Here is a 56,926-nt window from a genome sequence, read left to right as displayed (position 1 = left end):
ACGACACCTTCGGCGTGCCCACCGTGACCGATATCATCGCCGAGCTGGACAAACCCGGCCGCGACCCACGCCCCGAGTTCAAGACCGCCACATTCAAAGAGGGTGTGAACAAGGTCTCCGACTTGACTCCGGGCATGATTCTGGAGGGCACCGTCACCAATGTTGCCGCGTTCGGCGCTTTCGTGGATGTCGGCGTGCACCAAGACGGCCTCGTGCATGTCTCCGCGATGAGCCACCAGTTCGTCAAGGATCCCCACGAAGTTGTGCGCTCCGGCCAGGTAGTCAAAGTCAAGGTCATGGAGGTTGACACCGAGCGCCAGCGCATCGGGCTGAGCCTTCGCCTTGACGACGAGCCCGGCGCCACCAACAAACCGCAACGCGGTGGCAGTGCGCCTAAGAAGCAGGCTGGCAAGAAGAAGCAGGGGAATCGTCGCCAAGCAGAAAGCGGCTCGATGGCGGACGCGCTGCGCAAAGCAGGTTTCGGGCAATAGGTGCAGAAGGTGCCCCGCGACACCTTTTGCAAACCCGTCTGGTTTTCCAGACGCTTTTGCAGAAGGCGCATCCGAACACCTATCGATTTGGGAAAACGCCACCTGATGTGGCACACTGCGTTAGTTGCGTGTTGCCTAAAGTGACGCGCGCATGAACTTGTAGCTGACACGAACCGGTCGAGCGCCCCAGAAGGGGAGAAGCCGCCAGGGTCCTCTGTCCAGAATTGAAAAGGATTGCTTACATGAGCAACGGCATCATCGATAAGATCGACGCGGCGCAGCTGCGCGACGACGTCCCAGATTTCCGCCCAGGCGATACCCTCGACGTTCACGTTAAGGTTATCGAGGGTTCCACCACCCGTACCCAGCTGTTCAAGGGTGTTGTCCTGCGTCGTCAGGGCGCTGGCATCCGCGAGACCTTCACCGTTCGTAAGATCTCCTTCGGCATCGGCGTGGAGCGTACCTTCCCGGTTCACTCTCCAAACATCGAGAAGATCGAGGTTGCACGTCGCGGCCGCGTCCGCCGTGCGAAGCTCTACTACATGCGCGACCTGCGCGGTAAGGCTGCACGTATTAAGGAACGCCGCTAATCCAGCGCTCCTTTCACCCCCGTCCCGATTTGGGTACGGGGGTGTTTGCTTTTCGACGATTCCCAGGCGCCACCCAGCCACGCCGTGCTAGGGGCACGCGTCAACCCTGCTAAACTCGCTCTTCGTGACGAATTCAACTGATTCAGCGGACACCTCTGGCCAGGACCTTGATCTCGATCAGGATCTGGACCAAAACTCCGACGAGGGTGACGAGGAAGGCCGTACCACCCCGTGGTACATCGAAATCCCCGTTGTCATCTTGATGACGTTGGGTTTGATTTTCCTCATGCAAACCTTCATCGGCCGCGTGTACCTGATTCCCTCCGCATCGATGGAACCTACGCTGCACGGCTGCGAGGGCTGCACCGGCGATCGCATCTTCGTTGAAAAGATCTCCTACGGGCTCGGCGAGCCCAAGGCTGGCGATGTCGTCGTTTTCGAAGGCACCGACTCGTGGAACCAGGGCTTTGTCTCCCAGCGCTCCCAGAACACGTTCGTGCGCGGCGTCCAAGAACTCGGCTCCTACGTGGGCCTTGTCGCCCCAGATGAGAACAACCTGGTCAAGCGCATCGTCGCTACCGGTGGACAGACCGTGTCGTGCCAGGAAGGCGACCCCGCCATCATGGTCGACGACAAGCCTATCGATCAGTCCTATATTTTGAATCCACCGACGTACCCGGTGAATTCGGCAACCGGCTCCGACGCATGCGGCGGCGAGTTTTTCGGTCCAATCACCGTCCCGGAAAACCACTACTTCATGATGGGCGACAACCGCACGAACTCGCTCGACTCTCGCTACCACCTTGGCGACCCACACCAGGGCACCATCCCCGAGGAGAACCTGCGCGGCAAAGTCCAGGCAGTCATTTTGCCTGTCAGCCGCATCGGCGGCGTGGACGACCCAGCCATCCAGGAGTAGCGTGCGCCGGCTCAAACAGCTGCGCACCTACGAGGTTGCATTGTCTCGCGCCGGACTTGGCCCCGTCGCAGGCATAGACGAGGCTGGCCGCGGTGCCTGTTTCGGCCCCGTGACCGTCGCCGCGTGCATCCTCCCAGATCGCCCCATCCCCGAGCTTAAGGGCCTGACTGATTCGAAGAAGCTCACCGCGCGTCGTCGTGAAGCCCTCTTCGACGTGGTGCTGGAAAAAGCAGTCAGCTTCAGCGTCGTGCATATCTCAGCCAAGCTTATCGACGCCCGCGGCATCCACACCGCCAACCTCGACGGGGCCCGCAAAGCCATCGCGGCCCTCGACGTACGCCCAGGCTATGTCCTCGTCGACGCGTTTAAAGTCCCCGGCCTTCCCGCTCCCCAGTTGCCGATTATCGGTGGGGACTACACCGCCCGCTGCATCGCCGCGGCCAGCATTGTGGCCAAAGTAAGCCGCGACCGCCTGATCACCGAATTGGCCCGGGACTACCCGCAGTACGAACTCGAACGACACAAGGGCTACGGCACGAAGGCGCACATGGATGCGGTGCGCCGCCACGGTGCAAGCCAGTTGCATCGCTACACTTATGCCAACGTGGCTGCTGCCGACGCTGAATTTCGAAGGAGTACCAACCAACCATGAGTGCCGAAGAGCTGGACAACTATGAAGCTGAAGTTGAACTATCGCTGTACCGGGAATACCGCGATGTGGTCAGCCAGTTCTCCTACGTGGTTGAGACGGATCGCCGCTTCTACCTAGCCAACGCCGTCGAGCTGATCCCGCACACCGAAGGCAAGGACGTCTACTACGAAGTCCGAATGTCCGATGCTTGGGTGTGGGATATGTACCGTGCTGTCCGGTTCGTGCGCTACGTCCGCGTGATCACCTACAAAGACGTCAACATCGAAGAGCTGGACAAACCGGAGATGATCATCCCCGAATAGCTTTACCAAGCAAGTACCTGTGGATAGAAATGTTGTTTTCCACAGGTTTTGTTGCTTTTCGACGACCTCCCGCGCGAAACCTCTCATTCCCGGTCATCCTGGGAAGTGGACCAACACTTTGTCTACTTCCGGGGGGAATGATTACCTGTGTCCACATCGACTGACCACCTTTCTCTGGCGCGTCGCGGTGAGAATGCCGCCGCCGACTTTTATCTCGCCCGCGGTGCCGAAGTGCTCGCGCGCAACGTGTACTACCCGGTGGGGGAACTTGACCTCATCGTCCGCGAACCCGACGGCACCATCGTCTTTGTTGAGGTCAAGACCCGCTCGGGCCTAGGCTTTGGCAACGCGGAGTCTGTCACTTACTCCAAACTTCAACGCATGCGCCGTGCAGCCGCACGCTGGCTTCTTGACCACCCCTATTCGCCCGTCCGCTTCGATGTCTTGGCACTCAACGTGGTCGGCAGAGGGTTTTCCGTCGAGGCATTCCAGGGGGTTGACCATGGCGCTTGCTAGCACTTTCACCGCAACCGTTGAGGGCGTAAGCGCGCACCTTGTCACGGTGGAATCCAACGTGGGACCTGGTCTGCCAGGAATCTTCGTCGTCGGGCTTGGCGACGCCACCGTGCGCGAATCCCGCGATCGCATCCGCACCGCCACCACGAACACCGGCCTACCGTGGCCTCGAACCAAGATCATGGTGTCGCTCTCGCCAGCTGATGTCCCGAAGACCGGCTCGCACTTCGACCTTCCCATCGCTCTCGCAGTCCTAAGCTGTACCCATCCTGCTGTGGCGCACCGGATGCGCACAACGCTGGTAGCCGGCGAACTTGGCCTCGACGGTCAGCTTCGCGCCGTCGGAGGGGTGCTCCCCATGCTGATCGCGGCCCGGCACGAGGGAATTCGACACGTGGTGATCCCACGCGCCAATGCCGCAGAAGCCGCCTTGCTCGGCGAGCGCAATATCCTCGTCGCCGACACCTTGGCCCAGGTGTGGGAATGGGCACAAGATATGCGCGAGCTTGATCGCGCAGTGGACGTCGGGAAGTCTGATTCCGCGCCGCGTGAAGACCTCGACTTTGCCGATATCGCAGGCCAGGATGACACCAAACGCATCGTCGAAATCGCAGCTGCAGGTGCCCACCACTTGTTCATGGTCGGCCCGCCTGGCTCGGGCAAGTCCATGTTGGCGCAGCGCATCCCGAGTATCCTTCCTCCTTTGTCATCAGAACAAATGGTGGAAGCCACGGCGGTACATTCGGTGGTCAGCAACTCCGCCACCAAGGTGATCACACACGCACCGTTGATTTCTCCGCATCCAGGTGTCACACGCGCAGCGCTAATCGGCGGTGGCCCGGGGTCCGCCCGCCCCGGCGCGATCAGCATGGCACACCACGGTGTGCTTTTCCTTGATGAAGTCTCTGAAGTCTCCGCCAGCGTCATCGACAGCCTGCGAATTCCCTTAGAGGAAGGACAGGTGCGATTGGCCAGGCCTCGTCGTGAAGTGGTTTTTCCCGCGCAATTCCAATTGGTCATGGCAGCCAACCCCTGTCGCTGTGGCACCGACGACCCTCTGGCGTGTACCTGTTCTTCGCGGCAGCGCGCCACGTATTTGAACAACATTTCGGGCCCACTGCGTGATCGCATCGATATCTCCGTGGAAGTGACCAACGCCAACGCGGTGTTGTCTACCGCGCACTCGGAACCGTCCTCCGTCATCGCAGCACGGGTCGCCGCCGCCCGCGATCGCGCCGAGCATCGCTGGTCGCGCGCCGGGGTGCAAGCCACCACCAACGCCGCCATTTCCCCGTCGGTGTTGCGTCGCGACTATCCCGCGGACGAGGCAGGCATGGCGTTGCTCGGCGCATACCTGGCCTGCGGGGACATCTCCCAGCGTGGTGTCGATCGCGCCATCAAACTCGCCTGGACCCTGTGCGATCTCGCAGGAGCGACGCAACCCACCTTGGATCACGTAGCTCAGGCGATTGATCTGCGCGACACCACCGGAGTGAGGAGCGCAGCATGAGCACCTTCGATTCGTGGGCGTATCTGCGCACCGTTATCGACGGCCCATCGCCTCACCTCCAAGCGTTGTTCCGCGCGGGACGCGACGCAGACGAGATCGCACGCGGACTGCGCACCCGTGCCAGCTGGCTCGGGGGATTGTTAGGCGATACCGAACACACCCGGAATCTCAACCCGCACGAGATGCTGGACAAGGCTTCGCTTGCAGGCTTTGCCCTGATTCACCCCGATAGCCCGGAGTGGCCGGCCGAGGAGATCGACGGGTCCTTTGACTTCCTCTCGGTGTCAGACAGTGTGTCGTCGGCAAGCACAAAAGAACTGACTAAGCCACATGGCCTGTGGGTGAGTGGTAATCAGGATCTGAGGACCCTTGTGGCACAGTCCGTCGGGATCGTCGGGACGCGCAACGCAACCGATTATGGACGCAAAGCCACCGCCACACTCTGTGCGGAACTTGCCCGTCACAATTACACGGTGGTTTCCGGTGGTGCGCTGGGTATTGACACTGTGGCGCACCGAGCGGCGTTGGAGCATCAGCTTCCCACCGTTGCGATCATGGCCGGTGGGCCCGGGTGGATTTATCCTTTGCGAAACAAAGAGCTCTTTTCGACGATCACCCAACGCGGTGGCGCGCTCGTGTCTGAGTACAGCCCGGGCAGCCAGTCTTATCGGTGGCGGTTTTTAGAGCGCAACCGGCTCATCGCAGCGCTTACGCCTGGCACCGTGGTCGTGGAGGCACCGTATCGCTCGGGCGCGTTAAACACAATGACCCGAGTGAATGATTTTGGACGATTGCCCATGGCGATGCCGGGCCCGATCCAGGGGCTTGGTCAGTCGGATGGGTGCAACCAGCTGATTAAGAGGAATGAAGCAATGCCGGTCACCGATGTGCGAGACGTGCATCAGTACCTCTGCAGTATCGGCACAGTGGACGTGGAGAATCAGCTCGAACTGGAATACGCGCCGAGCCAGGTTCAGGCTCTCTCGCGCAATGAGCTACGCGTGTACGACGCGCTCAATCCCCTCGGAGACAAGGGCATCACCTGCACCGAGGTCGCAGAGAAGGCGGGACTGACCACGGCGCTTACCGTGCACCTGTTGGTGGATCTGGTCAAGCGCAACGTGGTCACTCGCGACGGCGAACATTGGGCGCGCATGATCTAGCAGAGGCAGGAGTATACTCATGTGGCATGAGTGATAAAAGGGGAGAGGCCACCCAAGTCGGCGAAGCAATTGCAGACTTCGCCGACTACCTCCGCCTGGTTAAAGGTCGATCCGACGCCACCGTGCGCGGCTACCAATCCGACCTGGCAACCCTAGAGGAATTCGCTCCCACGTTTCGCTCCTTCAGCATTGTGACCCTGCGCTCCTGGCTTGCCGACGCAGTACAGCAAGGCCTCGCCCGCACCACCATCGCACGCCGCACCGCCTCCGCGCGCGCCTTTTCCACCTGGGCCTACAACCACGGCTACCTTGAATCAGACGTGGCCGCCCGCCTAGTCACCCCCAAGATCACCCGGCCCCTGCCGCACGTGCTCAACCCGGACAAAGCCGCCGACCTCGTCTCCGCAGGCGGCAACCAGGCAGGCACCCCGCAAGACGGCACGACCCCGGAAGAGGCGGAGCTCTCCACCGCCGAATCCCAGCGTGACCTCGCCATGCTTGAGCTGCTCTATGCCACAGGCATCCGCGTCGCCGAACTGACTGGACTAAACCTCTCGGACCTCGACCTCAAACGCATGCAAGCCCGCGTCACAGGAAAGGGAAACAAGCAACGCATCGTTCCCTTCGGCAAGAAAGCGGCCGATGCGCTTACCCGGTGGATCGACCAAGGGCGCGCAGAACTCGCCACCGACACCGCTGCGCTTTTCGTCGGTGTACGCGGTGCGCGCATCGATCAGCGCCAAGTCCGCCGCGTTGTGGAGCGCGCCGGGAAAACCACAGGTGCTACCGACCTCACCCCGCACGGCCTGCGCCACACCGCCGCCACCCACATGCTCGAAGGTGGTGCTGACCTTCGCGTGGTACAAGAACTCCTGGGCCACTCATCGCTTCAGACCACCCAGATCTACACCCACGTCTCCGCGCAGCGCCTCAAAGCCGTGTATCAGCAGGCCCATCCAAGGGCTTGAGCCGAATTACCGGCCGATCCAGCAACGTCAGCGGATTGAGATACTCATCCGGCCCCGTCCGCGCACCCCAGTGCAAACCCGGATGACCATCGACAGGATGAGCAAGCTTGCCGACGACCTGACCTACCGCAACCTCATCACCCTGCGCAACCACGGCGTGCACGGGCTGGTAGGTCGTGCGAATCCCATCTGCGTGATCGATCGACACCACAGGCGTGCCAGCGACCCGGCCTGCAAAGGCGACGATCCCGTCGTCGCTAGCTACAACCTCCGCACCCACCTCGAGCGCTAAGTCCACGCCCCGATGCCCGGGCAGCCATTTCTTCTCAGGGATGTCCGCGCCGCGCAGCACCTGTGTGGCGTGTGGCAGACCGGTGGACGGATCGACATAACCCACCAGGAGGGGAGGGCACAATAAACACAGCAGAACCACGAGCCTTTTCATACTCACATCGTCACGCGTTTCCCGGTGGTGTGCTGCGACGACGACACATTCCTGTGGAGAAACTCCTCCCTGTGGATAACGCTCGCGTTTCGTTTGGCCGAAAAGCCCCCAAGGGTCTATGATTCTTGCTAGCAGTGTGTCTGTTTCCGGATTGCTTCGGATCTAACGCGCTGACTACGCGCGGCGAATCACCAGGCAACTGCCTGGCTGCCAGCATAAACAACGGTCCCTCAAGCTGTGACTTTACAGCGTGCGGGTGTTTGTGTGGCTCGTCGCTAGGGCTCGGGATAAAAACCCGTGCAATTGATCAAGTAACCGAACTAACTTTACTCCGAAGGAGAGTTTCCCATGGCAGTTGTAACCATGCGCGAACTCCTCGACGCTGGTGTCCACTTTGGTCACCAGACTCGTCGCTGGAACCCGAAGATGCGTCGCTTCATCTTCACCGACCGCAACGGCATCTACATCATCGACCTGCAGCAGACGCTGACCTACATTGACGAGGCTTACGAGTTCGTCAAGGAGACCGTCGCTCACGGTGGCACCATCTTGTTCGTCGGCACTAAGAAGCAGGCACAGGAAGCTGTTCAGGAAGAAGCTGAGCGCGTTGGAATGCCTTACGTCAACCACCGTTGGCTCGGCGGCATGCTCACCAACTTCACCACCGTGTCCAAGCGTCTCCACCGCATGAAGGAACTTCAGGCAATGGACGCAGCCGAAGACGGCTACGCAGGTCGCGGCAAGAAGGAAATCCTCATGCTGAACCGCGAGCGCACCAAGCTCGAGCGCGTTCTTGGCGGCATCGCTGACATGACCAAGATTCCTTCCGCTCTGTGGATCATCGATACCAACAAGGAACACATCGCTGTTTCCGAGGCTCACAAGCTGCGCATCCCAGTTGTTGCTGTCCTGGACACCAACTGTGACCCAGACGTTGTTGACTTCCCAATCCCTGGTAACGACGACGCGATCCGCTCCACCAAGCTGCTCTCCAAGGTCATTGGCGAGGCAGTCATTGCTGGTAAGCAGGCTCGCGAAGAGCGTCAGCTTGCAGCAGCTCGTGAAGCAGCAGGCGACACCGAGGAAAAGGCAGCTCAAGACGCTGAGGCAGCAGAGGCAGCAGCTTCTGAGGCACCGGCAGCAGATGCTCCTGCAGAGGCAGCAGCTGAAGCTACCCCAGCTACCCCAGCTACCCCAGCTACCGAGGCACCTGAGACCGAAGAGTCCAAGGACGCTTAAGCTCTACGCACATAGCGCGTAATTGCGACGGTTTCCACCCCCAGCGTCCCTCGGGCGCCCACAATTTCACGATTGGGCGCTTCCGGGAAGCGCCGGGGGTGTCGTCGTTTCGACATGCCTGAGCTAGGGATGTCGACTAGTCTTTTTACAGATCACCTAAACGATTTTCGTTCTACAACGAGGAGGATCGCCCTGATGGCGAACTACACCGCTGCTGATGTTAAGAAGCTCCGCGAGATGACCGGCTCCGGCATGATGGATTGCAAGAAGGCACTGGAAGAAACCGGTGGCGACTTCGAGAAGGCCGTTGAGGTCCTTCGCGTCCAGGGTGCTAAGGACGTGGGCAAGCGCGCAGAGCGTAACGCTCTCGAGGGCCTTGTTGCTGTTTCCGGCAACACCATGATCGAGGTTAACTCCGAGACTGACTTCGTGGCTAAGAACCAGGAGTTCAAGGACATCGCAGCTCAGGTCGCTGACGCAGCAGCAGCTGTCAAGGCAAACTCCCCGGAGGAGCTTGCAGCAGCAGACGTCAACGGCACCCCAGCCTCTGAGGTACTGGCGCAGCTGTCCGCAAAGATCGGCGAGAAGCTCGAGCTTCGTCGCGCAACCACCCTCGAGGGCGACAACATCGAGGTTTACCTGCACCAGCGTTCCGCTGACCTGCCACCAGCAGTCGGCGTCATGGTTGCATACAACGGCGAGGGCGAGAAGGCCGCAGAGGCTGCTCACCAGGTTGCACTGCAGATCGCTGCAATGAAGGCCCGCTTCCTCACCCGCGACGAGGTCCCAGCGGACGTCGTTGAGAAGGAGCGCGCAGTTCAGGAAGAGATCACCCGCAACGAGGGCAAGCCAGAGGCTGCCATCGCAAAGATCGTCGAGGGTCGCGTCGGCGCATTCTTCAAGGACATCGTCCTTCTTGAGCAGCCATCCCTGGCAGACTCCAAGAAGACCACCAAGGCATTCGCTGAGGAGAACGGTCTGGAGATCACCAGCTTCGTTCGCTACGAGGTTGGCCAGCAGTAAATTGCTCTAGCATTCACCCCAGTTCGGAATCCTCCGAGCTGGGGTTTTGCTTTTGCTTGACGACGACACCTCGAACCCACCGACACGCCCATCGCCCGGACCAGCGGGTCTTCACCCTCCGTGCACTTGCCAGGTAGGCTAAAGGACAGTTTTTGGGTAACCGATCCGCACTTCCAAAGGAGCTTCCTGCAGTGACCGACACCACCACACCACAGCGCAAGGGATACAAGCGAGTGATGCTGAAGTTGGGCGGTGAAATGTTCGGTGGCGGCAAAGTCGGAATCGACCCAGATGTCGTCGAAAACGTTGCTGCCCAGATCGCAGAGGTAGCAGAATCGGGCGCCGAAGTAGCCGTCGTGATCGGTGGCGGCAACTTCTTCCGCGGAGCTGAGCTACAACAGCGTGGCATGGACCGCGCACGCAGTGACTACATGGGCATGCTCGGCACCGTGATGAACTGCTTGGCTCTGCAGGACTTCCTCCAGCAGCGCGGCGTAGACACCCGCGTGCAGACCTCCATCAACATGGCGCAGATCGCCGAGCCATACTTGCCACTGCGCGCCGCCCGCCACTTGGAAAAGGGGCGCGTAGTCATCTTCGGCGCTGGTATGGGCATGCCGTACTTCTCCACCGACACCACCGCAGCCCAGCGCGCACTGGAAATCGGTTGTGAAGTGCTGCTGATGGCAAAGGCCGTCGACGGTGTTTACTCCGACGACCCACGCACCAACCCTGATGCGGAGCTCTACACCGAGATCACCCCGCGCGAGGTCATCGAACAGGGCCTCAAAGTTGCCGACGCCACCGCGTTCTCCCTGTGCATGGACAACAACATGCCGATCCTGGTCTTCAACCTGCTCACCGAGGGCAACATCAAGCGCGCTGTCGCAGGCGAACAAATCGGTACCCTAGTGCAGTCCTAGAACAGTCCTAGTGCAGTCCTAGACCAGAACTTAGACCAGAACTAGCTCAGGAGCTTCTCGACGAGCACCGCGACGCCGAGAAGCTCCGCGTTTTCTAAGGTGATCCCGCCAAGATGCACCCCACCGAGTGCGATCGCCGGGCCACCGGTGGCATTGAATAGGGAACACCACGGCGACCACTTGGTCTGCTCGTCGAAGATGACCTCGTGCTCAAGGCTAGAGAAATAGCCCACAGCCGGCGGGTCGTACGCGATGGTGGGGGAGAGCAATACGTCTATATCCCACTCGGCAGCGAGTATCTTTGGCAGCATCGCAAAGTGCACCTCGGCAGCCTGAAGCTGCGCCTGAGAAACGTACTGGCCCTGCTCCTTGACCCATTCCAAGTACCCGGCGGTGTGCTCCAAGTCCGCGTAGTGTGCGTAGAAGCGATGGCGAAAATGTTGGAAGGTTTCTTTGGCCTGAGCAAAAGGTTCCACCTCCACCACATCGCAATACGGGCCAAGCGCTTCGGCGACGCGACGGATCTGCGCGATGCGGTCGTCGGCAATGCGTGTTTGCGCAAACAGGGGCTTAGTTAGCACACCCACCCGAAGGTGCTGCGGCAAGATGGGGCTGATGTCGTGTAAGAAGGCCTGGTCAGCCACATCGTTGGTCATATACCCGTGTGCTGAAAACCCAGGGGCTTGGGGTTTGAATCCCACAACCTCGCACGCAGCGGCTGGAACGCGCAGCGAGCCACCCGCATCGGAACCGTGCGCAGCACGTGCCAACCCCGCGGCCACCGCAACTGCCGCCCCCGAGGACGAACCTCCTGGTGTACACCCCGGGTAGGCCGGCGATTCCAAAGCAGGCACGTCAGGGTGCTCGGTGTAAATCGTGGCACCGAGCTCTGAAGTGACGGTCTTGGCGTTGACCACCGCTCCTTGGTCGATATAGCCCTGCACAAACTCGTGTGTTTCTTCGGCTAGATAGGCGCGATCAGGGGAGCCCAGCGTCGTCGGTAAGCCGGCAACGTCGTGGAGATCCTTCGCAGGAATCACCCAACCGGCAAGGCGACCAGTGGTTCCGGGCTGCACGGCAGGATCGAGGTAGCTGAATGCGGGATGAACCATACGGGAAGACTACTACGGCGTAGGTCACACACGATGCAGGACCGCCCCTGCGTTGAAGGCGGAGTTCCTGATCGGAACAGGTAGGCTAGTGCAGTAGCTTCCGCTGCTAAATTAAGAACAGAGTTTTCTTTCTCACTACCACTTTTCATCGAACGAAGGGCCAATCATGATTGATGAAGTACTGCTCGACGCAGAAGAACGTATGACCAACTCGGTGGAGCACACCCGTGAGGATCTGGTGACGATCCGTACCGGTCGCGCTAACCCAGCGATGTTCAACGGCGTGGTCGCAGACTTTTACGGCCAGCCAACTCCTGTGAACCAGATGGCTACCGTCACCGTTCCAGAGCCACGCATGCTTTTGATTAAGCCGTTCGATATGTCGACCATCGGTGAAATCGAGAACGCGATCCGCAACTCCGATCTCGGCGTGAACCCAACCAACGATGGCCAGGTATTGCGCGTTACCATCCCACAACTTACCGAGGATCGTCGTCGCGACATGGTCAAGCTGGCGAAGGCGAAGGGCGAAGACGGCAAGATTGCGATCCGCAACATTCGTCGTCACGGCATGGAAGCGCTGAAGAAGATTCAGAAGGACGGCGACGCTGGCGAGGACGAAGTTCAGGCAGCGGAGAAGGAACTGGACAAGGTGACCCAGAAGTACGTCAACGCGATCGACGAAGTCGTAGCCATTAAGGAAGCAGAGCTGATGGAGGTCTAAAGACCTTCCGTGTTCCCCAAGGAGAAACTCCCACCACGGTGAATAAAGAACAAGAACGGTCGCACAAGCGTCTGGAATCGTCGCTGCACCTAGAGATGCCGAAGCCAAAGAACTCGGCGGGGCGCAACCTGCCGCAGGCCATTGGTGTCGGCGTTTTCTTGGCACTGTTGGTGATCGGCGCGCTGATCACTGGTCCGCGCGGCTGGTACCCACTCGTGGCTGCCGCGATCGGCGTGGCGATGTGGGAAGTGCTCACGCGTTTGCGGGAGAAAGGCTACGTTGTTCCCCGTACCGTGTTGCTTCTGATCGGTCAGGCGATGGTGTGGGTGTCGTGGCCATATGGCACCGAGGGGCTCTTGTTTGTTTTCACCATCGGCGTGCTGCTGCTGATGTTCGGCAGGTTGTTCCACTTGGGCGCCGCGACTGCTCCGAAGAATTACCTCCGCGACACAGCGGTGGGCGTTTTCGTTCTCGCCTGGATTCCATTGTTCGGTGCTTTCGCCGCGATGATTTCGCTGTTGTCCACGTGGGACGTTTCGGGGTCGCTGTTCATCCTGACATTCATGTTGTGTGTGGTGGCCTCGGATACCGGAGGCTATTTTGCAGGCGTGATGTTTGGGTCGCATCCGATGGCGCCAGCTGTAAGTCCGAAGAAATCCTGGGAAGGTTTCGGCGGCTCTGCGCTCTTCGGCATCATCACCGGTGCGCTGTGCCTGCAGTTCCTGTTGCAACATGAGTGGTGGCTGGGCGTCATCCTTGGACTCACCCTGGTCGTTTGCGCAACCCTCGGTGATCTGGTTGAGAGCCAGTTCAAACGCGAGCTCGGCATCAAAGACATGTCGCACTTGCTGCCGGGCCACGGCGGAATCATGGATCGACTCGACGGCATGCTCCCCGCAGCCGCCGTCACCTGGTTGCTCTTGAGCCTGGTCGGGGCATAAAAATACGCGGACGCTTAGCGACGATTCCCTTCGTGCGTCCGCGCATCTATGTGTTGCTCGGGGTTAGTGCGAAGCGAACTTTGCTGCCTTTTTCACCTGGCGACGCAGTTCAAACATGCGCCAGCCACCCACTAGCGCCATGATGAGCGCACCGATGATCGCGGAGAGCAGGTACGCGATGCCTGCGGGGAATTCCCATGTCCACGCGAAGAGGTTGACCTCTACGTTGTCTGGATTCTGCAGGATGAATACGATCAGCACGATCAACAGGATTGCACCGATGATCAGCGCGGCCCAGGTACCGCCAGCGAAGGAGCTCTTCACCTTTGCTGCTTCCTTGGCAGCCTTCTTCTGCTCGCGCTTTGAAGGTTCGTCATGTTCAACCGGGGCCTCTTGTACTGCCGGCACGGATGCTGGAGCCGGGTAGTCAGCATCGAACTCGCTGGTAGGCTGGGCTGGCGCAGTGGTATCCAATGACTCAGTGTTATCTGGGTAATCAGGCGTGTCTGCCGAAGGGTATTCGCGTGTCATAAAGCTAATCATAAACTGAGTTTCCAATTGTGTGTCATTTTGGATACTCGTTCGCTGTACATTTCCGACAACGATTCGATTACGACCACGACGACGTGCAAAGATGGAGCTTGTCATGAGTGAATTTCCAAAAATCCAATTGCTCGCGCCCAAGCGCGGTATGCCCCCGAAGCACTTCGCCGACCTGAACAAAGAGGAGCGAATCGAGGCGCTGAAGGAGCTCGGCCTGCCGAAGTTCCGCGCGGACCAGATCGCACGCCACTACTACGGTCGTTTCGAAGCCGACCCGTCAACGATGACGGACCTTCCGGCTGCTCAGCGCGAATTAGTCAAGGATGCTCTCTTCCCTCAACTGCTCACCCCTGTGCGCACTGTCGAGACCGACGAAGGTGATACCACCAAAACCCTGTGGCGGCTGCACGATGGCATCCTGCTCGAATCGGTTTTGATGCGCTACACCGATCGCGCCACTTTGTGCATTTCGTCCCAGGCTGGTTGCGGCATGGCGTGTCCGTTCTGCGCTACCGGCCAAGGCGGGCTGGATCGCAACCTGTCCACCGCGGAAATCGTTGATCAAGTTCGAGCCGCTGCCGCGATGATGGAGGCCGAAGGGTCGCGCTTATCCAATATTGTGTTCATGGGCATGGGTGAACCGCTGGCCAACTACAACCGCGTGGTTTCCGCGGTGCGCCAGATCACGCAGCCCTCACCGGACGGCTTTGGCATTTCCCAGCGCAACATTACCGTGTCCACCGTGGGCTTGGCTCCCGCGATCCGCAAGCTTGCCGACGAAGGCCTGTCCTGCACCCTTGCTGTTTCCCTGCACACACCGGACGACGAGTTGCGCGATACCTTGGTGCCGATCAACAACAGGTTTTCCGTGGCCGATGTTCTAGACGCTGCGCGCTATTACGCCGACCAGACCTCTCGTCGCGTATCGATCGAATACGCCTTGATCCGAGACATCAACGATCAAGACTTCCGCGCCGACATGCTGGGTCAAAAGCTCCACGACGCCTTGGGGCCGAAGGTGCACGTGAACTTGATTCCACTGAACCCAACCCCGGGCTCGAAGTGGGACGCTTCGCCGCGTGCGCGTCAAGACGAATTTGTGCGGCGCGTGATCGCCCAGGGCGTGACATGTACCGTGCGCGACACTAAGGGCCAAGAGATCGCAGCAGCGTGCGGGCAGCTCGCCGCTGATGAAAAGGCGGATCACTAAACCACTGCGCAGGGCAGAATTAGCGTGTAATTTCTTTGGTATGACGCAACTTGTGCCAGTGCAACCCCCGCTCGATCCGGACCCCACCACCCAAGCTTTGGCGGTGCGCGGGCTAACAAAGGTGTTCGGTAGCCACGTTGCTGTTAACCGCATGTCACTTGATGTGCCGCGCGGTTCGATCTACGGCATCGTTGGCCCCAACGGCGCGGGTAAGACCACGATGATCACCATGGCGTGTGGCCTTGCGCGTCCAACCGAGGGCAAAGCCTGGATCGCAGGCCATGACATGTGGGCCGAGCCAGTCGAGGCGAAGCGATCACTCGGACTACTGGCCGACGGCGCCACCGTTTTTGACAGGCTCTCCGGCGCGGAATACCTCGCATACTTGGGCGGCCTGCGCCGCATGGATCCCGATGTGGTCCAAAGCCGCAGCACTGAGTTGCTTCACGCGCTCGGGCTGTCGGACGCGGGGGACAAGTACATCGTCGATTACTCCGCGGGCATGACCAAGAAGATCCTGCTGGCCGGCGCACTGCTGCACAACCCTGAGCTGCTCGTGCTTGACGAACCCCTCGAAGCCGTCGATCCTGTGTCCGGGCGTTTGATCCAATCGATTCTGCGCGCGTACGCGACCGCGGGGGGCACCGTCGTGCTGTCCTCCCACGTGATGAATTTGGTGGAGGGACTGTGCGATCACGTGGCCATCATCAAGGAAGGCGTCGTTCTCACCGCGGGGCACGTCGATGAGGTTGCTCAAGGGCGTACTCTCGACGACGCGTTTGTCGAATTCGTCGGCGGCGCGGCACTTGCCGAAGGCTCGCTGGATTGGCTGCGAGGCGAGCAACGTTGACACGCCTTCTACTCAAACTTCACCGCACCCTATGGTGGCGCAACGTCAAGACCAACCCGTCGATCATGATGATTGCAGTAGTGATCATCTTGTACACCCTAGCTGGACTCCTGGCGATCATTGGGACCTTTTCTTACGCAACAATTGATCACCAAGACTGGTACGCCCTTGCTGGCGCGTGCGCGCTCGGTACCGGTGCTTTTGCCATCGCAGCCATCGTGTTTCCCAACGGGGAAAACCAGATCAGTCCCGCCCAGCTTGCCTCGCAGCCTGTGACAACCAAAGACGTCTTGCCTGCTATGGGATGGGCTTCTGTTTTCACTAGCCGAGGCATCGCCGCGATCCTGTCGACTACAGTGACGATGATCGCTACGGTGTGGCTCTTTACTGCTCAGGGAAAAACGGCAGCCGCCATCGTGTCGATCCCCATGTTGCTACTCGCCTTCGTCACGACTTTGCTGCTCGGTGAACTTGTCACGTCGGCGAATCGGGGCACCACCCGGAAAAGTCAAGAGCTGTCCAATGTGCTGTCGATGGTCGTGGGGATCGCCGCCATCTTCGGCTACACACAGATCACTAGCTCTTTTGGCACCCTGCCGCTAGAAAGCATCGGCAAGTACGCGGCCTGGACTCCGCTTGCCGCGGCACCTGGCGCGCTGGGCAGCGCCATGTACGGGCACTGGCTTGCTGCAATCCTCCAGTTGCTTATCGCAGTAGTTACCGTCGTTGCCGGTGCGTGGTTGTGGCATCGACTCACAGTCCGCGAACTGGTGGCACCCTTGGACCGCCGCGGCGCCGAGGATCCCAAGAAAAAGAAGAAACAACACACCGGAGAGTTTCCGCTGCTCATGCCTGGTCTAAAGTACGGCCAGGGCACGATGATTTACTCACGGGCGTTGCGCTACTTGCGACGAGACTCGCGCCTCCTGGGCAACCTTATTATCCTGCCGCTTTTCGCCATCGGCCTTATCGCACAGAGTTTTTTCTTCGAGCCATCCGTGACGCTGCCAGGCGCGTTATTCCTTGCCGTCTTCGTCGCCATGATCAGTTCCAATGATTTGGGCTTCGACGGTCCGGGCAACGCAGCCCAAATTCTTGCAGGTGTGTCGGGGCGGACATGGATCGTGGCCCGTCATCTTGCTTCGATCACGGTTTCGTGGGTCGTATTGATTCTCTACTGCGTTGCGATGATTAGTCTTTACGACGATAAGCTCGTCGCCACGCTTTTTGCGCTGGGCAGCTTCGGTATGGCATTGGGCTCCGGTGCAATCGCTGTGTTGTTCTCGGCCTTTAACCCGTTTCCAACGTCGCCGCCTGGCACGAACCCGTGGGCAGATAAGTCAGGCAATTCCGCTGGAGCCTATCTCTCTGCTTTTGGCGCCTTGCTCACCTGCTGGATCCCAGCTGCGCCCGGCGCAGGTTTGATGGCCAACGGTTATTTCAGCGGGCAAACGTGGGTGATGTGGCTGGGTGCCGTCGTGGTGATCGTCATTCCTCTCGCGGTATACGTTGGCGTCTTTGCGCTTGCTTCACGACGAATCTCCAACAACATGCCCGAGATCTACGCCAAAGTAGGGCACTGGGTCACATAGTTTTGCAGCTCTGCGAATCACGCTGACAGTATTGGCAACGACGATTGAAACTCGCCTGAATGGTCGTCTGTGAAGCGTGAGCCCCGCAATCGGCAACGAAAAACCCGCCACGCGGAGCATTCCGTGTGGCGGGTGAGTGTGAACTCGAGAAGAGGCTTAGTTCTCTTCGATCTCGCGCAGGTGCGCGACGCGGGATGGCTCGATGTTCAGTGCGCGAAGCTGGGAGTCGGTGAGGTTGGTGTATGCACCGGACATGGTCTTCTGGTCGTAAGCCCAGTCTGGCTCCTGGTGGCCTTCCGCTTGGTTGTGCGCGGTAATGGTGCGAACCTGTGGTAGCTCTGGGCGCAGTGCGAAAAAGATCAGGCCGATTGCGATGAATGCTGCAAATGCGACGAGCCAGATTGTTTCAACGTGGCCTTGGTGGTTACCGAAGTGGTAAGCAACCAGGAATGCAACGGAAATCCAGCCGGCGATCTGGATGGTCTTTGGGCTGAACTCGGACCAGCCCCACTTAGCGGAAGGAACATCCTCCTCAGACACACCGTTGTAAACCTCGTATGTCTTCTCATGGGAAGTAGCCATGCCTTTATCTCCTTAGTCTTCGCAGCGTCTTCGCAGTCTTGTGAAACAAGCATACGACATGCGTTAATACCTGAACGCTATCTTCGCACAACTTGTAGCTCGGCCGTGAGTTGTCACCCCCTAAATGTTTCATACTTTCGCTGGATGCGGGCAAAGTGCCACAATGGGTCGGGTGAGCACGCGCAAAACGATTGTGATTCTAGGTTCAACAGGCTCGATCGGTACACAGGCCATCGAGGTGATCCAGGCTAATCCGACCCAGTTTGAAGTCGTGGGTATCGCCGCGGCAGGGTCCAACCCCGACTTGGTCGTCGAACAAGCGAATGCTTTGGCCTTGCGCCCTGATCAGGTGGCGATCTCAAACGAGGATGCCGCCACCCAGATCGGAACGCGACTGGGCGGGAACGTCATCGCGGGTGAGGATGCGGCGCAGCGACTCGTCGAAAAGCAACCTGCAGACACCGTGCTTAACGCGCTGGTCGGATCATTGGGCCTCGCAGCGACACTGGCTACCCTTGAAACCGGCGCGACCCTGGCCTTAGCCAACAAGGAGTCGTTGGTGGCGGGCGGGACCCTGGTTACCGGAAAGGCGAAGCCCGGGCAGATCGTCCCCGTGGACTCGGAACACTCGGCAATGGCTCAGTGTTTGCGCTCTGGCACTTCCAACGAGGTGGCGCGATTTGTGCTGACCGCTTCGGGCGGGCCGTTTCGTGGATGGACTCGCGAAGAAATGTGGGACGTTACCCCCGAGCAAGCAGCGGCGCACCCAACGTGGTCGATGGGCCAAATGAACACCCTGAACTCTGCGACAATGGTGAACAAAGGTCTGGAGCTCATCGAAGCGACCTTGCTATTTAATATCGCACCGGACCTTATCGACGTCACCGTGCACCCGCAGTCCATCATCCACTCGGCGGTCACCTTCGTCGACGGCTGCACGATTGCGCAGGCCTCTCCGCCCAGCATGAAGCTGCCGATCAGCCACGCACTGGCCTGGCCAAACCGCGTAGCCGACGCGCAGCCCGCCCTCGATTTCGCGCAGGCGCATGACTGGCGTTTCGAGCCGCTTGACGACGAAGCCTTCCCGGCAGTTCAGCTCGCCCGCGACGTCGCAGCCAAGGGCGGAACTTTCCCCGCTGTGTACAACGCCGCAAACGAAGAAGCGGCAGCGGCGTTCCTTGCTGGTCGAATCCGGTTTCCGCAGATCGTGGATGTGGTGGGGGAGGTCGTCGATAATGCCCGAGATTTTGCGCTACCGGCGACAACGCTCAATGATGTTGTGAGCGTTGAGGCCACCGCACGTGCGCGGGCCAATGCGTTGATCGACGAGTTGGCAGCCAAGCGTTAGGGAGGAGCCCCACTGTTGGGTTCATATTTTATCGGTGTCTTTCTTTTTGCCTTAGGCATCGCGGCCACCATTGCGCTGCATGAGTTGGGGCACTTGCTCGCGGCTAGAAGTTTCGGGATGCGCGTGCGCCGATATTTCATCGGCTTCGGTCCGACGCTGTGGTCGACGAAGAAAGGCCATACCGAATACGGTGTCGCGGCGCTGCCGCTGGGTGGGTTCTGTGACATCGCGGGAATGACGGCGCAGGAACCGCTGACTCCTGAGGAAGCGCCACATGCGATGGTGAACAAGCCGTGGTGGCAGCGCATCATCGTACTCTCGGGTGGAGTGCTGATGAACATGCTGCTTGGGTTCGTCATCCTGTACTTCATTGCCGTGTCATCTGGCATCCCGAATCCCTACGCTGATCGCACCCCGACGGTAGGCGAGGTCGCCTGTACATCTGACCAGATCGATGCTGAAACGATCGACGACTGTACCGGTATCGGCCCTGCAGGCAAGGCCGGAATCAAGGTGGGAGACCGGTTGCTCGCAATCGACGGCCATGAAATGGAAACGTTCATGGACCTGCGCGACTATGTTTTCACCCGGCCAGGCGAAGATGTCGAGATTCTGGTCGAACGTGGTGGACAGCAGCACACTTTCACCGTCACCGTCGATCCCGTCAAGCGCATGAACCCGCGAGGGGAGATGGTGGATGCGGGAGCAGTCGGACTGGCGAACGCGCCGGTTGTCGATGCAGTGAAAACTTTTGGGCCGCTTGAGGCGGTGCCAGCCACTGCGAAATTCACCGGTATGACGTTGGAAGCGACCGTAGAGGGATTGATCAAGTTCCCGTCGAAGATCCCAGGTGTGGTCGCGTCTATTTTTGGTGCTGAGCGCGACATGGAGGGCCCGATGAGCGTCGTCGGTGCCTCGCGCACCGGCGGAGAATTGGTGGAACGGTCCCTCTGGCCAGTGTTCTGGATGCTTCTTGCGCAGCTGAATTTCTTCTTGGCCCTGTTCAACATCATTCCGCTTCCTCCGCTAGATGGCGGGCATATCGCGGTGGTGTTGTACGAGAAGATGCGCGACTTCTTCCGTCGCCTGCGCGGCAAACCAGCAGGTGCGCCGGTGAACTATGACAAGCTCATGCCACTGACAATGACGATGGCGACGATCTTGCTCACCATTGGTGTGATTGTCATTGTCGCCGATGTGGTGAACCCGATCCGGCTTTTTGGTTAGTGCTAGGATTGTGTGACCATCCGCAAGTCGCGTTTTGTCACGTTGAGGAGAAAAATGACGTCACCAATCGGTCTCGGACTGCCAGAAGGCCCGGCCCCAACCCTTGCTCCACGGCGGAAGACCCGCCAACTTTTTGTTGGTGATGTAGGCGTTGGCTCCGACCACCCGGTGTCCGTGCAGTCGATGACAACCACGAAGACTCACGACATTAACTCCACCTTGCAGCAGATTGCGCAGCTGGCTACCGCCGGTTGCGACATCGTGCGCGTGGCGTGCCCGAAAACCGTCGACGCGGAAGCGCTGCCAGCGATTGCGAAGAAGTCTCCGATCCCAGTGATCGCCGACATTCACTTTCAGCCGAAGTACATTTTCTCTGCGATCGAAGCTGGCTGCGCGGCAGTTCGCGTGAACCCAGGCAATATCAAGGAGTTCGACGGGCGCGTCAAGGAAGTAGCCAAGGCTGCCGGCGATGCAGGCATTCCGATCCGTATTGGTGTCAACGGTGGCTCCTTGGATAAGCGTTTGCTAGAAAAGTACGGCAAAGCGACCCCTGAAGCTCTCGTCGAATCCGCAATCTGGGAGGCCGGATTGTTCGAAGAGCACGGCTTCGGCGACATTGCGATCTCGGTAAAGCACTCCGATCCGGTTTTGATGGTTGAGGCGTACCGCCAATTAGCGGCGAAGACCGACTACCCACTCCACTTGGGCGTGACCGAGGCGGGCCCGAAATTCATGGGCACCATCAAGTCCTCCGTGGCGTTTGGCGCGTTGTTGTCCGAGGGCATCGGAGACACTATTCGCGTCTCCCTCTCCGCCGACCCAGTCGAGGAAATCAAGGTGGGCGATCAGATCCTTCAGTCGCTGAACCTTCGCGAACGCAAACTGGAAATCGTCTCCTGCCCATCGTGTGGCCGCGCGCAGGTCGATGTGTTCACGTTGGCAGAGGAAGTCACCGCTGGTCTCGACGGTCTGGAATTTCCACTGCGCGTTGCCGTCATGGGCTGCGTAGTCAATGGCCCAGGCGAGGCCCGCGACGCTGACCTCGGCGTGGCATCCGGCAACGGCAAAGGCCAGATCTTCGTCAAGGGTGAGGTCGTAGAGACCGTGCCGGAATCCAAGATCGTCGAAACGCTCATCGAGTACGCCAACCGCATCGCGGAGGAACAGGGCTTGGAGGCTCAGGAAGGCGCTAAGGCAGAAGTCAAGGTCACTCGCTAGACTTTTTGCGCTTTCGACGTGGCAGCATCATCCAATCGGATGGTGCTGCTACTTTGTTTTCCATGAAACGAGTTTTGGCCGCCGTCACAACCGCTGTGCTCGTGGCCACCAGCTTGGTCGCGTGCACACCCAAACCCAACTCGGCAGAGCCCATTGCTGAAGAATTTCTTGCGGCCTTCGCCGAGCACAACAACGAGGCGCTGAGTACGCTTGTCGACGACCCGCAGACCGCATCGGGAGCAATCGACAAAACTTTTGCCGGTCTGCAGGCTGAGGCGCTCAACACCACGCTGAACAATGTGGAGCAGGAAGACAACGTCGCGCGCGCCACGTACACCATGACGTGGGATTTGCCGAGAGACCGCGAGCTTAGCTACGACACCTCCATGACACTGACCCAAACCGGCGACGAGTGGACCGTGCGCTGGCAGCCCTCGCTTGTCCATCCGCGCTTGGGCGCTCATCAGCACCTCGAGCTGCGTCCCGTTCCCGCAGAAAAGGCGAGCGTGATTTCCTCCGACGGCGCCGAGTTACTCAAACCCGGCGTAGCCTACCGATTGCTAGTAGATACCGAAGCGATGAAATCGGCACCCGACACAGCCCAGGCGATCTCGTCGGCACTCGCGGTGGCAAACGAACGTGACGGGGGAGTTCCCACCAGGGACGCCGGCGAATTAACCAGCGCCCTGGAAAACGCCTCGGGCACCTATTCGGTGGCGATGCTTCCTCAGGCTGCAGGCAAGTCGCTTGTCGACGAGCTCGCCGCGCTCAATGAGATTCGCCTGAACGAAGAAGCAGCGATGGTCAACGCTGACCCGAAGTTCGCTCCAGACATCATGGCACGCGTTGGCAACATCGTGCGTGATGAACTCGAAGGATCCAACGGCTGGAAGATCTCGATGGTAAATACCGAGGGCGCAGCGCTGGAGGATCTCGAAGTCTCAGATCCAGTGCCGGCCCCCGCCATCAAGGTCAGTCTGGATCAAAAGCTGCAGCGTGCTGCGGAGGAGGCGTTGGCACCAATAGCAGGGCAACAGGCCGTGATCGTTGCGATCCGTCCGTCAACGGGGCAGATCTTGGCCATCGCCCAGACCCCCGCTGCAGATAAGGAAGGCAACCTCGGCCTGACCGGACAGTATCCGCCAGGTTCGGTGTTTAAGATCGTGACTGCCGCTGCAGGAATCGAACACCAGGGCATTACTCCGGGGACGATCGTCCCGTGTCCAGGCACGATGGACATTTATGGTCGCGTGGTGACCAACTACGAAGGCTTTGCATTAGGTAATGTGCCTCTGGACAAGGCGTTCGCTTCATCGTGTAACACCACCTTTGCTGATATCTCGACGCAATTGGAGCCAGGGCAGCTGCAGCAGGTGGGCAAGCAATTCGGTTTGGGGATTGACTACAACATTTCCGGGCTTGAAACCATCACTGGTTCGATCCCGGAAGGCGAGACTCCTTTGGAGCGCACCGAAGCCGGCTACGGCCAGGGTTATGACTTGGCCAGCCCGTTCGGCCTAGCGATGGTTGCTGCGAGCGCCGCGCATGGAAGTGCGCCCGTACCGTATCTCATCGAAGGGCAGGAAACGAAGGTAAGCGAGGAAGTTCCAGCGCTGCCGTCGGAAACGCTGGATCAGGTGCGTGGCATGATGCGTTCGGTAGTTACCACGGGTACCGCCCGGGGGATGACTGCCGAAGGAGAAATCTACGGCAAGACCGGCGAGGCTGAGATTTTCCAAGGATCGCATTCGTGGTTTGCGGGCTACCGAGATGACATCGCCTTTGCCAGCTTGGTTGTTCTTGGCGGAGGCTCGTCGGCAGCTGTAGGCGCGGCAGACCGCATGCTGCTCAACTACGACGCTGCAGACCAGCCAGCTGAAGCCCCTGCCGAAGAGGAAATCCTGCAGTAGCGTGTCTGAGAAGCAGGTGAAATTAGACTAGCGGCGCACGGGGACTACCATTGCTTCCATGACCACTCGTGCAATGTTGACCCCTGGAAAACCTACCCCGATCCGCACCGTTCCGAAGCATATCGAACGGCCAGAATATGCGTGGAAGGATGAAGTTCAAGAGAACATCGGGGAGTCATTCGTACAGTCGCCGGAGGTTATCGAAGCAATGCGCGAGGCATCCAAGATTGCCGCCAACGCGCTCGCCCTCGCCGGAGCAGCCGTAGAGCCTGGCAAGACTACCGACGAGATCGACCTGATCGCGCACGAGTACATGTGCGACCACGGCGCTTACCCCTCAACTTTGGGCTACCGCGGATACACTAAATCTTCTTGTATCTCCCTAAACGAGATCGTCTGCCACGGTATCCCGGATACCACCGTGATCCAAGATGGAGACATCGTCAACATCGACGTTACTGCTTACAAGAATGGTGTCCACGGCGATACCAACGCTACTTTCCTCGCGGGCAATGTTTCGGAGGAGCACCGCCTGTTGGTCGAGCGCACCAAGGAAGCCACCATGCGCGGGATCAAGGCTGCGAAGGCCGGTCGCCAGGTCAACGTCATCGGTCGTGTCATTGAGGCGTATGCCAAGCGGTTCGGCTACAAGGTGGTCACCGACTTCACCGGTCACGGTGTCGGCCCAACGTTTCACAATGGTCTCGTCGTCCTGCACTACGATTCCGATGCCTACACCGACGTCTTGGAACCAGGCATGACGTTGACCATTGAGCCCATGATCAATCTGGGTGAGCTGCCGTACACCATTTGGGACGATGGCTGGACCGTGCAGAACAACGACGGCAAATTCACCGCGCAGTTCGAGCACACCATCGTCATCACCCAGGATGGCAACGAGATTCTGACGATTCCAGATGAGGATATCGTCTAGGAATTTCCACGTGCAGAGGCCTTAGACCTCGGGGAATTCAAAATCGAGGCCCAGTAGCGCATTCTCAGTGACTTCTGGCAGCGCTGGGTGAATCCAATACTGCTGGGTAGCTACCTCGCGTACGTCGAGGTCAAACGCCATAACTGTGATCATCTGCTGGATCAGAGTTGATGCCTGTGGGCCCATATAGTGTGCACCAAGCATCTTGCCGGTAACGCGATCGGCTACCAGCTTCACGATTCCCGTCGTGTCTTCCAACGCCCAACCGTATGCCACATCGCGGTAGCTCTGAATCTTGACGGTGACATCGTGACCTTCGTCGCGTGCCTGCTGCTCTGTCAGCCCGACGGTCGCGATCTGCGGGTGGGTAAAGATCGCCGAAGGTACGTGATCGTGTGGCATCGGGACCATGTTGTCTGGGTGCAAGATGTTGTGTCGCACAGCGCGAGTCTCCGCGTTGGCTACGTGTTTGAGTTGGTACGGGGAGGACACATCGCCCAGCGCCCACACACCCTCGGCTGTGGTGCGCCCGAAATCGTCCACCTTGATGCGTCCGTCTTCGCGCATCTCAATTCCTGCGGAGGCCAAGTTCATCTGGTCGCCATTGGGGGTGCGTCCGGTGGCGACGAGGACAGCTTCGGAGGTGACGGAGGTGTCGTCGTCAAGCACGAGCGTGACGCCAGCGTCGTCGGAGGTTGCGCTCTTGACGGTGCGGCCGATGCGGGTGTCGAAGCGCTGTGCAGCGAGTTCATTGAAACGGGTAGTGATTTCTGGCTCGAGGGTGCGCAGAAGCGGGGAGCGGTTAACCACAGTGACCTTGGTGCCCAGTGCTGCAAATACGTGGGCGAACTCCATGGCGATGAATCCGCCACCGACGATGGTGAGGCTTTTCGGCTGCTCGTCGAGGCGCATGATCGTCTCGTTGGTGTGCAGCGGGACGCCCGATGCGGCAAGAACCTCAGGGATGCTCGGGCGTGAGCCAGTGGCGATGATGATGGTGTCGCCGGAGATTGTCTTTTGCTCGTTGCCTTGACCGGTGGTGATGGTCTTCGGGGCGACAAACGAAGCGTGCTGGTCGTAGACAGTAATGTTGGGGGTCTCGGGGCCGCGCCGGTATTCTTCGCCACCCTTGGCGATTAGATCAATGCGATTGTGGAAAACTCGCTGGACGATTGACTTCCAATCGGCGCCGTTGAACTGGGTGTCAAGGCCAAGTTTGGTGGAATCTGCCGCTGAGAGTGCAGTGTCCGCCGCGACGACGTACATTTTCGTCGGAATGCAGCCGACATTCATGCAGGTGCCGCCGAAGAGGCCCTTTTCAACGATCGCGATCGATTTATCGTCTAGTTCAGGTGTGGGAATCGAATTGCCGGAACCTGCGCCGATGATGATGTAGTCATAATGCGCATCGACGTTGTGATCGTGTGGCACGCGAAATCTCCTTATAAACAGACACAGTTAAATAGCTTGTGGCTTACCACTGTAGCTGGAAAAACTTGTGTGCCGGTGCGCGCCTATTAATAGGGCACTGCTTAGGCGGCAGGGGTTGGGAAGTGTGCCTCAAGCCAGTCCGTCGTCGCATCGAAAGCAGCTTTGCGGGCCGTGGTGAGAGAGAGGAATACGTCGTGGCGTGCGCCGTCGATGACGGAGATTTGGACTTCGTCGGAAAGCTGCGGAGCCCAACGCTTGATTTGCTCAACGTCAAGCACCGTATCCGCCGTATTCGACGCTGCCGAGTACGGCTGGTTCAGGTAGGAGTGCGAAGAGCACAGGGTGAGTACGGGGCAGCCGACCGGGGCATGGCCTTCTTGGATCTGCTTCTGCCCGAGAATCACAGTGCGCAGCCACCCTAGGTACTTTGTGTGTCCTCCGATCGGCTTTTTCACCAGGTCGAAATCCCACTCGCCATGCTTGCTGGTGTGCAGACTTTCACCATAAGCACCCAGGTTCCCACCGGGCACGGCAACGTTTGGCCAGTGCTTGCCGACGACGTTGATCAGCGGAGTTCCGATCCGCACTTGCCAGGTCGGGTACATCATGTCGAGCCACGGACTGTTGAGGATAATCCCGCCGAGCCGCTTGTGTAGTTCCGGCGAAGTGGAGCGCAGATAGCTAGCCCACAGGGGAACGATCAGGCCACCGGTGGAGTGAGCAATGGGCACTACACTGTCGTGCGTCTGCGTGATTGCACGGAGCGCGGCGGTGAGGTCGGGGAAGTAGTGCGCCAGATCGTTAGAGAAGTGCCAGCGCTGGCCCTCTTGGCGGGCGCGACCGCACTTGCGCAGATCCAGCGCATAGAACGGGTAGCCGGCCTGGGTAAAATGCTCTGCAACGTGCGTTTGGAAGAAGTAGTCCGTCATGCCGTGAACCCACAGGAGTGCAGGCTTTCCGGTCTTCGCGGCGGGGAGTGTGCGCACCAGCGTTGCTACGGCAACTCCTTCGCCCTCTGGGTCCTGGCCCAAGTGGATGTCCGCGCGTTCGAATCCTGGGCCAAGTTCGTCGGGGTGCCAATCGAGTGAAGATAGATCAGGGATAAGGTTGTGCCCAGAGTGGTGGTTCCCAGAGTTCGCCATGGGTCAAAGTCTAGGCGATCGATCCGCCCCCCTCCACCCGAAATGGTCGGATCAAACACGAGTTTTTCAGGATATGTAGAATTGGTGTGACCGCCACTTATGTTGTTTTGTAAATATGTTTCACCCCCAAATGGGCGGAGCACCTACACAAACACACATGGTCCTAGGGCTTTTTATCACCCCCGGGTCCGGACGGCGTAACATGCTAGGGTAGTCCATCTAATTTGGCCTCACACCACCTCGTATGTGGTGTTGAGCTAGGCAGCAGTAGAAAACGACGAAGAGGTTTATGAAGGTGTCCAACGAAAATACAACCGGTAGGGCAGCAGACGAAGTCGACGTTCTGCTTGTCGGCGCAGGTGTCATGAGCGCAACTTTGGGTGCAATGCTTCGTGAGCTGGAACCAAGCTGGTCCCAGATTGTGTACGAGCGTCTTGACGGCCCAGCAGAGGAATCCTCCAGCCCATGGAACAACGCTGGTACAGGTCACTCTGCGCTGTGTGAGCTCAACTACACGCCAGAAAAGAACGGCCGTATTGACATCACTAAGGCCGTCGATATCAACGAGAAGTTCCAGGTGGCGCGTCAGTTCTGGGCTCACCAGCTGGGTAACGGGATCTTGACGAACCCGAAGGATTTCGTCAACCCGGTTCCTCACGTGTCGTTCGCACAGGGTGAGGAGCAGATCGATTACCTGCGTCGCCGTTACGAGATTCTGCGTGAGAACCACCTCTTCCCAGAGATGGAGTTCTCCGACGACAAGTCTGTCTTCGCAGAGAAGCTTCCAGTCATGGCGAAGGGTCGCGACTTCGACGCAGAGCCAGTGGCAATCTCTTGGACCAAGAAGGGCACCGACATCAACTTCGGTGCTTTGACCAAGCAGTTCATCACGGCAGCTGAGGCAGCTGGCACCGAGGTACGCTACGGCCACGAGGTCGTGGGCCTGAAGAAGGAAGGAAACTTCTGGCGCGTCACCGTGAAAAACGTTCACACCGGTGACAAGAAGGTCACCCGTGCGCGCTTCGTGTTCGTCGGCGCTGGCGGCTACGCTCTTGACCTGCTGCGCAAGGCGGGCGTGCCTGAGGTTCACGGCTACGCAGGCTTCCCAATTTCCGGTATGTGGCTGCGTTCCACTAACCCTGAGCTGGTTGAGCAGCACCAGGCGAAGGTATACGGCAAGGCCAAGGTCGGTGCCCCTCCAATGTCCGTTCCACACCTTGACACCCGTGTGATCGACGGCAAGAAGGGCCTCCTCTTCGGCCCATACGGTGGCTGGACTCCGAAGTTTATGAAGGAAGGTTCCTACGCCGACCTGTTCAAGTCCATTCGCTTGGACAACATTCCTTCCTACCTTGGTGTTGCTGCCACTAACTTTGGCTTGGTCAAGTACCTGGTGGAGGAAGTGACCAAGAGCTTCGACGGCAAGATCGAAACCCTGAAGGAATATGTTCCGTCTGCTGACGGCGCTGATTGGGAGACCATCGTCGCAGGCCAGCGCGTTCAGGTGATCAAGCCTGTCGCTGCACCTCGCTTTGGTTCCCTTGAGTTTGGTACTGCGCTGGTGAACAACCAGGACGCCTCCATCGCAGGTATCCTCGGCGCATCCCCAGGCGCATCCATCGCACCTGCTGCCATGCTGGAACTCATCGAGCGCTGCTTCGGCGAGCGCATGATCGAGTGGGCACCTAAGCTTTACGAAATGATTCCTACCTACGGCAAGCCACTGTCGCGCGAGCCACAGGAATACCAGGAGCAGTGGGACTACACCCAGAAGATGCTCAAGCTGGACTAGAGCATGTTCGCTTAGCGACGAACACCTCCGCCCGCACACGACGTGCCGGCGGAGGTGTATTTTTGTGGGCATGCAAAAGATCATCCCGAATATCTGGTGCGCTGGCACCGCAGACGAGGCAGCTGAACTGTATGTTGATGCCTTCCCGCGGACATCTGTGGTCGACACAGTCACCTATCCCACCGAGGGCTTGCTGGAATTTCAGCAAGCCTTGGCAGGGCAAACTTTGACCAACGAACTGCAACTGGACGGTTTTCACCTGATTTTGGTCAATGCTGGCAACGAGTTTCGACCTACACCGGCGCTGAACTTTCTGCTGAACTTCGAGCAAGATGGCGATGCTCTGCGCCATGCCTGGGAAGTTTTGAGCGCCGAGGGCTTGGTCATGATGGATCTTGGCACCTATGCGCATTCCGAGCTATATGGCTGGGTTGAGGATAAGTTCGGCGTGAGTTGGCAGCTGATGGTCACTAACCCAGAAGGCGATGACCGCCCGTTTGTAAACCCACAGCTCATGTTCTGCGGAGCTGTGCAGAACAAGTGCGAGGAAGCTACAGACTTCTATCTGGATGTCTTTTCCGACGCGCAACCAGGCAACCGCGTTCGCTACTCCGACATGGGACACATCCCTGACAACAACGCGGAGATTGTTTACTCCGACTTCCAACTCGAAGGTCAGTGGTTTACCGCGATGGACTCGGCCGTCGACCAGGCATTCACATTCAACGAAGGTGTCTCGTTAATGGTCCACGTCGCGGACCAAGCTGAGCTGGATAGGCTTTGGGATGCGCTTTCCGCCGACCCGAACGCCGAACAGTGCGGGTGGCTCAAAGACATATTTGGCGTGAGTTGGCAGATCGTGCCAGCGAATCTGGCTGAGCTGATGGCCAAGCCCGGGGCCTACGAGAAACTCATGGGCATGAAGAAGATCCACATCGACCAGTTCTAGGTGCCACAGAAGGTGACAAACGGTTGCTCGCCCTCCGGTTCCGCCATCCAGGCTGGCCCGGCCTCTGGGTTGTACGGGTCGGTTACCGCTTTGAGTAGAGCGAAGTAGTCGTCAGGGTGACCGGCTTCGGCGGACTGCAGCGCGCGCTGCAGCATCATGTTGCGTGGGATAAACACCGGCCCGCCGAAGTCGCGGTTGTAGGTGGTGATGTCGGCCGCAGTGGCTAGACCTGCCAGGTAGTCGTCGCCAAGCTTGTCGACGAGCACCTGTAAGCGGCCCGGGAGCTCGTCGAGCAGCGAGCGCAATTGGGCCTCGTCTGCGATGGGGAGCAGTGCTTCGGCAAGCCGTGTGAGGTTCCAGCCAAGGATGTTGAGCTGCTGGCCAAAAGCATAACGCCCGGAGGTGTCGATGGAGGAGAAGCACGCGTCGTTGTCCCAAGCTTCAGTAAACGCGCAGGGGCCGTAGTCGATGGTTTCGCCGGATAGGGTGGTGTTGTCGGTATTCATCACGCCGTGAATAAATCCCAGGCGCATCCAGTGCAACACCAAGGGCAGCTGCCGATCGATGACCGTGTCCAGCAGCTCGCTTGGCGACGAGAACCCCGCGTATTCCACCACTTTCTGCGTGAGCTCCAAGGACTGCGTCGCCGCGTACTGGACAGTGCCCACCCGCAGGTGGCTACGCGCTGCGCGGACCAGGAGGGCTCCGATCGCGGGGCGACCATTGCGCACGATGCGCTCACCTGTGGTAACTACCGCCAGCGCCCGAGTCGTGGGGACACCGACCGCGTGCATGAACTCGCTAACCAGGTATTCGCGCAGCATGGGACCGAGCGCGCCGCGACCGTCCGAGCCTGGGCGAGAAAAACGAGTACGGCCTGATCCTTTGAGTTGGATCTCGTATCCCCCGAGCTCGCCGAGGAGCATCGCGCGCCCATCGCCAAGCAGGGGAGAAAAGCCGCCGAACTGGTGGCCCGCGTAGGCCGTGGCAACTCCTCCCGCGCTACCAGCGAGCCAAGCGATGCCTTCCTCGGAACGCAGCCAGTTCGGGTCGAGGCCGAGCTCGCGCGCGAACCCCTCATTTAAGACGACCAAATCGGGTGAGGGGAACTGGGCTGCCTGCGTAGGAACGCACAATTCAGGCAATGCGGCGGCGAAATTGTGGGTAAGCCTTGGAGCGTTCATGGCACAAGCCTAGACTGATTCTCTATGAGTATTGGACACGTCACCCTCGTCGGCGGGGGACCAGGGGCCTGGGATCTTCTCACCATTCGCGGGCTGCGCGCGCTGGAAAACGCCGATGTCATCTTGACCGACCACCTGGGCCCTGCTGGCCAGCTGGAGCAGTTTCTGGATCTTGCGGGCAAGGAAGTCATCGACGTATCCAAGATGCCCTATGGGCGTCAAGTTGCCCAGGAGAAAACAAACGAGCTCATCATCGAGCACGCCCGCGCGGGAAAGAACGTCGTGCGCCTCAAGGGTGGTGATCCCTATGTCTTCGGGCGCGGCTTCGAGGAATACCTTGAGTGCCTCGAAGCCGGTATTTCCTGCGAGGTTGTCCCAGGGGTGACCAGCGCGATCTCAGTCCCAGCGGCTGCGGAGGTGCCAGTGACTCACCGGGGCATTACCCACGCCTTTACCATCGTCTCGGGTCACCTCGCGCCATCGAATCCCAAGAGCTTGATCGACTGGGGTGCGCTGGCTCGCCTTGGCGGGAGTATTGTCGTGGTCATGGGTGTGCGGCAGGTGCGCGCTATTACCCAGACGCTGATCGACGAAGGGCTTGCCCCCGACACCCCCGCGGTGGCGATTCAGGAAGGCGAGACCCAGCAGCAGCGTGTGGTCCGGGCAACGGCAGCTACGCTGGCAGATGTGATGGAACACGAAGCGATTGCCAACCCAGCCGTCTACGTGATCGGGGAGGTCGCGGGCCTTGCGCACGCTTGATCAGCTGATCTTGGAGACCGCGCCACAGGCCGACACCGTGGTGATCGCCGATGACCCGAGTGGCGACTTGCTGGCGCACACCAAAGCCATACGAGTCGTCTGCATATCCTCGGACTTCACACAATGCGAGAGGGCACTGCAGGCTGGCGTGGAAGTGGCGGGGGACAGACGATTAGACCAGTGGCTTACCGGCGACGGCTCCTGTGTAGTGATCGGGCAGATGCCTAAATCGTTAGCGCGGCTCGATTATGTGGCGCGTGCTGTCGCCGGTGCTGGATTCGATGAGGCCACACTGGTATTCGGCGGGAACAACAAGCACCTAGCGCGTTCGATGAATGATGTGTTGGAGCAGTCATTTGAGCAGGTGAGCGCATCGCGAGGTAAGGGGAAGTTCCGTTGTCTCGTCGCCGCCAGGGCCAAGGAGGTTGCCTATACTCCGGTGGAGTCACACGGGATCACAGCGATCGGAGGGGTGTTCTCGGGAGCCAAGGAAGACCTGGGCGGAAGGTTCCTGGGCGAGGTGGTCGTCGATAAGCAAGAAGCGCTTGGGCGGGTGTTGGACTTAGGGTGTGGAAACGGTTCGGTGTCCAAGCGAATCCTTCAGGCGTACCCGGCGACTGAGGTTGTTGCGACCGATGCGGATGCTGACGCGGTGTTGTCTGCGCGTGGAACGCTGAGCCCTTGGGGTGTCGCCGTGACGTGGGATGATGCAGGTGCGCAGCTTGCAGGTGATTTCGATACGGTGCTGCTCAATCCGCCTTTTCATGATGGTACGACCGTGGACGCGACGTTGGTGGAGCATCTGTTGGATGCTTCGCATCGGTTGCTAAAGCCGGGTGGGCAGGTTTTCCTCGTGCATAATTCCCATCTGCGTTACCGCGAAAGTGTGGAAAAACGGTTTTCTCAGGTAAGGCAGGCGGCGCGGAACAATAAATTCACCGTCCTTTATGCGGTGAAGTAGCGCGACGAAAATGTCCGGTTTGGTGGCAACTTTTGGCAACCTACACTCTTTTGGGGGTAGCTGAAAGGTTGAAAAACTTGGGCGTGAACAGGAGTTTTCGCCGTAAGGTGGCGTGCGTTACAACGATTGGTGTTTGTGATCTGTAGGGCGGTCGGCCACGATAGCTTTAAGTAATACCTCTCAGAATCGTGCTATTTTCTCACTAACCCGGAGCGAACCTTGATTAGACGCATTTTCGCAGCAGCCGGCGTGACCGTCGCCCTAGGTCTCACGATGTCCTCGTGTGCCAACTTGGGTGGACTTAACTTGGAGACGGTCGGAAACGAAGACCAAGTTACCTACGTCAAGCTTGCGCTTAACCAAACAGAAACCCACCCCAGCTACATTGCATTGGACAATTTTTCTCAACGATTTGAGGAACGCACCGACGGCCGCTGGGTTATCGACATTTTCCCCAACGAACAGCTCGGCTCGCAGCAGGAAGTGGTCCAGTTCATTTCCTCTGGCGCTATCGAGATGGCGATCGTATCAGGCACGCAGTTGGAGAACCTGAACAAGGATTTCCAGGTGCTCAATATGCCCACCACGTTCTCATCGATCGATCATCAAATGTCCGTGATCAGGGATCAAGACTTGATGGAGCCGATCTTCACATCCCTCGAGGAACGCGACAACATCACCGTCATCGGTGGATTTACCCAGGGAACGCGCAACATTTATACCAAGGGTGGGGCGATTACCAAGCCGGAGGATCTGGCAGGACTCAAAATCCGCGTGCAGGAATCAGACATGCACATCCGCATGATCGAGCTGATGGGGGCATCGGCTACGCCACTGTCCTACGGCGAGGTATACACCGCGATCCAGTCCGGGGTTCTCGACGGTGCGGAAAACAACGAGGTCTCCTACACCACCCAACAACACAACGAAGTCGCTCCCTTTTTCAACCGCACCGAACACCTTGTGGGTTTGGACTACATGATCATGCGCGCGGACCTTCGCGAGGCCATGAGCGATGAGGACCGTGCCATTTTCGACGAAGAATGGGACAACGCGATGACCGACCACACGGAGCTGTGGGCGGTTGAAACGGATCGGGCGATTGCCGAAGCAGAGGCAGACGGCGCCACTTTTAGCGATGTTGATCGAGAAGCATTCGAAGAGGCTCTTGCACCGATTCGTGAAGAGTTCTTGACCACTGACTTGCAAAACAAACTTTACGACGACATCCAGGAGGCGCAAGAGTAATGGCTGTACTCAAGAAAGCGTTGTTATCAACCCTCGGCGTGATCTCTGTAGTGCTTTTCGCAATTCTGGTCGCGACGACATCATGGCAGGTCATTACGCGCCAGATTCTCCACACGCCGTCGACATGGTCTGAGGAGTTTGCCAAGATCTGCTTCGTGTGGCTTACATTTCTTGGCTCGGCATTCCTCTTCGGGGAGCGAGGGCACATCGCCGTCGACTTCCTCGCTCGCAAACTTTCTGAAGGCGGACAGCGCGCAATGCAACTGTTTGTCCAATTGATGATTCTGGTTTTCGCCGGTGTCGGCATGACTTGGGGCGGAATCCTCGCCGCGAAAGTCGCGTGGCACCAAAACCTCACCGCATTGCCCTTTGCCATTGGCTGGGTCTACATCGTGATTCCGATCGCTGGAGTCTGCATCGCAATCTTCGCATTGATTGACATCGTGCAGGTTGCTACGGGTGCGCAGCCGGCATACCTCGAAATTGAAGACCCAGATGCACCACGCAATCACCAAGAACTGGAAGAAGCCGCCCAAGGTGAGATCGGCACACCGGACAAAGTCGCGACCGCGACAGACTCAAAGGAGGTCAAGTAATGTCCCCCGGTGCAATCGCAGCACTCATTCTTCTGGTTGGCGTTGTTGTTCTGATTGCTGCATCGGTGCCGATCGCCGTAGCGATTGGTTTGCCTTCGATGCTCGCAGCGATGGCGGTACTCGGTGTGGAAAACGGCGCGGCGGCAGTGACGCAGCGCATGTTTACCGGTGCTAATTCATTCTCACTCCTTGCGATTCCATTCTTTGTTTTGGCCGGTGTACTAATGAATTCCGGCGGAATCGCGTCTCGGCTCATCGATGCCGCGCGCGTGATTGTCGGCCGGCTCCCAGCCTCAATGGTGCAGACAAACGTGTTGGCCAACGGCCTTTTCGGCTCCGTGTCCGGCGCAGCTGTGGCGGCGGCCTCTGCAGTGGGTACCGTGATGACCCCACAAATGCGCAAAGACGGGTACTCACGACCATTCGCTGCAGCCGTGAACGTGGCATCGGCTCCTTCGGGCATGCTGCTGCCACCATCGAATACGTTTATTGTGTACTCGCTGGTTTCGTCGACCTCGATCGCGGCTCTATTTATGGCCGGTGTTGGCCCAGGCATCCTGTGGCTGATCGCAGTGCTTGCAGTCGGAGTTGTGTTGGCCCGAAAGGAAAATTACAAGCGTCCGACCGAGCATCCGCCGTTGCCGCTTGCAATGTTGGTGCTTTGGCGAGCACTGCCTTCACTACTTATGATCGTGATCGTCGTCGGCGGTATCTTGGCAGGTTGGTTCACCCCAACCGAGTCAGCGGCGATTGCAGTTTTGTACTGCCTGGCGCTTGGATTTGCCTACCGCGAGCTGAAAATCTCTGACCTACCGAAGGTCCTACTCGATGCTACTCGCACTACCTGCATCGTCATGATGCTGGTCGCTGCGTCATCCGCATTGAGTTGGGTGATGGCATTCGCTGGTATTCCGACGCTGATCGCAAATGGTCTGCTAGCTGTATCGTCGAGCAAGGTCGTCATCCTGTTTATCATCATGATCATCCTGCTGGTTATCGGTACCTTCATGGACCCCACCCCAGCAATTCTGATCTTCGTGCCGATCTTCTTGCCAATCGTGACCGAGCTCGGTGTGGATCCTGTGCACTTCGGAGCCATGGTCGTCATGAACCTCTCGCTCGGCGTGATCACGCCACCAGTTGGCAACGTATTGTTCGTTGGTGCCCAAGTTGCTGGGCTACGTATCGAGCCAGTCATCGCTAAGTTGTGGCCATTCCTCGGAGCGATCCTTCTCGCGCTCTTTATCGTTGTGTTTGTTCCACAGTTCTCTACGTGGCTGCCAACTGTGCTGGGGCTTATGTGACCGCTGAACTAAGTCAGCCCAATCAACCCTAGGGCTGACGCAACAACAAGCGCATCAAGATACGCTGACTTCATGGAGAAACACTGGCCACAGAACTATATCGGCGCGCCAACGCGGGTGGTCATCCTGCTGGCTGTTCTGGCCGGTTTTTCCAGCTTGAGCGGATACACCGAAACCCAATATAATTTCGCGTTTGCGTATGCGATCTTTGCGACTCTGTTTGTCGGCTTCCTTTTCCACCCGCGGTGGCCGAACACGATGATCATTGTGGTCGCCGTCGCCCTTACCTGCGCATTGTTTGATCCGTTGCTTGCCGAATCCTTTGTTAATGCGATCGCGGTGCTATACGCTTGCTACCTCGCTGCAGCGTATTCCAAACGCAATTTGATGCCGTGGCTCCTCGCCTGGTTGCTGATTGGAGTGGGCATCGGAGTGTCTCTGATGCTGTGGAAGGCACAAAAGGAATTCGGCGAAGAGGACCTGCTGGCCCGCGTAGGGCCTGCGGCATTGATATTCGTGCCCATCGCGTGGATTGTTGTCGGGTTCTTCTGGCGCCTTGGGTTGGATACGCGCAACCGCAAGCACGCGTGGGCAGCGCTGAAGGAACGCGCCGAGCTTGCCGGGGTGGTCGAACGCAATCGGATCGCACGCGAAATGCACGACATCGTGTCGCACTCGCTGTCTGGCATAACGGCGTTGGCCGACGGCGCGCGCTTTGCCGCCAAGGACAACCCTGGTGTCGCTGTGGATACTCTGGAGACCATCAGTAATGAATCGCGCCGAGCACTCGGTCAGATGCGAGGACTCTTGTCCGTATTGCGCGACGATTCGGGCCGCGAAGCTCTCGCTGCTCCCGGGACCGCTGAAATCGCAATGCTTATCGACGAAGCCCGCGCCAAAGGCACAGACATCACGGTGACAGGTCTCGATGAACTCCCTACCGACTTGCCGGAACTAACCCAGTTCACCTTGTATCGCATCTGCCAAGAGATGGTGACCAATATGTTGCGCCACGCGTCGTCGCCAAGCGGAACGCTCGAATTTGAGATGGGAAATCGCATCATAATTACCGCTGCAAACCCTGCTGACCGCGAACCAGTACAAGGCGGATATGGTCTGACCGGGATGCGCGAACGCGTCGCAGCCCACGATGGCACCATGCGCACTGAGTTTGATGGCAAAGAGTTCCTTGTTCAGGTGGTGATTCCCCGATGATCACAGTTGGGCTTGTTGACGACCAACCGCTCGTGCGCGCCGGGTTTGCGATGTTAATCAACTCGCAAGATGACATGACAGTGGCGTGGCAGGCCAGCGACGGCGATGAAGTTCCAGGTCAGGTTCACGTTGATCTTGTTCTCATGGACATTCAAATGCAACGTGTCGATGGAATTTCGGCGTGCGAGAGGCTTCTCGCTGCGGATCCGGGAGTCAAAGTTATCATGCTCACCACCTTTGACGATCAGGGTTTCGTGCGCGGTGCCATCGAAGCCGGAGCAAGTGGGTTCCTGCTCAAAGATGCTCAGCCCGAGGAGCTCCTCGCAGCGGTTCGCACGGTCTATGAGGGCAACGCGGTCCTAGCGCCCAAGGTAACCAAACACGTGCTGCAGGCCGCCCGCACACCACAGGCGCGCGCCACGGCCAGGGATGACCAGGCGCTGTCTGCGCTCACTCCGCGCGAGGTAGAGATCCTGCGTCTTATCGCACTGGGTCTGTCCAACGACGAGATCGCCAACCGGGAGTTCGTCTCGATAGCAACGGTAAAGACTCACATTCGCCACATCTTGATGAAGACCCAGTCGCGCGATCGCGTACACGCAGTGCTGTTTGCCCTGCGGGCGGGCCTCGTCGATGTAGCGGAGCTTCTCAGCCTAGGGGTTGACGAGTAGGTTTCACACTTGGGGCCGATGATCCAGGCTGCCCGGCTGGGCGACTATTAAGCCATGATCACAGTTGAAAACCTCACCAAGCGCTACGGGAAAACGTGCGCTGTAGACAACCTCTCGTTTACCATCCCCACAGGCGAAGTCACTGGCTTTCTTGGCGCCAACGGCTCCGGCAAGTCGACCACCATGCGCATGATCACCGGCCTGGAAAACCCCACCTCAGGAAGCGCGCTGATCAACGGTCTGCCGTTTCGCAAGCTCGCCCAGCCAGCCCGCGACATCGGCGCCATGCTCAACCCCACCTGGATCCCTGGGCACCTGACCGGACGCGGACACCTCCGCATGGTCGCGAACTACGCCGGTGTGCCGCTCGCGCTTGCCGACGACGCCCTCGAAGCTGCAGGCATCGCCCACGCGGCACGCCGCCGGGTGAAGGGATATTCCCTGGGCATGCGCCAGCGACTAGGCCTGGCCAGTGCGATGATCGGCAACCCCACGTACGTGCTTCTCGACGAGCCCGTGAACGGACTAGACCCCGAAGGCGTGACCTGGATGCGCAACCGGATTCGCGACATGGCCGCCGAAGGCCGCGCCGTGTTCGTCTCATCACACCTGATGGCGGAAATGCAGATCACAGCAGATCGATTGGTCGTGATCCGTCAAGGCAAACTCGTCGGCGAAGGCCCACTGAATGATTTCCTCGGTGCTGGCCACATCGAGGTGCTGTGTGATCGACCAGGGGAGTTGGCCAAGGCGTTCGTCGCTAAGCAACAGGGCGACACCGTGCTCATCGAGAACTCCACACAAGAAGAAATTGGCAACAAGGCCCGCGAATTGGGCCTTGCGATCTATGGCATGGAAACCAAACGCGTCAGCCTCGAAGACGCATTCCTCAACGCAACGAAAGTGAGCTAGACATGAAACTTGCACTTGGCGCAGCGCGCGAAATGTTCACCGCCCCGGCAACCTGGGTCTATCTCCTGCTGATCTGCGGTGGAATGGCCACTGGGGCCGTCCTTGCTGGATGGGCGCAAGGCCTCGATCAGACTTTTGATGTGTCGGCCCTCTCGATCGCAGCCGACTTGGCCACCATCGTAATCATCGTCGGTGCATCGATGATGGCTGCGGCCCCGTACTCACGGGGGAGCATTGGATTTGCGTATCTGTCGGACAACAACCGGGGACTCGATCTGGTATTCCGGCTGCTCCTGATCGTTGGAGCGTTGGTACTCGCAGGAATTGTCGGCATGGTTGGTGGTTACCTCGGCCTGACGCTCTTTGGCGCCGAGGTGGACCTGAGCTCCTTCAGCGACAGGGCGAATGGCGGCGGATTTATCTGGACCGCGCTGCTGCAATGGACTGTGCTGGCTGCGCTCGCCGCTGGTACTGCTATTGCTCTGCGAAACGGGGTGTGGGCCGTAGTGATCTGGATGGCAGACTTTTTCTTCATCGAGGGCATGCTTAGCCTTGTGGGTGCAGACTGGGCACGCGCTCTGCTGGGAGTGCTTCCAGTAGGGTTGACTCGCTTAGTCGGGCTCGGCGAATACCCCGTGGTGGATCAGTCGGTGCCGCTGGCGGTAGGAATCCTGGTGGCGTGGGTAATCGCGGTAAGCGTTGTCGCCTCTGTGATCGTGCGTCGCAGGCCGGTGGAGTAGCTAACCAAAAAGAGCAGCAGCAAGGCCCGCGACTACAAGAAGCACCACGGTTGCGATCACGATGCCGTAGACCCACCAGCGCGCCGGCTGGTGGGCCCAGTTGGTGCCGATATTGGTCTCATTCATTGGAGAAATAAACAACACCATGGGGTCGTTCGGTTCGTTGTAAAAGCCGAACGCACCACGATCGCCCAAGAGTTCTTTGCGCCGCACTTCATCGGCATCTGGGGAAACCGCTTCTTGTTCTTTGAGTATGCGCTCACCATCGCAACGATCAGCGCCAGAGAAAAGCCCACTGTACCCAACGCGCCAACCGCAAAACTCACCGGTGAATATTTCTGCCAGCCAGGAAGCGCATCGGTCAGAGCAGAGAAGGCAATAGCGCAGGCCAAGAAGCAGCCCAACTTAGCGATCCACAACTGGGTGTTGTCTAGGTTCGCCGCGATGCGCTGGGCCAAAGACTCCGAAAAAGGGATCGGTGAATCGGCTGGTACTTCGCCGCGGACATAAGCCAACCCACTCGGCGGCAGCAGCACCGCGATATACACCATGATCATTGCGCCGAACGCAAGGGGGAATGGGGCCGTGCCAAGATCGTCGAGACGCATCGACAAATACCCGAAAGTAGCAAGCAGGACGACAGTTCCTGCAATATAAAAGTGCTTCGGTTTCACTAATTCACCCTAGTCGGTCGTTGCTCGCGGCGGAGGTAATCACCCAAGTAGGGCTGCGCAAACTCCACTTCGCCCCAGCCAGCCGGCACGATGAGATCCCTGTCGATGAGTTTACCGCGCGTGTCCGACAACGCCGTCGTGGGACGATCCAGTGCTGTGGTCAGATCGGCCGTGGACACCTGTGCCCTGCCCGTTTGCGACTGGATGTGTGCCATCGCATCCAAATATTCACGCTGGCGAGGCGGCACGGCGCGCAGTGATGGCTGGTGCACCTGCTTGCCCAGGATCTCGATTGCTTCCTCGCTTATCGACGACACGTCGCGCCCCGTAATGGCATCACCCACAGCGTGATTCCACGCGAGGTACCCGATCAGCTGCACCAAGTATGGGTAGCCCTGGGTGAGCTCGCCAGCGCGCCGGGCAGCGTCGTTGAGAAAGGGCTTGCCGGCCTCTTGGGCTGTATCGCGCAGGGTGGCGGTGGCATCGTCAATTGTCAGGGGGCCGAGCTCGTAGTGGCGAGCGCGGCGCAAGAATGTCGCACCCGGCAGGTTGAGCAAGTTGTTCACTCCCTGGGTAAGGCCTGCCATCGCGAGGGCCACTTCGGCATCGTCGCGGACCAAATCTTGGTAGGCCACGGCGATCTCGGTGAGGTCTGCGGGGTTGGAGTCTTGAATCTCGTCGATGGTGAACAAGACGCCAGTGCCCTTGAGCAAGGTAAGCAGTTGGTGCAACCGGGTGACAAGGCGGGGAGCGACGGGTTGCTCGTCGACAAGCTCGCTGCGGACACCCCCAAGCCCTGCGACGTTGAACCCGGTGAACTTGCGTTTTGGTGCGGGTTCGAGCGACTCGATGAGTTCGGGGATGGTGGAGTTGGTGAGGGTCTCGGCCATGCCTTCGCGGCCCGAGGCGCGGATGACTACCCAGCCGGTAGCGCGGGCTTTATCTTCGAGCTCGGTGAGTAAGACTGTTTTTCCGATGCCTCGTGAACCGGAGATGATCAGCGAACGGTTGGGGTGGCCGGGGCCGGATTCGAGCGCGGTGGTGAACTCGTCAAGAACGGTCGTGCGTCCTGCCCAGACTTTCGGGCTGGCGCCGAACGTGGGGCGGAAGGGGTTGTTCCGTGGCATGCCACACATTCTACGCGTTTGATAAATTGATAAACAGTATCGAGCGTAAAATGGGGGCATGGATACCGGCACTTTCCCAGCTAGGAGGTCGGTCGACAAACGCCCGATCGATTCAGTCGACAGGTCGCCCATGGCCGTGCAGCAAATGCCCGCTTGGCGACGATCAATCACCCATCCCGCGATTTTGTGGCTTGTAGCCAACATCGTATTCACCTGGGGCCAGCTCGTATTGTTGCTGGCCCTTATTATTTTGCGCCAGGACCCCAGCGACGAAGCCAAACACGGTTGGACGATGTTCATTGCCAGCACGATCGGCTACGCGCTGATCTTGTGGCTGCTGGAGCGCCGCCGTCCAGTGGAACTGACCCGCAGCCCGCTGAAATTCCTGGCGGCGGGAATGCTCATTGGTGCTGGAACGATCGCCGCCACGGTCGGAGGGATCCACCTTCTCGGCGGTGTGGAATGGGGAACACCCAACGACAGTGTCGACTGGTTGTGGATCCTCATTTGGCTTGGCATTGGGCCCGCGATTGGCGAGGAGCTCATGTTTCGCGGAGTGTTCTTCCGCTATGCCGAACAAGCGCTGGGCACCTGGTTTGCGCTTGTACTTTCCGCAGCGCTTTTCGGGGCGGTGCACATGGGTAACGACAACGCCACGTGGTGGGGAGCTGTGGCCATCGCGATCGAGGCGGGCGTGATGTTCGGTGTCTTGTACGCACTAACCAGATCGCTCTGGTTGGTCATTGGCATCCACTTCGCATGGAACGTGGTGCAGGGGATGGTGTTTGGTTACAACGTCTCCGGTCTAAGCGGCTACGATGGCTGGCTCACGCCTACGCCGGTGGGAAATCCATTGATCAGTGGCGGGGCCTTCGGTGCAGAGGGTAGCGTCGTAACGATCGTAGTTTCCAGCCTGATCTCGATCTGCGGCATCGTGCTGCTCGTTCGAAGCGGCGGGGTCATTGCGCCAGCGTGGGCGCGAAAAGCAGCTGTTGGGCAATAGAGTCACCGAGATTAAACGTCCACCCCATCAAAGATGGCGTGGACGTTTGTGGTTATGCAAGGGTATCCGATTAGTCCTCCAACGATGCCTCGAGTCGGGCCACGTCGGAGTCATAGGCCTCTTGCATGCTCTTTGGGACTAGCCAACCGGCGAGGGTAATGCCGACGAGAATTCCAACGACCATACTGATAACCACGGATACGTCGCGCTCGCCACCGAAATACGTGTTGTACACGATTCCGAGGAACATGAGGACGATGAAGACCATTCCAATGGCCAAGTACCACCGTGGAGAAACGGCCTTCGGGCGTGGGGCATAGTTCTTCATCCAGACATTGCCGGCCATTTGGCCAGACAACGCGGGGACGATTGCGAGCGCTGCCCACATCGATTCGGGACCACGAAGAACCCATGCTAAGACGGCGCCCACAACCATCGAGGCTATGGGGACCATCCACATGCCTACAGTGTTGGCTTGGTGAGTCATAGTCGCGTGATACTCGTCATCGGATGTGCGTTGGGTGAAGGCGATTGCTGCGTCGCCAAATTTCTTGATCATTGCTGCTCCTGTTCGTCGCCGAAGAGTTCTTCGACTGTTTTTCCTAGTGCTCGTGCGATGTCAAGTGCGAGGTGTACCGAAGGGGAGTAGTTGCCCTTTTCGATATTGGCAATAGTCTGGCGGGAGACGCCTGCTTTCTCGGCGAGTTCACTTTGGGAAAATTCATGCCAGCGTCGCCATTTTCGCACCATATTGGGGTGTGTTGCTTCGTCCATGTGATCTCCTCTCTATAACATATTGTAAACTGTAAAATGCTCAATGTAAAGGAAACTGGTCAGACTGCGCAGTTGTATGCCCGCAGTTTCGCAATATACCCAGCGGGGTATTACTGTTGAAAACTATTATGGATAAAGAATCAAATTCCACGATCGCGCCTGTGCTGCTTGTGGTGCTCGCCGCAGTATCCACCATCGCGCCGCTGACGATCAACATGTATCTCTCGGGGCTGCCGCAGCTCAGCCGGGAACTCGGCGTTGGGCAGACGGCAGGCCAACTTACCCTGACCGCGTTCCTCGTTGGCATGGCCGTCGGGCAGATTGTGATCGGACCGATCTCGGACTCCGTAGGCCGGCGGAAGCTATTCGTGGGCGGGGCGTTCGTCTTGATCTTCGCCACCGTTCTGGCAGCCGTTGCGCCAAGCATCGCCGTGATGTACACCGCGCGCGTGCTTCAAGGCCTCGCGGGTGGCACGGCCATGGTGCTCGCGCGTGCCGTCGCCGGAGACCTAGTGCAAGGCAAGGAACTCGCCCGAATCTTCTCGCTGTTGATGGTGCTTGGCGGTGTAGCACCAGTGATTGGCCCAGTGATCGGCGGGATCGTCGTTGACCAAGTCGGTTGGCGAGGCGTTTTCTGGGTCCTTGCGATCTTCAATGTCTTGGTGTGGATCGGAGTCGTCCGCGTTGTCCCCGAATCCCACCCCGAAGAAAACCGCCAACCGCTAAGCTTCGCGACCCTCGGCCGTGCCTTCACGGTGCTATTCCGCGACCGAGTTTTCCTCGGGCACTCGCTAGGCTTCATCTTCTCGTTTGTCACGATGTTCGCCTACGTCTCAGCATCCCCGTACGTCCTCCAAGAACACTACGGGTTCACGCCGTTGCAATACTCAATGATCTTCGCCACCAACACAACCGGCCTTTTCATCGTCGCACTACTTAACGCGCGACTCCTGAAAAAACACACCCCGCTGTTTCTCGCACGCATCTACAACGTCGTGCAGTTCACCGCCACGATTTATCTCGTGATTGTTGCCCTGCTCGGTCTCAACAAGTGGTTCATCCTGGTCGGCCTGTTTTTCGTCGTCGCCACCAATGGCGGCAATATGGCCAACAATTCCGCCATCGCCATTTCGCGCGCGGGATCGCTCACCGGTACCGCGTCGGCGATTATGGGATCGGGCCAGTTCCTCTTCGGCGGCATCGTCAGCCCGATCGTCGGAGTAGTGGCCGCCTGGGGAATTTCCCAACCAGTCGCGATGACCGTGGTGATGCTCATCGCCTGCACCATCGCCACCTTCGGCATCCAGGTGATCGGCGCTAAACAACGAGCGTAAGAACCGTCCCCTCCACCTCGGTTGAGAAGCCGGCCGCCGAAGCGATTTCAGCCACGCCAGCTATGTCGGCAGCATCGCTTATCGACGACGCCAGCGCCCGCGCCAACTGACCTTTGTAGTGCTTATTAAAGTGGCTGACGACCTTGCGCGTTCCGTCTTCTTGCACCGACTCAACACGCACCGTCATGGCGCCCGGGGCCTTGCCTAACTGCTGGTACGTGCCGCTTCGCATATCGACGACGAACTCGCCCGAGTCCTCCAAAACCTGAGTGACCAGCGAGCCCCAGCGTGCCTTCATAGTCGGTATTGTCCCGTCGCGGCGGGGGAGTTTCGTGCCCCCGCTGAGTCGATACTTCGGGATCATGTCGCCCGCCCGGACGATACCAAATAGCGCGGAGCCGATGGCCAGACGACTCAGGGCGTCGTCGTTAAGCGAATCAGCATCAAGAGCGTCGTAGAGGACACCCGTGTAGCGGAAGATCGCAGGCATCACAGGGGCGGTCCGTAGAGTGAGGTTGGCCTCGGCCTCGGGAAGCATCTTTTCCGAGATCTTCAGGATCGGCAATTGTGCCGTAGCGGAGAGTGCAGCCAGGTCATCCATCAGCTCCGCACGTACGGGGTTGAGCGCGGGAAACGATACGTCCATCGGGTCTCGTTCTCCGCCGGCAGCTTTGGTTTCTGAAGGTGGCAGCACAATCAACATGGTCTCGAGGCTACCGGGTACGATAATCGACATGATCACACGCCTGTCAGAGCTATTCCTACGTACCCTGCGCGAAGACCCCGCCGACGCAGAAGTACCAAGCCACAAACTCCTCGTCCGCGCTGGCTACATCCGTCGTGCCGCACCAGGCATCTATTCGTGGCTCCCACTGGGCCTACGGACTCTGCGCAAGATCGAGGGCGTCGTGCGCCAGGAAATGGATTCGATCGGCGCGCAGGAAATGTTGTTCCCGGCACTTCTGCCACGTGAGCCATACGAGGCCACCAACCGCTGGAATGAATACGGCGACGAACTGTTTCGTCTGAAAGACCGCAAGGGAGCCGACATGCTTCTTGGCCCAACGCATGAAGAAATGTTCGCGCAGACCGTGAAGGATCTGTACACGTCGTACAAGGATTTCCCGGTCACCCTGTACCAGATTCAGACCAAGTACCGTGATGAAGCGCGTCCGCGCGCGGGCATCTTGCGTGGCCGCGAGTTTGTGATGAAGGACTCGTACTCCTTCGACATGGCTGATGCGGGACTCGACGATTCGTATGCCAAGCACCGCGAGGCCTACCAGAGGATTTTCGACTCCCTCGGAGTATCCTACGAGATTTGCCAGGCGACCTCGGGCGCAATGGGAGGCTCGGCATCGGAGGAATTCCTCGCATACTCCGCCAACGGTGAGGACACTTTCGTTGTATCTACTGCCGGAGACTATGCCGCCAACGTCGAGGCTGTGGTCACCGTCGCGCCGGAGGCTAAGCCGATCGAGGGCCAGCCCGAGCCTGTTGATCACGAGACCCCGGACTCCGAGACCATCGACACACTCGTGCAGTGGGCCAACAGTGTGGGCGTGAAAATCGACGGTCGCGCAGTCGAAGCATCGGACACATTGAAGTGTATGGTCATCAAGATCAACGACGGCGACGAGACAAACTTTGCCGGTGTGCTCATCCCCGGCGACCGCGAACTTGACGAGAAGCGCCTCGAAGCAGCATTGGAGCCAGCGACGTTCGAATTCGCCTCCGACGAGGACTTTGCAAAGAGCGAATTCCTAGTCAAGGGCTACGTAGGTCCGCGTGGTCTCCAAACCAATGGCGTCAAACTCTACGCCGACCCTCGCGTTGTCGAAGGCTCCAGCTGGATCACCGGTGCCGACCAGAAGAACCGTCACGTCGTGGGCTTGGTTGCCGGCCGTGACTTCACCATCGACGAACATATCGAAGCCGCAGAAATCCATGAGGGCGACAAAGCCCCCGTTGGCAACGGCACTCTCAAGCTCGCCCGTGGCATCGAACTCGGGCACATCTTCCAGCTCGGTCGCAAATACACCGAGGCAATGGATGTGCAGATTCTCGATGAGAACGGCAAGCGCGCGATCCCAACCATGGGCTCTTATGGCATTGGCGTTTCCCGCCTGATGGCAGTTCTTGCCGAGCAGGGCCACGACGACAAGGGCCTCGTGTGGCCAGCAGCAGTTGCTCCGTATCAGGTGCACGTAGCGGTCGCGAATAAGGACAAGGACGCCATCGAAGCAGGCGACAAACTTGTCGAAGAGCTGTCGGCTGCCGGTATCGAAGTGCTTTTCGACGACCGCCCCAAGGTTTCTCCTGGCGTTAAATTCAAAGACGCGGAACTGCTTGGCATGCCATACCTGGTCATTCTCGGTCGCGCATTTAAAGACGGCATCGTTGAACTGCGGATCCGCGGCGGCGAAACGCTCGAGGTTCCGGCAGATGAAATCGTCGACAAAGTCCTAGGGCTCGCGCGCTAGATAATGCGCATCGCTCCGCCCCGAGCGGTGGGGTGATCGTTGAGTTCGGGCGGGCCGGCGCGTGGAATGCGCCGGATCTGCCCGTTTCTTCTGTCGAGGTGGGGGCCGGCGCGGTTGTCGTCGTTAATGCCGTTGTGGAAACTACAGGCCGTGGATAAGTTGTCGATGTTTGTCTGCCCGCCATGCTTCCAGGCCATGTTGTGGTTGATTTGGCAGGAATCGGCACCTTTGCCACATCCCGGCCATGCACACACCGGGTTCTCTAGGCTAGCCATGGTGCGTTGCTTCGCGCTGGCGAACCGCGAGGTGCGGTAGAGATTCACGGGCCCGCGTACGGGGTCCACGAGCATCGCCAAACCATGGGCTGTAAGGGCTGCCTGCACGAAGTCCTTGCCCGACATACGCGACCCGTTGGTCAGCGAGAGAACTACGTCGTCGCCATCGGCTACCGCCTGTGCGTCGCCGAGCGAAATGATCAGAGCTGGCGTAACGCGAGTGCCGCCACCGGTACCGAAGAGCGCCAAAAGTGCTTCGGCACGCGTGATACTGTGCTCCTTGGCGTACTCGTCGGCTCGGTCGACAATCGCTGCGATCTTGTGCTCGGGGCCAGTGAGGTGGATTGTGCGGTCAAGCCGGGAGGACGGATTGGAAACGTGCGCCTCCGTGCGCGCTTCGGCTGGCTTTTCGGGGCCGTTCAGTCGCTCGACCTCCTGCTTAGCGTGCTGCCTAAGCGCATAAATATCGGGATCGCGCTGGCATAACGATAGCCGGAGCCGCCATGCGTCGGATTTCTTCCGCAGACGCTTCACATGCCGTTCAATCAACTCGAGGGTGTTCAGCGTGTGCCCGTTCCTCCGCGCGGATTCTTGGGCCTGCGCTTGTTTCCGAGTGGATTTCGTCGGGGCGAAATATACCTCCGCCAACCGTGCAAGCTGTTTGGCCGCAACTACGTCGAAGCCCATGCGACACAGTTCAGACACGCTCATGCCGGACGCGGCCGTGAGCAGTTCCATGGCCCGCGCCCCCAGCGATGCGTGTGTCTGAAGAATGTTCATGCCCCTCAGAATATGGAGGAAATCCGAAGGGGCAAGTGGTCGTCGTCAAGCCTGTGGATAACTACCAAATTTGTCGACGAGTCACTGAAGTTCTACACATTGTAGTAGAGCTCAAACTCCTTCGGAGTTGGGCCCTGGCGCATCGGCATGATCTCCAGATCGTTCTTGAGCTGGATGTATGTCTCGATGAGATCGTCGGTGAACACATCGCCGGCAGTAAGGAACTCGTGGTCGTTTTCGAGCGCCAACAGGGAATCCTCGAGTGAATGTGGAACCTTAGGAACGTTGAACTCCTTTTGAACCTCGAGCTCGTAGAGATCCTTGTCCACGGCATCGCCGGGATCGATGCGGTTTTTGATGCCGTCGAGACCTGCCATCATCTGGGCGGTGAATCCCAAGTATGGATTGCCGGAAGGGTCCGGCGCGCGGAACTCGAGGCGCTTAGCGCTTGGCGAATCACCCGTGACCGGAATACGGATCGCCGCTGAACGGTTGCGCTGGGAATAAGCCAGGTTGACCGGCGCCTCAAATCCGGAGTACAGGCGTCGGTAAGAGTTGGTGGTCGGGTTCGTCAGCGCCATCACAGCCGGAGCGTGCTTGAGCAGGCCGCCGATATACCAGCGTGCGAGATCCGACAGACCGGCGTAGCCTTGCTCGTCGTAGAACAGTGGCTTGCCGTCTTTCCACAGCGACTGGTGAGCGTGCATTCCACAACCGCCGTCGCCGTCGAGAGGTTTCGGCATGAATGTCGCCGTTTGCCCCATGCGCTCCGCCGTGCCCTTAACGATGTACTTGAACGTCTGCAGATCGTCGCCCGCGCGCAGGAGGGTGTTGTACCGGTAGTTGACTTCCTGGATACCGCCGGTTGCGACCTCGTGGTGGAAACGCTCGATATGGAAGCCGACCTCGGTCAGGGTGTGGGCGATCTCGTCGCGTACCGGGATCGTCTTGTCGTAAGGCGCGGTGGGGAAGTAGCCGTCGTTGACCCGGATTTGGTTGCCGCGGTTGGGGGAGCCGTCCATCATCGTTTCGGCGCCCGAATTCCACCAGCCTTCGTCGGAGTCGACCTTGTAAAACGCGGTGTTGATATCGGTGGAGTATTGCACGGAGTCGAACACATAAAACTCTGCCTCGGCGCCGATCGAGCAGGAGTCGGCGATGCCGGTTTCCTGCAGGTACTCTTCGGCCTTGCGAGCCACGTTGCGAGGGTCGCGGGAGAATGGCTCGCCGGTAAATGGGTCGTGCACAAAGAACTTCATGTTGACGGTCTTGCGCGCGCGGAACGGGTCGACGTGAGCGGTAGGAACATCGGCCTTAAGCATCATGTCAGAGGCTTCGACGGTGGTAAATCCGGCCACGGAGGAGCCGTCGAATGCGAAGCCTTTTTCTACCGCGTCGTCGTCGTATTCGCTGATCGGAACGGTAAGGGCGTGCTCCATTCCGGTGAGGTTAGTAAATCTGATGTCGAGGAATTCAACCTCTTCATCGTGCATAAACTTGCGAAGTTCGTCGGCTGTCTGAAAAGCCACGGTGTCTCAGTCCTTGAGTGAGTTGTTGTTTGATACAGGAATGGCCCCGCACCGGGGGCCATTGTTTGTTATGAAAGCTGTGGGGTTTCCCACAGGTTGAGTTTCGTGCCGATTCCCTTGGTCACGGCGTTTTCGTACAGGTCGGTTGCCCATGCCACGTCCTCGACCGGCATTCCGCCGATGGAGTACAGGAAGATCTGCTCGTCGTTTTCGCGCTTGGGCGCGTTACCGTCGGCAATGTCTCCGATGTTGTGCAGCTTGGACTCCGGCAGCGTGCCGTCTTGGATCATGTCCCACCAGCGATTGCCTGGGATGCCAAGCAGCTTCTCGTAGGTGATATTCGGGCCGTTCTCGTTGAACCACTCGGAATACAGACCCTTGTAATCAACCACAAGGTTTGCTGCGTCCGAGGTGACAAAGTCGTCGTCAAAGCGCGCCGCGGCAGGGCACAGGACCAACGCGCCTGGCTTGAGCCACTCGGTCTTGAAATACGGGAATCCGGATGGGCCGTCCGGGGAGGTGGAGGTGCCGCCGATCAGGATGTCGGAGCCTTCAATCGCCGCCTGTTCACTGTCGACGACCTCTACGGTGATCGTCGGGAATTGCTCGCGGAACCAGTTGGCCGCGCGCTCTGTCGACTTTGCAGAGCGTCCTTTGATTTTGAGGTGCTTGATCGACGGCCGTTGTGACATGGCCGAGGTAAAGATGGTGCGGCTCATTACGCCTGGGCCAATGATTCCGACGGTCTCGGCGTTGTCCACCGCTAGGTGCTTCACGCCCACGCCAGGGACAGCACCGGTGCGGTACGCGGACAGCGTGTTCGCCGACATGACGGCCAGTGGCGCACCGGTGTCGGTGTCGTTCAGGATGAACAGGTGAATGGAGCGGGGCAGGTCCTTGTTGCGGTTTTCCACGTTGGAGCCGTACCACTTCACGCCAGTGGTGCGGAAGCGGCCACCGATGTATGCAGGCATGGCCATGAAGCGTCGGTCGGGGCCGTCGGCCGGCATGCCTTCGTGCTGCGGATTCTTCGGGAAATTGATTTGTGCTCCGTGGGAGTTCGCGGACGCTCCGGCCATGCGGTAGTCGCCCCGGGCGAGGAGGACGAGGACTTCCTCCATCGTGTCAACACACTTTGCGGCATCCCCAACACCTGCCTCGATCATTTCCGGCTCTGAGAGGTACAAGAAATCTATACGGGTGTTTGGCTGGGTGTGTTCCACAGCTTTTCCTTCCTTTGGCGGGCCAAAGGGGTGCGTGCCGGTTATCCGGATTCGCTGACACTTACCCCGTGACCGAGCTAAAACTCGTTTCGGTTGTCGTACTCACCCAACGTTAGCGATCTCCGTCACAGATCGAAACGAAAAGATGCAGCACAAGCCTTCAAATGCTTGAAACCAGGCGGGTGTATTGGCAGGTTAGAAGGGGTAAATCGCGGGGGTGAAAAAGCGTCGAAATTGGGGAACGGTAACTACCCACTTGCGGGGGTACTCGTTGCCAGGTTTCGCTCAGGATGGGCGGGCCACCAGAATTTTTCGCCGAGCAATTGGACGATCGCCGGTACGACCAATGTGCGCACGACCAAGGTGTCTAACAACACGCCGAGGCAGATCACGATACCCACTTGAGCCAGCACCACCAGCGGAAGCACGCCCAGCGCCGCGAATACTGCTGCCAGCAGAATGCCTGCTGAAGTAATCACGCCGCCTGTCGCCGACAAAGCTGTCAGAATGCCCTGCTTAGTGCCTTCCACGGCCGATTGCTCTCGCGCACGTGTGACCAGGAAGATGGTGTAATCAATGCCCAGCGCCACAAGGAATACAAAGGCATACAGCGGGGTCGTGGAATCGAATCTTTCGAAACCTAGCAGGGCTGACGACACCCACCAGCCCAAGCCAAGTGCCGCGATGTTTGTCAGCAGCACCGAGGCAACCATGATCGCAGGCGCAACCAAAGACCGCAGCAGAAACACCAGCGCCACGAACACCAAGAGAAGCACCAGCGGGAAGATCACCGTCCGGTCGTTCGCCGCGTAGTCCTCGGTGTCGACAAGTTCGGCATCCGCACCGCCTACCTGAGCATCAAGCCCGCTTAACGACGACCTGATCTCCTCGGTCGACCCACCTGACACTTGGAGCAACCCGTTTTGGTCGACCACTGAATAGCCATCGCCCTCCAAGGCGGCAGTGGCTTCGGCCGGCTCGCTCGTCGCTACAAGCGCGGGGGTAGCGGATGCGTCCGGGAATTCGTCGGCAAGCGATTTGGCCGCGGCGATGGATTCGGGTTTGTCGATGAACTGGTCTGCCTGGGTGAGTCCTGTGACGATCTGGAAATAGCCGATGCACATCACGCCGAGCACGGCCAGGGAGGTAACCAGGATCTTGCGTGGGTGGGCTCCGACGGCGCGTCCGACGGCATCAAAAACGCGGTGGTTCGTTTCGCCATCGACTAGGGGACGGCGAGGCCAGAAGACCCAGCGGCCGAAGGCGACCAAAGCGCCGGGGAGTACGAACATCGCGAAGAGGAAGGCGACGGCCACGCCAAACGCCGCCGCCACACCAAGGGCGCGGTTGGTGGGGGTTGCGGAGAGCAGGAGGCACAACACTCCAATCGCTACGGTGGATGCAGAGGCGAGTACCGTCACAGCGGTCGGTTTCCACGCCTTGGCCATCGCCTCGAAGCGATCTTCGGTTTTGTGCAGCTCGTCGCGGTAGCGCGAAATAAGTAGCAGCGCGTAGTTGGTGCCTGCGCCGAAGACGAGGACGGAAAGGATGCCGCCGGTGGATTCGTTCCATTGCATCCCGAGGGTGTCGAGGAGCCACGTATAGGTGGTGGCTACAACGCGGTCGGCAAGACCGATGATCAGCAGCGGGATGATCCACAAAATCGGGGACCGATAGGTCAAGATTAAAAGAATCGCGACGATAATGGCGGTGACTGCCAGCAGGGTGAAGTTCGCGCCTTCAAAGACCCCGGATAGGTCCGCGTCGATTGCTGCCGGCCCGGTAACGTGCGCGGAAACACCGTCTGGAAGGTCGGCAGCAGCCGTCGCGCGTAGATCCTTCACGGCATCGACGTTGTCTAGCAGCGACTCTGCAGCGATCTCCACGGGGACGATTGCCGCGTCCATGTCCTCGTTCGGTATCAGTGGCCCGCCGAGGTCGTTTGCCTTAGTCTGCAGCTCGCCAAACGACTGTGGACTCACTCCTGTGAACAAAACGATCGCTGAGCCGGAGTTTTCGTCGGAAAGCTTGGCTCGTTCCTCGGCGACGAAAGTTGATTCGGCGTCGTCGGGAAGCATCGCGGTCGGGGAAGAGGGGGCGGATGCGGGGCCCAGCGTCAAAAGGAAAACGGCGAGCGCAATCAGCACCAACGAGAGCCAGCGCATCGATCGGACAGTGGACGGGCTCACGTGGGCCTCCCAATCGTATTATCAGCGAGTTGTGTTCTGAGAATACTGGGCGTGCGCAGCAAGCGCAAAAGAAATATCCAGCCATTCGGCAGACTTCGCGTCTGCAGGCATTGTGCGCCACGAGATGACAAGTTCGCCCTCAAGCTTCTCGACGAACTCCGCCGCCGCCTCAGTCGTGGTGGGAGGTTCCATTCCGGCGAATTCATAGCCAGTGGCTGCAGGCGGTGCCTCATCGAGTGAATCGACAAGCACATCAATGCGCTGTTGATGCGCGTCTTCTAAGACATCGAGCCTCTCTTGCAGCGCGTCGTCGGCATAAGCACTGGCTAGACCCAACCCATACTGTGCTGCGTACTCCTGGGAGAGCATCTCGCGCGCCGCGGTGGCATCGGTCTCATCGGCAATCGTCGTGCCGTCGGGCAGCGCTACCTCGGCTAGAGCGGCGAAGTCGATGGCCTGGGCGGTGACCAAGTCGACGGAATCGTCGGGAAGCACGTGGAGTTTCTCTACGACCATGTCCATCACGTGCGCCGAGGCACGCGGGGTGTCTGTGCCGCCGTCGAGTTCGTTAGGAGTGTCAACCTCACAGGAGGAAGGGGCCTGGCCGGATTCGTCAACGCCACACAGGCGCGTGATGTCGCGATACAACTCCTTGGCCTGGGTGGCGCGGAGTTCCCGGGCGGCGGGGTCGTCGACAAGCGACTCTGCATCCGCATCGGCCTGCTGGGCGAAGACTACAAGCTCGGGGTTCGGCTCGGGACCGAACATGTCGAGGACCGTGCCGCAGCCTGCGAGTGGGAAGGTGACCACAGTAAGTGCGGCGAGCTTGCGAAGTTTCAACATAGGCCATCACTGTACAACAAGCACTCGCTATGATGGCGCCATGGCATTTCCTTCAAGTGAAGAACTTCAAACGCTGATTACTCCCGTCGCGAGTCAGTACAACATGGACGTCGAACGGATCAAGATCACCAAGGCCGGAAAGAAGTCCGTCGTGGCGATTGCTCTAGATTCCGATTCGCGGCCAACGCTCGACGAACTTGAAGAGGTATCCAACGAAATTTCTGCGCTTTTCGACGAACACGAGGAGCGCGGTGAGCTCAACTTCGGTGCAGGCTACAGCTTGGAAGTGACCACCCCGGGCATCGATCACCCGCTGACGTTACCGAGGCATTGGCGACGAAACCGTGGACGCCTAGTCACTTTGACGGACGACAACGGCAACAAGACACAGTGGCGCATCGGTGCACTGTCCGACGATGAACAAGAGGTGGCCCTCATCTCTCACGAGCCGAAGGGAGGGAAGAACCTCCGTGTCGATAGCGTGAGGGTTTCCGATTCTGTGCGTGCGGTGGTAGAAATTGAATTTAGCAATCCGCCAGCCACCGAGGCTGAGATCGCGGAGGAACCATTCGAAGAAGCCATGAAAAGGCGAGAGGACAACAAGTGAATATTGATATCTCGGCGCTGTCTGCGATTGAAAAGCAGGAAGGAATTAGCGTCGATGAGCTGCTGCAAACCATTGCTCAAGCGCTCTTGTTTGCGTACCGCGATTATCGCGAAACCCCAGCAGAAGAGTCCTCGAAAGCCCGCGTAGACATCGATACTGCCACCGGTGACGTGGCCGTCATCGTGAGCGAGCTTGACGACGAAGGCAACGTGGTTTCCGAGTATGACGACACCCCAGTCAACTTCTCCCGCGTGGGCGCAAAAGCTGTCCGTGATGCAATTGTGAAGCGCTTGCGTATGGAAGAGGCGGGCCGAGCGTTTGAAGAATACTCCGAGTTTGAGGGCAGCATCGTCTCTGGCGTTGTGCAACGCGACGCCACTGCAAACGCCCGTGGCATGGCGATTGTGCAAATCGGTACCGAGGCCAACCCGCAGGATGGCATTCTGATTCCAGCAGAGCAGATTCCAGGCGAGAAATTAGATCACGGCGACCGCGTGAAGGCCTACGTGGTGGGTGTGAACCGTGGCGACCGTTCCGCGCAGGTTAACCTGTCGCGCACCCACCCTGAACTAGTTCGCGGATTGTTTGCACTAGAGGTGCCAGAAGTTGCCGACGGCTCCGTTGAGATCATCGGCATCGCCCGCGAGGCAGGCCACCGCTCAAAGGTTGCAGTCAAGGGAATCGCCAAAGGCATCAATGCGAAGGGCGCGTGCATCGGTCCTCGCGGCACCCGCGTCACCAACATCATGGAAGAACTGGGTGGCGAGAAGATCGACATCATCGACTTTGACGAGAACCCCGCAGTGTTCGTCGGCAATGCTCTGGCTCCGTCGAAGGTCGTGCGCGTGGACATTATTGATGCCGAATCGCAGACTGCGCGGGTTGTGGTTCCTGACTACCAACTCTCCTTGGCAATCGGCAAAGAAGGCCAGAACGCTCGCTTGGCAGCGCGCCTCACGGGATGGAAGATCGATATCCATTCTGACGCCGACGCGTAGGGCGAGTTCAATTTCGGGCTACTTTGACGTAAACTGGGGAACGGCCCATTTTTGAGCACCCTGTACTTCCTCCGAAGCGAGGGGCGCAAACACAATGTCGGACCATCACGGATGCAAAGGACTTGAATGAACGAAGCTGCGCAGCACACCACGTGCACACGCACTCGTCCCATGCGGATGCGCACCTGTATCGCAACACGGAAAGTAGCTTCTGATGAACTGCTGCTCCGCTGTGTGATCAGCCCTGATGATCCAGAGACGGTGCTTGCGGATCCGGACAGGAAACTTCCTGGCCGAGGTGCATGGATTAGCCCAACTATGGAGGCTTTTGAACTTGCGGAGAAAAGGCGCGCTTTTGGGCGTGCACTCCGCGTGTCCACACCCGTGGACTTAGGTCATGTACGCACGTATCTTGCAGAACTTGCAGATGGACCCGAGACAGTAAGGACGACCGAACACTGATGAGTACACAACCATGAAGCATCAGCGATGAAAGTCACAGTAAACGTCTAGAGGTCGGCCGCCTTTCCGTGGCCGCTCCCTCTAGCTCAAACCAAGAGGAGACAAGTGCCCGGAAAGCTACGCGTTCACGAGCTGGCAAAGAAGCTCGGCGTAACAAGTAAGGAACTGCTCGCTACCTTGAAAGAGGAAGGCGAGTTTGTAAAGACCGCATCAAGCACCATCGAACCACCGGTGGTCAAAAAGATGACGGCTATCTACGAAAACAAGAGTGGCAAGCAAGACGGCGCTGATTCCAAGCCCGCCGCAAAGCCCGCAGCGAAGCCTGGCGCCAAGCCAGGCGCCAAGCCAGGCGCTGCGGCTAAAAAGCCTGCCGCACCCACCCCAGGTGGTGCTGCTCCAAAGAAGCCTGCCGCTCCAAGGCCAGCGACCGCGCCAACCCCTGGCGCAGCAGCTGCGAAGAAGCCAGCCGCTCCAAAGCCAGCAGCGGCACCGAAGCCGGCTGCTGCACAGCCTGCGGCATCCAAGCCGGCGGCACCGAAGCCAGCGGCCGCGCCTACCCCAGGCGCAGCAGCACCAAAGCCTGCTCCTGCAGCGAAGCCCGGAGCCGGTGTGCCAAAGCCTGGCGAAACCGCAAAGAAGCTCGCGGACTCCCGCGATTCTGCTGCAGGTACAGGGGCGATGCCACGACCACGCCCGAAGCCGGGTGGGGCTCCACGCGTAGCCAACAACCCATTTTCTACCGGCGGTGGCTCGTCGCCACGTCCCGCACCACGACCAGGTGGCGGG

General features: G+C 59.0%; 58 protein-coding genes (2 of these 58 cut by a window edge). 40 read left to right on the top strand and 18 right to left on the bottom strand.

Translation table 11 applies throughout. The features are described 5' to 3' along the window. From QP027_RS07035 to QP027_RS06995, 9 genes are all read left to right on the top strand, one after another. Positions 1-491, top strand: the 3' end of a protein-coding gene (locus QP027_RS07035; protein WP_284823596.1) for a Tex family protein. Its footprint begins 1,792 nt before the window's first position; the window shows 491 of its 2,283 coding nt (coding positions 1,793-2,283); its start codon lies off the left edge, out of view; its stop codon occupies positions 489-491. A 242-nt stretch (positions 492-733) separates the two neighbouring features. After that, positions 734-1,081, top strand: coding sequence for a 50S ribosomal protein L19 (gene rplS / locus QP027_RS07030; RefSeq protein ID WP_284823594.1), 348 nt, complete (start codon positions 734-736; stop codon positions 1,079-1,081). A 124-nt stretch (positions 1,082-1,205) separates the two neighbouring features. Continuing rightward, entirely contained in the window at positions 1,206-2,000 is a 795-nt protein-coding gene (gene lepB / locus QP027_RS07025) for a signal peptidase I (RefSeq protein ID WP_432418584.1), read from the top strand. Position 2,001: 1 nt separating this feature from the next. Then, positions 2,002-2,652, top strand: coding sequence for a ribonuclease HII (locus tag QP027_RS07020; protein ID WP_284823592.1), 651 nt, complete (start codon positions 2,002-2,004; stop codon positions 2,650-2,652). Continuing rightward, positions 2,649-2,954 (top strand): DUF2469 domain-containing protein, encoded by a 306-nt coding sequence (locus QP027_RS07015; RefSeq protein WP_284823590.1) that lies wholly within the window; start codon positions 2,649-2,651, stop codon positions 2,952-2,954. Before QP027_RS07020 ends, QP027_RS07015 begins: the two co-directional genes overlap by 4 nt. 147 nt (positions 2,955-3,101) lie before the next feature. Then, the gene (locus QP027_RS07010; RefSeq protein WP_284823588.1) at positions 3,102-3,470 is read left to right on the top strand and encodes a YraN family protein; all 369 of its coding nucleotides are present in this window, start codon (positions 3,102-3,104) and stop codon (positions 3,468-3,470) included. Next, positions 3,457-4,980, top strand: coding sequence for a YifB family Mg chelatase-like AAA ATPase (locus QP027_RS07005; protein WP_284823586.1), 1,524 nt, complete (start codon positions 3,457-3,459; stop codon positions 4,978-4,980). The genes QP027_RS07010 and QP027_RS07005 overlap by 14 nt, the downstream gene beginning before the upstream one ends. Beyond that, positions 4,977-6,143, top strand: coding sequence for a DNA-processing protein DprA (locus tag QP027_RS07000; RefSeq protein WP_284823584.1), 1,167 nt, complete (start codon positions 4,977-4,979; stop codon positions 6,141-6,143). Before QP027_RS07005 ends, QP027_RS07000 begins: the two co-directional genes overlap by 4 nt. A gap of 26 nt (positions 6,144-6,169) precedes the next feature. Beyond that, positions 6,170-7,111, top strand: a complete 942-nt coding sequence (locus QP027_RS06995) for a tyrosine recombinase XerC (protein WP_284823582.1) — start codon at positions 6,170-6,172, stop codon at positions 7,109-7,111. On the opposite strand, the gene QP027_RS06990 is transcribed toward QP027_RS06995, so the two are convergent. Next, positions 7,074-7,556 carry a M23 family metallopeptidase gene (locus QP027_RS06990; protein ID WP_284823580.1) on the bottom strand — a complete coding sequence of 161 codons (483 nt, stop codon included), beginning with the start codon at positions 7,554-7,556 and terminating at the stop codon, positions 7,074-7,076. The two genes, QP027_RS06995 and QP027_RS06990, sit on opposite strands and share 38 nt — an antisense overlap. A 348-nt stretch (positions 7,557-7,904) precedes the next feature. On the opposite strand from QP027_RS06990, the gene rpsB reads away from it, so the two are divergent. From rpsB to pyrH, 3 genes are all read left to right on the top strand, one after another. Then, positions 7,905-8,795 carry a 30S ribosomal protein S2 gene (gene rpsB / locus QP027_RS06985; RefSeq protein ID WP_284823578.1) on the top strand — a complete coding sequence of 297 codons (891 nt, stop codon included), beginning with the start codon at positions 7,905-7,907 and terminating at the stop codon, positions 8,793-8,795. A 195-nt stretch (positions 8,796-8,990) separates the two neighbouring features. Further along, positions 8,991-9,818 (top strand): translation elongation factor Ts, encoded by an 828-nt coding sequence (tsf, locus tag QP027_RS06980; protein WP_284823576.1) that lies wholly within the window; start codon positions 8,991-8,993, stop codon positions 9,816-9,818. A 236-nt stretch (positions 9,819-10,054) separates the two neighbouring features. Beyond that, on the top strand, positions 10,055-10,741 hold the full coding sequence (gene pyrH / locus QP027_RS06975) for a UMP kinase (RefSeq protein WP_432418624.1): 687 nt from the start codon (positions 10,055-10,057) through the stop codon (positions 10,739-10,741). Positions 10,742-10,782: 41 nt separating this feature from the next. Here the strand turns inward: pyrH and QP027_RS06970 are convergent, their stop codons facing one another. Continuing rightward, positions 10,783-11,853: an amidase family protein gene (locus tag QP027_RS06970; RefSeq protein WP_284823572.1), complete on the bottom strand. Its 1,071-nt coding sequence runs from the start codon at positions 11,851-11,853 to the stop codon at positions 10,783-10,785. Positions 11,854-12,019: 166 nt separating this feature from the next. On the opposite strand from QP027_RS06970, the gene frr reads away from it, so the two are divergent. Together frr and QP027_RS06960 are read left to right on the top strand one after the other, a co-directional pair. Further along, positions 12,020-12,577, top strand: a complete 558-nt coding sequence (gene frr, locus QP027_RS06965) for a ribosome recycling factor (RefSeq protein ID WP_284823570.1) — start codon at positions 12,020-12,022, stop codon at positions 12,575-12,577. 95 nt (positions 12,578-12,672) lie between these two features. Next, a complete protein-coding gene (locus QP027_RS06960; RefSeq protein ID WP_284826971.1) occupies positions 12,673-13,518 on the top strand; it encodes a phosphatidate cytidylyltransferase in 846 nt (281 codons plus the stop codon). Positions 13,519-13,581: 63 nt separating this feature from the next. Here QP027_RS06960 and QP027_RS06955 read toward each other — a convergent pair whose 3' ends face one another. Then, entirely contained in the window at positions 13,582-14,049 is a 468-nt protein-coding gene (locus QP027_RS06955; RefSeq protein WP_284823568.1) for a LapA family protein, read from the bottom strand. A gap of 115 nt (positions 14,050-14,164) precedes the next feature. On the opposite strand from QP027_RS06955, the gene rlmN reads away from it, so the two are divergent. Genes rlmN through QP027_RS06940 form a run of 3 tightly spaced genes read left to right on the top strand, consistent with a single transcriptional unit; the run spans position 14,165 to position 17,713 of the window. Beyond that, entirely contained in the window at positions 14,165-15,271 is a 1,107-nt protein-coding gene (gene rlmN, locus QP027_RS06950) for a dual-specificity RNA methyltransferase RlmN (protein ID WP_284823566.1), read from the top strand. Between the two features lie 40 nt (positions 15,272-15,311). Continuing rightward, the gene (locus tag QP027_RS06945) at positions 15,312-16,121 is read left to right on the top strand and encodes an ABC transporter ATP-binding protein (protein WP_284823565.1); all 810 of its coding nucleotides are present in this window, start codon (positions 15,312-15,314) and stop codon (positions 16,119-16,121) included. After that, positions 16,118-17,713, top strand: coding sequence for a hypothetical protein (locus tag QP027_RS06940; protein ID WP_284823563.1), 1,596 nt, complete (start codon positions 16,118-16,120; stop codon positions 17,711-17,713). The genes QP027_RS06945 and QP027_RS06940 overlap by 4 nt, the downstream gene beginning before the upstream one ends. A 156-nt stretch (positions 17,714-17,869) precedes the next feature. Here the strand turns inward: QP027_RS06940 and QP027_RS06935 are convergent, their stop codons facing one another. Continuing rightward, positions 17,870-18,295, bottom strand: coding sequence for a DUF2631 domain-containing protein (locus tag QP027_RS06935; RefSeq protein WP_284823560.1), 426 nt, complete (start codon positions 18,293-18,295; stop codon positions 17,870-17,872). A 172-nt stretch (positions 18,296-18,467) separates the two neighbouring features. On the opposite strand from QP027_RS06935, the gene dxr reads away from it, so the two are divergent. The 5 genes from dxr (at position 18,468) to map (ending at position 24,932) form a co-directional block, all read left to right on the top strand. After that, positions 18,468-19,643, top strand: coding sequence for a 1-deoxy-D-xylulose-5-phosphate reductoisomerase (gene dxr, locus QP027_RS06930; protein ID WP_432418583.1), 1,176 nt, complete (start codon positions 18,468-18,470; stop codon positions 19,641-19,643). A 15-nt stretch (positions 19,644-19,658) separates the two neighbouring features. Then, on the top strand, positions 19,659-20,870 hold the full coding sequence (locus QP027_RS06925) for a M50 family metallopeptidase (RefSeq protein WP_284823557.1): 1,212 nt from the start codon (positions 19,659-19,661) through the stop codon (positions 20,868-20,870). A 54-nt stretch (positions 20,871-20,924) separates the two neighbouring features. After that, a complete protein-coding gene (gene ispG / locus QP027_RS06920) occupies positions 20,925-22,088 on the top strand; it encodes a flavodoxin-dependent (E)-4-hydroxy-3-methylbut-2-enyl-diphosphate synthase (RefSeq protein WP_284823556.1) in 1,164 nt (387 codons plus the stop codon). 62 nt (positions 22,089-22,150) lie between these two features. Next, positions 22,151-23,998, top strand: coding sequence for a penicillin-binding transpeptidase domain-containing protein (locus tag QP027_RS06915; protein ID WP_284823554.1), 1,848 nt, complete (start codon positions 22,151-22,153; stop codon positions 23,996-23,998). A 58-nt stretch (positions 23,999-24,056) separates the two neighbouring features. Then, positions 24,057-24,932 (top strand): type I methionyl aminopeptidase, encoded by an 876-nt coding sequence (gene map, locus QP027_RS06910; protein WP_284823551.1) that lies wholly within the window; start codon positions 24,057-24,059, stop codon positions 24,930-24,932. Between the two features lie 21 nt (positions 24,933-24,953). Here the strand turns inward: map and mtr are convergent, their stop codons facing one another. Continuing rightward, on the bottom strand, positions 24,954-26,363 hold the full coding sequence (mtr, locus tag QP027_RS06905; protein ID WP_284823550.1) for a mycothione reductase: 1,410 nt from the start codon (positions 26,361-26,363) through the stop codon (positions 24,954-24,956). Positions 26,364-26,464: 101 nt separating this feature from the next. Continuing rightward, a complete protein-coding gene (locus QP027_RS06900) occupies positions 26,465-27,505 on the bottom strand; it encodes an alpha/beta hydrolase (protein ID WP_284823548.1) in 1,041 nt (346 codons plus the stop codon). Between the two features lie 289 nt (positions 27,506-27,794). Between QP027_RS06900 and mqo the strand changes: the two genes are divergently transcribed. Beyond that, on the top strand, positions 27,795-29,297 hold the full coding sequence (gene mqo, locus QP027_RS06895) for a malate dehydrogenase (quinone) (RefSeq protein ID WP_432418582.1): 1,503 nt from the start codon (positions 27,795-27,797) through the stop codon (positions 29,295-29,297). 70 nt (positions 29,298-29,367) lie between these two features. Continuing rightward, positions 29,368-30,246 (top strand): VOC family protein, encoded by an 879-nt coding sequence (locus QP027_RS06890; protein ID WP_284823545.1) that lies wholly within the window; start codon positions 29,368-29,370, stop codon positions 30,244-30,246. Here the strand turns inward: QP027_RS06890 and QP027_RS06885 are convergent. Next, a complete protein-coding gene (locus QP027_RS06885) occupies positions 30,243-31,430 on the bottom strand; it encodes a protein adenylyltransferase SelO family protein (protein ID WP_284823544.1) in 1,188 nt (395 codons plus the stop codon). The genes QP027_RS06890 and QP027_RS06885 overlap by 4 nt on opposite strands. Positions 31,431-31,454: 24 nt before the next feature. Between QP027_RS06885 and cobA the strand changes: the two genes are divergently transcribed. From cobA to QP027_RS06840, 9 genes are all read left to right on the top strand, one after another. Next, the gene (gene cobA, locus QP027_RS06880; protein ID WP_284823542.1) at positions 31,455-32,192 is read left to right on the top strand and encodes a uroporphyrinogen-III C-methyltransferase; all 738 of its coding nucleotides are present in this window, start codon (positions 31,455-31,457) and stop codon (positions 32,190-32,192) included. Continuing rightward, entirely contained in the window at positions 32,179-33,153 is a 975-nt protein-coding gene (locus QP027_RS06875) for a class I SAM-dependent methyltransferase (RefSeq protein ID WP_284823540.1), read from the top strand. Before cobA ends, QP027_RS06875 begins: the two co-directional genes overlap by 14 nt. A 219-nt stretch (positions 33,154-33,372) precedes the next feature. Continuing rightward, a complete protein-coding gene (locus QP027_RS06870; RefSeq protein ID WP_284823538.1) occupies positions 33,373-34,401 on the top strand; it encodes a TRAP transporter substrate-binding protein in 1,029 nt (342 codons plus the stop codon). Then, positions 34,401-34,997 (top strand): TRAP transporter small permease, encoded by a 597-nt coding sequence (locus tag QP027_RS06865; protein ID WP_284823536.1) that lies wholly within the window; start codon positions 34,401-34,403, stop codon positions 34,995-34,997. The genes QP027_RS06870 and QP027_RS06865 overlap by 1 nt, the downstream gene beginning before the upstream one ends. Beyond that, on the top strand, positions 34,997-36,301 hold the full coding sequence (locus QP027_RS06860) for a TRAP transporter large permease (protein WP_284823534.1): 1,305 nt from the start codon (positions 34,997-34,999) through the stop codon (positions 36,299-36,301). Before QP027_RS06865 ends, QP027_RS06860 begins: the two co-directional genes overlap by 1 nt. A 72-nt stretch (positions 36,302-36,373) precedes the next feature. Further along, the gene (locus QP027_RS06855) at positions 36,374-37,516 is read left to right on the top strand and encodes a sensor histidine kinase (protein ID WP_284823532.1); all 1,143 of its coding nucleotides are present in this window, start codon (positions 36,374-36,376) and stop codon (positions 37,514-37,516) included. After that, the gene (locus QP027_RS06850; RefSeq protein ID WP_284823530.1) at positions 37,513-38,187 is read left to right on the top strand and encodes a response regulator; all 675 of its coding nucleotides are present in this window, start codon (positions 37,513-37,515) and stop codon (positions 38,185-38,187) included. The genes QP027_RS06855 and QP027_RS06850 overlap by 4 nt, the downstream gene beginning before the upstream one ends. Before the next feature lie 54 nt (positions 38,188-38,241). Then, the gene (locus tag QP027_RS06845; RefSeq protein WP_284823528.1) at positions 38,242-39,099 is read left to right on the top strand and encodes an ABC transporter ATP-binding protein; all 858 of its coding nucleotides are present in this window, start codon (positions 38,242-38,244) and stop codon (positions 39,097-39,099) included. Positions 39,100-39,101: 2 nt separating this feature from the next. Beyond that, positions 39,102-39,839 (top strand): hypothetical protein, encoded by a 738-nt coding sequence (locus QP027_RS06840; RefSeq protein ID WP_284823526.1) that lies wholly within the window; start codon positions 39,102-39,104, stop codon positions 39,837-39,839. Here QP027_RS06840 and QP027_RS06835 read toward each other — a convergent pair whose 3' ends face one another. Genes QP027_RS06835 through QP027_RS06825 form a run of 3 tightly spaced genes read right to left on the bottom strand, consistent with a single transcriptional unit; the run spans position 39,840 to position 41,640 of the window. Continuing rightward, positions 39,840-39,965, bottom strand: a complete 126-nt coding sequence (locus QP027_RS06835) for a hypothetical protein (protein ID WP_284823525.1) — start codon at positions 39,963-39,965, stop codon at positions 39,840-39,842. Continuing rightward, positions 39,962-40,513: a hypothetical protein gene (locus QP027_RS06830; RefSeq protein ID WP_284823523.1), complete on the bottom strand. Its 552-nt coding sequence runs from the start codon at positions 40,511-40,513 to the stop codon at positions 39,962-39,964. Before QP027_RS06830 ends, QP027_RS06835 begins: the two co-directional genes overlap by 4 nt. Continuing rightward, positions 40,513-41,640: an ATP-binding protein gene (locus tag QP027_RS06825; protein ID WP_284823522.1), complete on the bottom strand. Its 1,128-nt coding sequence runs from the start codon at positions 41,638-41,640 to the stop codon at positions 40,513-40,515. The genes QP027_RS06830 and QP027_RS06825 overlap by 1 nt, the downstream gene beginning before the upstream one ends. 58 nt (positions 41,641-41,698) lie before the next feature. On the opposite strand from QP027_RS06825, the gene QP027_RS06820 reads away from it, so the two are divergent. Further along, positions 41,699-42,643: a CPBP family intramembrane glutamic endopeptidase gene (locus QP027_RS06820; protein WP_284823521.1), complete on the top strand. Its 945-nt coding sequence runs from the start codon at positions 41,699-41,701 to the stop codon at positions 42,641-42,643. A gap of 70 nt (positions 42,644-42,713) precedes the next feature. Here QP027_RS06820 and QP027_RS06815 read toward each other — a convergent pair whose 3' ends face one another. Then, positions 42,714-43,202, bottom strand: coding sequence for a hypothetical protein (locus tag QP027_RS06815; RefSeq protein WP_284823520.1), 489 nt, complete (start codon positions 43,200-43,202; stop codon positions 42,714-42,716). Then, positions 43,199-43,417: a helix-turn-helix transcriptional regulator gene (locus tag QP027_RS06810; RefSeq protein WP_284823519.1), complete on the bottom strand. Its 219-nt coding sequence runs from the start codon at positions 43,415-43,417 to the stop codon at positions 43,199-43,201. The genes QP027_RS06815 and QP027_RS06810 overlap by 4 nt, the downstream gene beginning before the upstream one ends. Before the next feature lie 128 nt (positions 43,418-43,545). Between QP027_RS06810 and QP027_RS06805 the strand changes: the two genes are divergently transcribed. Continuing rightward, the gene (locus tag QP027_RS06805; RefSeq protein WP_284823518.1) at positions 43,546-44,751 is read left to right on the top strand and encodes a multidrug effflux MFS transporter; all 1,206 of its coding nucleotides are present in this window, start codon (positions 43,546-43,548) and stop codon (positions 44,749-44,751) included. Here the strand turns inward: QP027_RS06805 and yaaA are convergent. Next, complete coding sequence (gene yaaA, locus QP027_RS06800; RefSeq protein WP_284826970.1) at positions 44,735-45,454, bottom strand: peroxide stress protein YaaA; 720 nt, start codon at positions 45,452-45,454, stop codon at positions 44,735-44,737. The two genes, QP027_RS06805 and yaaA, sit on opposite strands and share 17 nt — an antisense overlap. Positions 45,455-45,485: 31 nt before the next feature. Here yaaA and QP027_RS06795 point away from each other — a divergent pair, with 31 nt between their 5' ends. Next, entirely contained in the window at positions 45,486-47,234 is a 1,749-nt protein-coding gene (locus tag QP027_RS06795) for a proline--tRNA ligase (RefSeq protein WP_284823516.1), read from the top strand. On the opposite strand, the gene QP027_RS06790 is transcribed toward QP027_RS06795, so the two are convergent. The 5 genes from QP027_RS06790 to QP027_RS06770 form a co-directional block, all read right to left on the bottom strand. Then, positions 47,231-48,289, bottom strand: coding sequence for an HNH endonuclease signature motif containing protein (locus QP027_RS06790; RefSeq protein ID WP_284823514.1), 1,059 nt, complete (start codon positions 48,287-48,289; stop codon positions 47,231-47,233). The two genes, QP027_RS06795 and QP027_RS06790, sit on opposite strands and share 4 nt — an antisense overlap. 92 nt (positions 48,290-48,381) lie before the next feature. After that, on the bottom strand, positions 48,382-49,818 hold the full coding sequence (gene glnA, locus QP027_RS06785) for a type I glutamate--ammonia ligase (RefSeq protein ID WP_284823511.1): 1,437 nt from the start codon (positions 49,816-49,818) through the stop codon (positions 48,382-48,384). A 68-nt stretch (positions 49,819-49,886) separates the two neighbouring features. Continuing rightward, on the bottom strand, positions 49,887-51,041 hold the full coding sequence (locus QP027_RS06780; RefSeq protein WP_284823509.1) for an ornithine cyclodeaminase family protein: 1,155 nt from the start codon (positions 51,039-51,041) through the stop codon (positions 49,887-49,889). A gap of 248 nt (positions 51,042-51,289) precedes the next feature. After that, positions 51,290-53,230: an MMPL family transporter gene (locus tag QP027_RS06775; RefSeq protein ID WP_284823508.1), complete on the bottom strand. Its 1,941-nt coding sequence runs from the start codon at positions 53,228-53,230 to the stop codon at positions 51,290-51,292. A 21-nt stretch (positions 53,231-53,251) separates the two neighbouring features. Next, entirely contained in the window at positions 53,252-54,073 is an 822-nt protein-coding gene (locus tag QP027_RS06770; protein WP_284823506.1) for a DUF4439 domain-containing protein, read from the bottom strand. A 40-nt stretch (positions 54,074-54,113) separates the two neighbouring features. Between QP027_RS06770 and rimP the strand changes: the two genes are divergently transcribed. The 4 genes from rimP to infB form a co-directional block, all read left to right on the top strand. Then, on the top strand, positions 54,114-54,680 hold the full coding sequence (gene rimP / locus QP027_RS06765) for a ribosome maturation factor RimP (RefSeq protein WP_284823504.1): 567 nt from the start codon (positions 54,114-54,116) through the stop codon (positions 54,678-54,680). Continuing rightward, positions 54,677-55,678 (top strand): transcription termination factor NusA, encoded by a 1,002-nt coding sequence (nusA, locus tag QP027_RS06760; RefSeq protein ID WP_284823503.1) that lies wholly within the window; start codon positions 54,677-54,679, stop codon positions 55,676-55,678. The genes rimP and nusA overlap by 4 nt, the downstream gene beginning before the upstream one ends. A 126-nt stretch (positions 55,679-55,804) precedes the next feature. Then, complete coding sequence (locus QP027_RS06755; RefSeq protein WP_284823501.1) at positions 55,805-56,140, top strand: YlxR family protein; 336 nt, start codon at positions 55,805-55,807, stop codon at positions 56,138-56,140. Between the two features lie 105 nt (positions 56,141-56,245). Then, on the top strand, positions 56,246-56,926 hold the 5' portion of the coding sequence (infB, locus tag QP027_RS06750; protein WP_284823500.1) for a translation initiation factor IF-2. Its footprint extends 2,265 nt past the window's final position; 681 of the gene's 2,946 nt are visible here — the first part of the coding sequence; the start codon lies at positions 56,246-56,248; its stop codon lies beyond the right edge, outside the window.

Origin of the sequence: Corynebacterium breve (assembly GCF_030252165.1) — a bacterium.
In the GTDB taxonomy this organism is placed as follows: Bacteria; Actinomycetota; Actinomycetes; order Mycobacteriales; family Mycobacteriaceae; genus Corynebacterium; species Corynebacterium breve.
This window is presented reverse-complemented; position numbering and strand designations above follow the sequence as displayed.

Bases quoted from the DNA above. Each gene is read 5' to 3' on its own strand.
- rplS (WP_284823594.1), top strand. From the start codon at position 734: ATGAGCAACGGCATCATCGATAAGATCGACGCGGCGCAGCTGCGCGAC.
- QP027_RS07015 (WP_284823590.1), top strand. From the start codon at position 2,649: ATGAGTGCCGAAGAGCTGGACAACTATGAAGCTGAAGTTGAACTATCG.
- QP027_RS07005 (WP_284823586.1), top strand. From the start codon at position 3,457: ATGGCGCTTGCTAGCACTTTCACCGCAACCGTTGAGGGCGTAAGCGCG.
- QP027_RS07000 (WP_284823584.1), top strand. From the start codon at position 4,977: ATGAGCACCTTCGATTCGTGGGCGTATCTGCGCACCGTTATCGACGGC.
- QP027_RS06995 (WP_284823582.1), top strand. From the start codon at position 6,170: ATGAGTGATAAAAGGGGAGAGGCCACCCAAGTCGGCGAAGCAATTGCA.
- QP027_RS06990 (WP_284823580.1), bottom strand. From the start codon at position 7,556: ATGAAAAGGCTCGTGGTTCTGCTGTGTTTATTGTGCCCTCCCCTCCTG.
- rpsB (WP_284823578.1), top strand. From the start codon at position 7,905: ATGGCAGTTGTAACCATGCGCGAACTCCTCGACGCTGGTGTCCACTTT.
- tsf (WP_284823576.1), top strand. From the start codon at position 8,991: ATGGCGAACTACACCGCTGCTGATGTTAAGAAGCTCCGCGAGATGACC.
- pyrH (WP_432418624.1), top strand. From the start codon at position 10,055: ATGCTGAAGTTGGGCGGTGAAATGTTCGGTGGCGGCAAAGTCGGAATC.
- QP027_RS06970 (WP_284823572.1), bottom strand. From the start codon at position 11,853: ATGGTTCATCCCGCATTCAGCTACCTCGATCCTGCCGTGCAGCCCGGA.
- frr (WP_284823570.1), top strand. From the start codon at position 12,020: ATGATTGATGAAGTACTGCTCGACGCAGAAGAACGTATGACCAACTCG.
- QP027_RS06960 (WP_284826971.1), top strand. From the start codon at position 12,673: ATGCCGAAGCCAAAGAACTCGGCGGGGCGCAACCTGCCGCAGGCCATT.
- QP027_RS06955 (WP_284823568.1), bottom strand. From the start codon at position 14,049: ATGACACGCGAATACCCTTCGGCAGACACGCCTGATTACCCAGATAAC.
- rlmN (WP_284823566.1), top strand. From the start codon at position 14,165: ATGAGTGAATTTCCAAAAATCCAATTGCTCGCGCCCAAGCGCGGTATG.
- QP027_RS06945 (WP_284823565.1), top strand. From the start codon at position 15,312: ATGACGCAACTTGTGCCAGTGCAACCCCCGCTCGATCCGGACCCCACC.
- QP027_RS06935 (WP_284823560.1), bottom strand. From the start codon at position 18,295: ATGGCTACTTCCCATGAGAAGACATACGAGGTTTACAACGGTGTGTCT.
- ispG (WP_284823556.1), top strand. From the start codon at position 20,925: ATGACGTCACCAATCGGTCTCGGACTGCCAGAAGGCCCGGCCCCAACC.
- QP027_RS06915 (WP_284823554.1), top strand. From the start codon at position 22,151: ATGAAACGAGTTTTGGCCGCCGTCACAACCGCTGTGCTCGTGGCCACC.
- map (WP_284823551.1), top strand. From the start codon at position 24,057: ATGACCACTCGTGCAATGTTGACCCCTGGAAAACCTACCCCGATCCGC.
- QP027_RS06900 (WP_284823548.1), bottom strand. From the start codon at position 27,505: ATGGCGAACTCTGGGAACCACCACTCTGGGCACAACCTTATCCCTGAT.
- mqo (WP_432418582.1), top strand. From the start codon at position 27,795: ATGAAGGTGTCCAACGAAAATACAACCGGTAGGGCAGCAGACGAAGTC.
- QP027_RS06890 (WP_284823545.1), top strand. From the start codon at position 29,368: ATGCAAAAGATCATCCCGAATATCTGGTGCGCTGGCACCGCAGACGAG.
- QP027_RS06885 (WP_284823544.1), bottom strand. From the start codon at position 31,430: ATGAACGCTCCAAGGCTTACCCACAATTTCGCCGCCGCATTGCCTGAA.
- cobA (WP_284823542.1), top strand. From the start codon at position 31,455: ATGAGTATTGGACACGTCACCCTCGTCGGCGGGGGACCAGGGGCCTGG.
- QP027_RS06865 (WP_284823536.1), top strand. From the start codon at position 34,401: ATGGCTGTACTCAAGAAAGCGTTGTTATCAACCCTCGGCGTGATCTCT.
- QP027_RS06860 (WP_284823534.1), top strand. From the start codon at position 34,997: ATGTCCCCCGGTGCAATCGCAGCACTCATTCTTCTGGTTGGCGTTGTT.
- QP027_RS06855 (WP_284823532.1), top strand. From the start codon at position 36,374: ATGGAGAAACACTGGCCACAGAACTATATCGGCGCGCCAACGCGGGTG.
- QP027_RS06850 (WP_284823530.1), top strand. From the start codon at position 37,513: ATGATCACAGTTGGGCTTGTTGACGACCAACCGCTCGTGCGCGCCGGG.
- QP027_RS06845 (WP_284823528.1), top strand. From the start codon at position 38,242: ATGATCACAGTTGAAAACCTCACCAAGCGCTACGGGAAAACGTGCGCT.
- QP027_RS06840 (WP_284823526.1), top strand. From the start codon at position 39,102: ATGAAACTTGCACTTGGCGCAGCGCGCGAAATGTTCACCGCCCCGGCA.
- QP027_RS06835 (WP_284823525.1), bottom strand. From the start codon at position 39,965: ATGAATGAGACCAATATCGGCACCAACTGGGCCCACCAGCCGGCGCGC.
- QP027_RS06825 (WP_284823522.1), bottom strand. From the start codon at position 41,640: ATGCCACGGAACAACCCCTTCCGCCCCACGTTCGGCGCCAGCCCGAAA.
- QP027_RS06820 (WP_284823521.1), top strand. From the start codon at position 41,699: ATGGATACCGGCACTTTCCCAGCTAGGAGGTCGGTCGACAAACGCCCG.
- QP027_RS06815 (WP_284823520.1), bottom strand. From the start codon at position 43,202: ATGATCAAGAAATTTGGCGACGCAGCAATCGCCTTCACCCAACGCACA.
- QP027_RS06810 (WP_284823519.1), bottom strand. From the start codon at position 43,417: ATGGACGAAGCAACACACCCCAATATGGTGCGAAAATGGCGACGCTGG.
- QP027_RS06805 (WP_284823518.1), top strand. From the start codon at position 43,546: ATGGATAAAGAATCAAATTCCACGATCGCGCCTGTGCTGCTTGTGGTG.
- yaaA (WP_284826970.1), bottom strand. From the start codon at position 45,454: ATGTTGATTGTGCTGCCACCTTCAGAAACCAAAGCTGCCGGCGGAGAA.
- QP027_RS06795 (WP_284823516.1), top strand. From the start codon at position 45,486: ATGATCACACGCCTGTCAGAGCTATTCCTACGTACCCTGCGCGAAGAC.
- QP027_RS06790 (WP_284823514.1), bottom strand. From the start codon at position 48,289: ATGAACATTCTTCAGACACACGCATCGCTGGGGGCGCGGGCCATGGAA.
- QP027_RS06770 (WP_284823506.1), bottom strand. From the start codon at position 54,073: ATGTTGAAACTTCGCAAGCTCGCCGCACTTACTGTGGTCACCTTCCCA.
- rimP (WP_284823504.1), top strand. From the start codon at position 54,114: ATGGCATTTCCTTCAAGTGAAGAACTTCAAACGCTGATTACTCCCGTC.
- QP027_RS06755 (WP_284823501.1), top strand. From the start codon at position 55,805: ATGAACGAAGCTGCGCAGCACACCACGTGCACACGCACTCGTCCCATG.